Genomic DNA, 57,671 nt, shown 5'->3' on the forward strand with positions numbered 1-57,671 from the left:
GTCCCATATGAAGCCAGTTTTCGACGTAAACTAGGCGGACAGTTGATACCGTACGGCGCTGTATGCGCCGCCTTCTGAGGAGCGTTTTATGAGCGAAGAGACTCCCACCCCAAAGCCCACCCCGGCACCGGCCCAGCGGCCCGCACCGCAACCCGCTAAGACCGGCCCGGTCCACGCCACTCCCACTGATTCTTTGGCAGCCGCGGAGGCAGCCAAGTGGGGTCGGGTAGACGATGCGGGAAATGTGTGGTTGCGGTCTAGTGAAGGCGAAAGGATCGTCGGCCAGTATGCTGCTTCCGGTTCCAGTGAAGATGCTCTGGCGATCTTCGTGCGGCGCTACCTTGACTTGGAAACCCAGGTTGCTGTGGTAGAAACCCGGGTTGAAAACGTACACCCGGACGAAGTACAAAAGTCCATCAAGACCTTGACGAAGGAACTTACCGAACCGGCCGCGGTAGGCGATATCGAATCCCTGCGCACCCGTTTGGAAGCTGTGCGGGAGCGGGCGGCCCAGCGTCGCACCGAAATTGCGGCGGAACGCCAAGCCGCGAAGGAAGAAGCGCTTGCCTACCGCACGCAAATCGTGGAGCGTGCCGAGGAGATTGCCGGGCAAGATCCGCAGCGAATTCATTGGCGTAACTCCCGCGAAGAGCTTTCCACACTGTTTGACCAGTGGAAGCAGGCTCAGCGCCACGGTGCTCGCCTGGACCGCGCGGTAGAACAGGGCTTGTGGAAGCGTTTCTCCCATGCGCGCACGCTTTTTGATCGCGAACGACGCCGTTATTTCGCCGAATTGGATAGCCAGCGCAAGGAAGTGGTAGCGCGCAAGGAGAAGCTGATAGCGCGGGCCGAAGAACTCAGCACCTCCACGGATTGGGGTGCTACTGCCGCCGCCTACCGAGATCTCATGGAGGAATGGAAGGCCGCCGGCCGGGCCGCGCGGCGCCAAGACGATGCCCTATGGGAACGTTTCCGGGCCGCCCGGCAGCCCTTCTATGATGCCCGCGAAGCTTTCTTCAATGAACGCAATGCGGAAGAAGTGGCCAACCGGGATGCCAAACTGGAGCTCGTAGCCGAAGCCGAAGCGCTTTTGCCGATTCGCGATATTGAGGCGGCCCGCGCCAAGCTACGCGATATTGGCGAACGTTGGGATGCAATCGGGCCCGTCCCCCGGGCTGATATCGACCGGACGGAAGGGCGTTTGCGCCGCGTAGAAGACGCCGTGCGCGGGGCCGAGGTCGAACAGTGGCGGCAAACCGACCCGGAAAAGGAACAGCGTTCGCAAGGCATGGCCGCACAGCTCGAACACCTGATTGCCGAATTGGACAAGGAAATCGCTGCTGCCCAAGCAGCTGGCGATGAAGCCAAACTCAAGGAGCTCGGCGCGGCCCGGGAAGCTCGCGTGGCCTGGCTCGAACAGGTGCAAAAAGATCTGTAAACCGCTACCGCGCGAGCTGACCGCTGCCGCGCGAACTTGGTAACGCGCAAGCGAACAGCGCGCAGGGCGCAGACTGGTTATGGCCGGCTGGTTGCTACGGGATTTTTCCCGGTAGCAACCAGCCGGTTTTTGTGTCAGAAGGGCCACCATGCAGGGTGGCAAGCGCATAAAAATGCACAACAAACGCACAATAAACTTATCCACAGCCAGGCTGACCTGCCATCAATCCACATCAAACGCAATCAAATGGCGTCACAGGTCTTTATTTGCGAGAATGGCCAGCATGAAAGATTGGAGAAATGCGGCGCCCTTGGGGCACGCGGAACGGCTCGGGGTTTCCCGCGGTTTGTTGGTGGAGTATTTACCCGGAAAAGTGACGCCGGCAGATTTGGCTAGCTGCCCTTCTTTGCGGGCTGATTTATTGGCACCGGAGGTCCGCCCGGGATACGTGATTTGTGGGTTTTCAGCGGTATGGGTGCACACGGGATGGTGGCCGCCAGAGAAAATGCGCGAACTTACCTTGGCACATCCTACGACCGCCCGCTACCCGGTGGTGATGCGCACCAGAATCCCGGATGCGGAGGTGCAATATCTTGCCAACCGGCCGGTTACTACTTTGGAGCGCACGGCTACCGATATTCTCAAACTCGGCGGCACTGCCTGGTTGGGTGAAGCGATCAGCGCTTGTTTTCATCTTTTTGCGGCCGGGTTATCCCTAGATAAATTGTTGGCCCAAGCGTCTCGCACGCCCGAGCTACGCCCATCCCGGCATCCGCAAGCTCATGCTTTCTTACAGGCACTGCCCCACTACCACAAACTCGCGGCCGGTCAGGCACATATGCCCGCAGCCAACCGAAGTTCCCGAGCCGCCCGGCGCGCCGTGGCCTAGCCCGCACTCCGTGTGCTCTACGCACTGCCCTTTCGCGAGCCCTGCCCAGTGCCTAGCACAGTGCCAGCCCGGCGCCTAGCCGCCTAGCCCGGTACTTTGCCCCGCCGCGACCTGGCCCTGTGCTCTACGGGGCGCTGCCTGGCCGCTCCCCGCGGCTATACCCGGCGTTACTGTTCGGGCACGCGGCGCTTAGAGCTCTTCTTTGCCGGGGTTATCCGGTAGGCGTCGTACACGCCTTCAATACTGCGTAGATCCGCCAAGATCCGGCGCAAATGGTGTGTATCTGCCATCTCGAAACTGAAGACGGAACGGCTCATGCGTTCTTTCGTCGTCGTCATATTACCGCCGAGCAAATTGACTCCGTTATCGAGCAATACCCGAGAAATATCGGAAAGCAGCCCCTGCCGATCTAACGCATCTACCTGAATCTGCACCACAAATACGGCTTCGGAATCGTCCGACCAGGCCACATCAATAAAACGATCCGGCTCGCGTTGGAGCTGGGCAACGTTCGGGCAGTCCGCACGATGCACAGAAAGGCCGTTCCCGCGCGTCACGAAGCCCACGATTTTATCGTTCGGTAAAGGCGTGCAACACTTGGCAAGTTTTACCATTACGTCCCCGGAATCCATGCCACGCACGCGAATTGCTGATTCGGCACCGCGGGAAGCCGGCCGGGCAATCTGGGTCGGAGTAACGCCTTCTGCCAAGGTTTCTTCCACCCCGGCTTCCCCGCCCTGCATATTGATAAGCTCACGCACCACGGTTTCTGCCGAAACCGCGCCTTCGCCCACCGCCACATATAAATCGTCCACGCTCTTGCGGCCCAGCTGGCGGGCCACATCGGAAAGCGATTCGTGGGTCATGAGCCGCTGTACCGGCTGGTTACGTTTGCGAATCGCCCGGGCTAAACGGTCCTTACCGTTTTCCAGCGACTCATCCCGGGCAGATTTGCGGAACCATACCCGAATCTTGGCCCGTGCGCGCGGAGTGGCCACAAATTCCATCCACCCCCGGGAAGGCCCAGCTTCCGGATTCTTGGAAGTAATGATCTCCACAGTATCGCCAGATTCCAGCTTGTGATCGAGCGTTACCAGCCGGTCATTGACTCGCGCCCCCACCGTGCGATGCCCTACCTCGGTGTGTACGGCATAGGCGAAATCCACCGGGGTGGCCCCGGCTGCCAGCTCCATCACTTCCCCAGCCGGAGTAAACACGTATACCTTGTTGCCGGAAATCTCATAAGAGAGCGATTCTAGGAACTCGGCCGGATCCGCAGTTTCGCGTTGCCAATCCACGAGTTGGCGCAACCAAGTAAGTTGAGTTTGCTGATCGGTAGCAACGTCCTGTGCTTCTTGCTGCTTGGCGCTCTTACCGGCGTTTTCCTTATACCGCCAGTGTGCGGCCACCCCGTATTCAGCCCGCCGGTGCATATCGTAAGTGCGGATCTGAATTTCTAGGGTGCGATCTTCCGGGCCGATCACGGTAGTGTGAATCGACTGGTACAAGTTGAATTTCGGGGTGGCAATATAATCCTTAATCCGCCCCTGCAAAGGTGTGTACAGCGTATTAGCCACGCCGAGCACCGCATAACAATCCGGGATGGTATCCACCAGTACCCGCACTCCTACCAGATCATAAATGTCGTCGAAGTCTTTACCTCGCAAAATCATTTTCTGGTAGATCGAGTAGTAGTGCTTCGGCCGGCCGGTAATCGTGCACCGAATATGCTGGTTTTTCAGCGCCTTTGAAAGCTGATCTTCAATCCGGGCAATATAGGCTTCACGTTCCGGAGTGCGTTCCTGTACCAACTTTTCGATCTCCGAATACACTTCCGGATACATGGTTTTAAAGCTGAGGTCTTCCAGCTCCCATTTGATCGAATTCATGCCCAAGCGGTGTGCCAGCGGCGCATAAATCTCTAGGGTTTCGCGTGCTTTGGCCCGGGCTTTATCGGCCGGCATGTACTTCCACGTGCGGGCATTATGCAAACGGTCCGCTAGTTTTATGAGCAACACCCGGATATCTTTGGCCATGGCGATAACCATTTTGCGCACGGTTTCAGCTTGCGCGGCCTCGCCGTATTCCACTTTGTCCAGTTTGGTAACGCCGTCTACCAGGAGTTCTACGGTGGGGCCAAATTCTGCCCGCACCTGCTCCAAGGTGTAATCGGTATCTTCGACCGTATCGTGCAGTAGCGCACCCACTAGAGAATCTTCATCCATGCCAAGTTCGGCAAGGATCGTAGCTACCGCTACCGGATGGGTGATGTAGGGTTCGCCGGAACGCCGGAATTGGCCTTCGTGGCATTTTGCGGCCACATTGTAGGCGTGGATGATCCGCGATTTGTCGATAGATTTGGTGCCCAGCGCACGCATAAGGGGTTCCAGTTCATCGGGCACCTGCGTTCCCGATCTGCCTGTTAGCCACGATAGTCGCGAAATCACCCGTGGTCCGTTCTCTGACATCTGGCCCTCCCTTCTACTCGCCTGTGCGTAATATCTTAGCGTTATCATATGGGTTAACGATGAAGGTTGCGCACTTCTTCCCGTGCGCAACCTTCATCGTTAGATTTTTAGCTTTATTTGCGATAACACCACTCGCGGTAACTTTATTCTAAAGTCCCTTTAGTCGAATGTTACTACCGAATCTACCCGGTAGCCGGAGAGCCGTTCGCGCCCGCCCAAACCGCTGAGTTCCACGAGCACACAGAGGCCTACCGGAATGCCACCTGAACCCTCTACCAGTTGGAATGCGGCGTTCGCGGTGCCACCGGTGGCAAGCACATCGTCCACCACGAGTACTCGCTGCCCGTCTTCCACGGTGAAAGGTTGTACTTCCATGCGTGCCGTACCATATTCGAGTTCGTAATCGACGCCGATCACCGGGCCGGGAAGCCGGCCGGCCTTGCGGATGGTGATCATGCCGATCCCCATCGCATAAGCCAGCGGCGCGGAAAGAATAAACCCGCGTGATTCTAGCCCTGCTACCGCATCAATTTGCCCATCATAGTGCTCGGCGATGCCGTCAATTGTGCGTTTAAAAGCAGCGCCATCGCTCATGAGCGGGGTGATATCCCGAAATAGGACGCCGGGTGCCGGAAAATCTTCCTTTACCCGGATTTTCGAGTAAACAAGATCTGAGAACTCTTGTGGAAATCCCTTGTCACTCACTTACTTCCTCCGATTCTTGCGGCGCGGCTGGGCTTTTTGGCCCCGGTGCCGGCCCGGACGGGAAGGCCCGGCAACTGACAGGGCATCCTCCGTAATATCTTCGCCGGCGGCGCGGCGCGCCTCGATCTGCTCTGCTCGTTTTTCCCGAGCCTTCGCAACCTTCTGGTTGTGCTCCTTGATCCGCGGATCCAAATTCGTGAGCTCCACCGCAAGCGGAGCCGCCAAGAAGATTGAAGAATAAGCGGAAAGGAGTAGGCCTACAAAGAGTACCAGGGCCAGATCCCGCAGGGTTCCCGCGCCCAAAAACAGCACGCCTATAAACAGAATAGACGCTACCGGCAAGAGCGAGGTTATCGAAGTGTTAATAGACCGGATCAGGGTCTGATTTACGGCCCGGTTGGTGGCTTCCCCGAAGGTGTAACGATCTTGCTTGAGCACGTTTTCGGTGTTCTCGCGCAGTTTATCGAAGACCACCACGGTGTCATACAAGGAATAGCCGAGGATCGTTAGCAAACCAATCACCGTAGACGGCGTGAATTCGAATCCGAACAGGCAGTACAGCCCCACCGTCACGATCAGATCGTGGAACAGTGCCAGCACCGCGCCCAGCGCATTGCGCCAAGACCGCATATAAATCGAAAGTCCGATGAGTACCAAGACGATGAATACCACGAAACCTTGCAAGGCCTTCATGGAAATCCCTTGGCCCCACACCGGCCCAATAAAGGTTGAGGTCACATTATTTACGGAAGTGCCATACGCTTCCGCTAGTTCGCCGCGAATCTTTTCGGTGTCTGCATTGGTAAGGGCTTGCCCTTCTTCTCCGGTAGACACCTGGATCCGCAAGGAGCTATCCCCTACTTGCGCCACGCGGGCCACTTCCCCGGTGTGCTGGGCGATAATCTCGCTCGCCTTGTTCTGTTCCACGGTTTGTGCATGCGAAACCGTGAACTGCGAACCTCCGGTGAAATCAATTCCGAGGTTCAATCCCTTGCCAAAGAGCGCCGCGAAAGAAACGATGATCGCCACGATGGCAACCCCGAACCAGATGCGTCGCTTGGAAATGACAGGCACCGCTTTGCGGCCCGAATATAGATCATTACCGAGGCTATAGACCGACATTAGGCGTTCTCCTTTCCGTCTGTCTCCGGCGAGGGTGCCGCAATCCCCTCGGCTTTCATTTGCGCGCGGCGCTCTTCCTTCCGCCTTTCGGCCAAGGTAGGTCCAGTTTCTCCTGTGTTATCCGCGCGAGCACTGGGCTCGCTGTCCGGCGTCGCACTGGAAGCTGCAGTTACCGTGGCGGATACCTTTTCCGGTGCGGGGGCCGACGCCGTACGCGAACGCAACCTGCCGCGCCCGGCATAGTTCGGGGAACGTCCGAGCAGTTCGGCGCTCAATCCCGACCAGCGGTGCCCACCACCGAAGAACTTGGTACGCACCAAAAGTTTCATGGTGGGGTAGGTAAAGATGAAGGCGACGATCAGGTCGAGGATCGTGGTTAGTCCCAAGGTGAAGGCAAAACCACGTACCGAACCGATGGCTAGGAAGTACAGGACCACGGCGGCTAGCAAGTTCACCGAATCGGAAGCGATAATCGTGCGCCGTGCTCGGGTCCAGCCGCGTTCCACAGCTTGCCGCAAGCTGTGCCCGTCCCGAATTTCATCGCGTATACGTTCAAAGTAAACGATGAAGGAATCAGCGGATATGCCGACCGAAATTATCAGACCAACCACGCCAGCCATGGATAGTCGGTAACCGATTGTCCAGGAAAGCAAACACACGATGAGGTACGAAATACCGGTGGCCAGCACTACCGAGAGGATAGCTACCGCGCCCAGGGCGTGATACTGCCAGAACAGGAAGGCTACTACCAAAATCAGGCCGATCAGGCCGGCGATCAGGCCGGCGCGCAAGGATTCCGAACCCAAAGTGGCCGAAATTTGCTGCTGGGATTGCACTTCGAAATGGAGCGGCAAAGAACCAAACTGCAGCTGGTTAGCAAGCGTGCGCGCCCCCTTGGCGTCGATGCTGCCGCCGGTGATTTGGGCTTGACCATCCCGGATTTGGGTACTAGGCACCGGGTTGGAAAGTACCTTACCGTCTAGCACGATAGCGAACTGGTTGCGCGGCGACTGCAAGCTGATCAGGCGCCCGGTGACGTCGGAGAAAGCCTTCGCGCCTTCTTCGTTGAGCCGCAAGGAAACTGCCGGTTGGCCATTCTTATCGAAACCAGCCGTGGCTTCCTGAATTTGCGTGCCTTCTACTTCAGAGGGGCCGAGCACGAATTTTTGCGGGTGGAGCTCGCCGGTAGCCGGATCTTTTTGCGCACCGCAAGCTACGAGCGGCTGGGCCGGATCATCATTCGAGTTCGGGGTTACCTCACCCGTACAATCCAAAGTCCAAAAATCGTACAGCATTTGCTCGGTGAGCCAGCTCAGGTCCGAAGCATCCTGCGGAGTGGCGGCAGGTTCCGCCGAAATCTTGCCATCACCATCGGCATCCGCCAGCTTGGTAACTGCCTCTTCCAAAGCCTTCCCAGAAAGTGGGGTGGAAGCGGGAGCGGCCCCGGCCTGGCCATCCTTGGCACCATCTGCGGCGCCATCCTTACCGTCTGCGCCCGCGGAAGCATCTGCGCTAGCCTCCGGGCTATCGGTAGTTGGAGCTGCCGTGGGAGCTTCCTTTGCTTGCGGATCTAGGGTGCCAGCCGCAGAGGATGGAGCTTGGCTTGGCTGTTTGCCACCGGCTTGCCCATCGGCTTTCTGTTCTGCGGCCTTGGTGGCCTGATCGAACTGTTCTTGGGTAAGCACACCCGGCGCCCCGGAAGCCAGCACCGGCCGCATCCGCAAGATCGCGGAGGAACGAACCAGGTTCAGGGTTTCTTCGGAAGGCTGCCCGGGCAGGCCAACCACAATATTTTGGCCACCTTGAGAGCTGATTTCAGCTTCCGCTACACCTTGCGCGTCTACTCTTTGGCGAATAATTTCAATCGCCTGGTTGACGTCTTCATCGGTAATTTCTGACCCATCAGTAGTTTGCGGGGTGAGGATCAGTTCGGTGCCGCCTTCGAGATCAAGCGCAAATTTCGGGGTCCAGCGGGATTCTTTTCCCACGAGGCTACCGACCAGGAGCGTAATGATCAAAGTGCAGGTGAGTAGTACTAACAAAATGAGACGACGCCGCGGCATGCGGGCGTCCGCGTTATGTGAAGAGGACATATATTTCTCGACGAACTCTACTTCCGGGCTTTACAACCAGGCATTGCCCGGGCGTTCCTTAGGTTCAGCTGTACGGCCAGCCGGGAATCCGGTTTGGGGTTCCGATTCGAAGGCGGAGCCCCTATTTTCGGTCTTATTTCCGGCGTCTGCGGTGTTTCCGGCGGCTGCAGAATCACTTTGCGCGGCAGTGTTCTTTGCAGCTAGCTCAGCATTCTCCGTATCACCTGCCTGGCTGGAGGCCTCGGCTGCTGCGGTTCCTTCCGCTTCGTCTGCGGCTTCCGCCGCTTCGGTACCGTTTAGTGCCGCAGCTTCGGCTGCTTCTGCTTTATCTAGCTCAGCTGCTTCTGCTTCAGAAATGGGGGCAAAGGGAATTTCCGCGCGGCCCATAATGGCTTTGCGGATCCACACGCTTTCATCACCAGAAGGCGATTCGAGCGTGATGGCATCGCCGTCAATGGAAACGATGGTCCCGAAGAACCCAGAGGACGTCATGACGTTAGCGCCAATAGTGATCGCTGAGTCTCTCTCATTTTCCATTTTTTCTCGTTGCTTCTTGGATGAGCGGCTAAAGAACCACATCATCACAACCATGACCACGAGTAGAACTATGAATTCGGGTCCCACCGGCTGACTCCTTACATGTGAACAATTACCGTGCCAGTGTACCCGTGAACGCTGTGAACCCCAGAAAAAACGCTCATTTTCTGTGGGTGCAACCAGACACGTCGCGGTGCCCGATAACTAATTCCGCGATTTGCGCGCGGCCGCGCGCCAGTATTCTTTGCAATTTCGGCGCCGCCGCGTGCCGCCCTGTGCTGCTGCGTGCAGCCCAGTGCTGCTGCGTGCAGCCCCGCGCCGCCGTGTGCAGCCCCGCGCCACCGTGTGCAGCCCCGCGCCACCCCATGCAGTCCAGTGCTGCTGCGTGCCGCCCAGTGCCGCCGGCTAGTCAAACAGCGTATTTTCTTGCGGCGGGGTAAGGCCTAGGTGATCCCAGGTTTTTTGGGTCGCTACCCGGCCGCGCGGGGTACGCAAAATATAGCCTTCGCGTACCAAATACGGTTCGGCCACGGTTTCCACTGTTTCGGGTTCTTCCCCCACCGAGGCGGCCAGGGTGGATAGCCCTGCCGGGCCTCCACCAAAACGTTTGCACAGCACATCGAGGACGGCGCGGTCCAAACGATCTAGGCCTACCGGGTCTACTTGGAAAAGTTCGAGGGCCGCGCGAGCGGCAGCTATATCCAGGTGCCCATCGCCTTTTACTTCCGCCCAATCTTGGGCGCGCCGCAACAGCCGGTTGGCAATACGCGGGGTGCCGCGCGAACGGGAAGCAATTTCGAGGGCCGCATCGGGATCAATAGTGATCTCCAGTTTGGCAGCTGAACGGTTGACGATGCGTGCCAGTTCTTCTTTGCTGTAATACTCGAGGTGGGCAGTAAAGCCAAAACGATCACGTAGCGGAGCGGGTAATAAGCCGGCCCGCGTGGTGGCCCCAACCACGGTGAAATACGGAAGCGGGAGCGGAATAGAAGTGGCGCCCGGCCCTTTCCCTACCATTACGTCTACCCGGAAATCTTCCATGGCCAAATAGAGCATTTCTTCCGCATTGCGCGCCAAACGGTGAATTTCGTCAATAAACAGCACGTCGTTTTCTTGGATGGAAGAAAGAATCGAGGCAAGATCGCCTGAATGCTGAATTGCCGGACCAGAGGTGAGCCGCAATGCTCCACCTACTTCATTGGCAATAATCATGGCCAGCGTGGTTTTCCCCAGCCCGGGTGGCCCGGATAGGAGCACGTGATCGGGGGTGCGGCCGCGTTCTACCGCGGCTTGCAATACCAATGAAAGCTGGCGACGTACTGTTTCCTGCCCCACAAATTCAGAAAGCTGGCGGGGCCGCAATGCTGCTTCCGCTGCCCGTTCCGAATCGGAAGCTTGGGGTGATACTACAGATTCGCTCATTATCGCCGTCCCAAAAGTTGCAGACTAGTCCGCAAAAGTTCGGGCACACCCGCCTGCGGGTTGGCCTCGACCGCTTCTTGGTAGGCGCTGGCCGCATCGCGTTCCGGCCAGCCCAAACCTACGAGAGCTTCGATCACATCCGAGTTGGAAGCCGGCGCACTCCCGCTTGCCGGTTCACTTCCCACGGCCGGGCCAAGTTTGCCCGCGAGTTCCAAAATTAGCCGTTGTGCGCTCTTCTTCCCGATTCCGGGCACGCGCATAAGCGCCGCTTCATCTTTCATTTCGATCGCGCGGCGCAGTTCATTCGGGGTCATTACGGATAGCAGGGCAAGCGCGACCTTCGGCCCCACTCCGGAGACCGATTGCAAGGTCTCGTAGGTGTCACGTTCGTCGTCGTCATGAAAACCGTAGAGGGTCATGGAATCTTCGCGCACCACAAAAGAAGTTGCTAAACGCGCAGATTCGCCTTCCCGTAAGTCGGCGAGAACGCTCGGAGTGGCTAGCACTTTCAGACCGAAACCACCGACCTCAATAACCGCAAAAGTGGGGGCTACCGTCAATACTTTCCCGTTGAGGCTACTAATCATCGAACTTCCTCCTGCCGCCGTTTGCCGGCCGCCGCGTTTTTGCCGCGCCACCGTACAACCTCACTTCTCCACTCCCCCACTCACCTTATGCGCCTACCCGGTTGGGACCAGGCACCTTCCATAGGTGCGAAACTTTAGGTTTTGGTGCACCAGTTCGCTATTGCTTCCACGACCTCCGCGCAAGCTCTCGGCACGGGTTACTTAGGCAGCGCCCCGCCCGCTCGTTCGAACACTTGTTTGGATCTTACCGGGGATCTTTTGTTTTGGGGGCGACGGCGCCGGCGCGCCGGCTGAGGCGTTCGGCGGAAGCCCATGCACGTTGGGCTGGAGTGAGCCCGGGGCCTTCCGCGCGCGGCAGCGTATTGGCTCCGCCGTGTTGGCTGTTATTGACTTCTGCGTCTAGCGCGTGTGCTCCGCCGCGCCAGGCATGGCAGATGGCGATAGCGAGCGCGTCTGCGGCGTCTTTGGGGCGCGGCAGCTCGGGCAGGCGCAAAATTCTTTGCACCATGTTTTGCACCTGTAATTTGCCGGCCCGCCCTGAACCGGTGACGGCTGCTTTCACTTCGGAAGGCGAATGCATTCCGAGCGGTAAACTCGCCCGGGCTGCGGCCAGCATCGCCACGCCGGCCACCTGCGCGGTAGACGTTACCGAACGCATGTTTTCTTGTGCAAAAACGCGTTCGATTGCCACCACATCGGGCTGAAACTCGCCAATCACCTGCTCGATTTCGTCGAACACTAGCATTAGGCGTTTATGCGGTGCCATTTCTTTTGGTGAACGGGCCACGCGCATATCAACAAGGCTCACCCGGCGTGCCGGATCAGCATCAATAATGCCAAGCCCGCACCGGGTGAGCCCCGGATCGATTCCTAAAACTCGCAATCCTTATCCTTTATGTGAGCCGGCGCCGCCAGCCGCCACTTCTGCGGCCGCGCCCCAACCGTTACTGCCCGGCGCACTGGTTTACGACCGTCTCTACGTGGTACCGACCGTCACCCGCGTGTACCGACGGTTACCCACGTGTACAAACTGTTGCCCGCGTGTACCGACCGTTGCCCGCGTGGCACCTACCGCTACCCAACGCACCGCCGCACCAGTTTAGGCGTCGAGCTCTTCCATGATTTCATCCGAAATATCGGCGTTGGTATAAACCTCTTGGATATCGTCTAGATCATCAAGGGCATCGGTGAGGCGGAGAAGCTTTTCGGCGCCGGCTTTATCGAGCGGCACTTCCGTGGAAGGAACCCACTTGGATTCGGCCGAATCGTATTCAATCCCGGCTTCCTGGAGCGCGGTACGTACCGCTACTACATCCTTCGGATCACTTTCGATAATGAAAGTGTCCCCGGTTTCGGTGACGTCTTCCGCCCCGGCATCTAGGACCGCCAGGAGGATATCTTCTTCGGTGTTATCGCCCTTGGGGGCTTCCACAATGCCGCGCCGGTTAAACAGATAGGCCACCGACCCTGGATCGGCAAGGGTGCCTCCATTTCGGGAGAGCGCCACGCGCACTTCCGAAGCCGCCCGGTTGCGGTTATCGGTAAGGCATTCAATGAGGATCGCGACGCCGTTGGGGCCATAACCTTCGTAGGTGATGGATTCGTACTGTACGGAATCATCAGTTTCGCCCGAACCGCGCTTGACGGCGCGTTCGATATTATCGGCCGGTACCGAGCTGCGCTTCGCTTTCTGAATGGCATCGTAAAGAGTAGGGTTTCCGTCGGGATCGCCACCACCCGTTCGCGCTGCTACTTCAATGTTCTTGACGAGACGTGCGAACATCTTTCCGCGCTTGGCATCATTCGCCGCCTTCTTATGCTTTGTGGTGGCCCACTTTGAGTGTCCCGACACTGCAGTATTCCCCTTCTTCAACAACAATTACCGCGGCTATTCTACGCGCGATACCGGCGGCTCGCTGTCATCCGTTTCACCGCGTTCCATTACCTAGCTCACGTCTTTTACCGCTTCCGCTGTGATTTTATTTTCGTACGGTTTCCCGGTTTATTCCCTGCCTGCGGATTTTCGTTCGCGCCCGCTTTCCCGGGTACGACGCCGGCCATCCGGCCACTATTTTTCGTGGATTTCGCGCATAGTTCCGTCCCAACCTTGGAACCACTGGGTAGCGTATTGCGGAAGTTCCCGCGGATAGACGGGTACCGGGCCAGCGGCAAGTGCTGCTAGTTCAGCTGGGCTGTGCCAGGCAATGGCATCCAAAACGTCCTGTTCTAAAACGGTTAGCTGGGTGTTGGTTCCGGAAATGGCGGCTTTGGCTTCCTCCGCTGTGAGATGGACGAGGAAGAATAGTTCATCTTGCCGGCGGGTTTCGCCCACAAAACGAAAAACTGCGTGGCGGGAAAGTACCGGCCCAATGAGCCGGGTAGCGGATATATGCACGCCGGTTTCTTCCGCAAATTCGCGGGCCGCGCCACGCTGCGCGGATTCGCCCGGGTTGAGGCCGCCGCCGGGCGTAAACCACCAGCGGTGTTGTGAATCGGCCGAATCGTGGCCAAGTTGCAAGAGTACGCGCCCTTGCGTATCGAAAGCTACCACGCGGCCAGCCGCGCGCCGCAAAATTCCATCCGGCCCCGGCTTCCACTCATTTTCTAATTCCGCGATTTGTGCGGCGTAGTCTTTTTGTTCCTGAGGTGCCGCAGGCTCCATACCGTTTCCTTCTTCGTGCTAGTTGTTCTCGCTGATCTGCGCCGCCCTGCGCGGCACTGGGCTAGTCTGAGCCGATCTGAGCACGCCGCGGCGTCAGAGTAGGCCGCCGTGTTTCAGCCGGCCGAAACGCCAAAGCTGACTCGGCCGGGCGATTAATCGGCTATTGCCAGCCTGCCAATACCCGGCGCTTGGCAGGCTAATCCGGGCTACTAATACCAGCTACTAATACCCGGCGATTACCGCGCAATTACTATGCCAATGCCAGGCCAATTCCGGCTATTCGTCGTCGATATCGATGGTTTGTGGCATGGGTGCTCGGCCGGCCAGGCGGAAGAGCCGAACCAACCAAAGTTTGTGTAAGTGGCGGGCTTGAGCTACTTGCGAGTTGTGGAATTTGCGGGTCATGCGCACATCCAGGCGGGCCCGTTCCAGCTTCGCAAAAGTATCCTGATGCTCCGGAGCGATATCTGCGGGGTCGAGCTCACCTACGGTAAGCCGCAAAGTGCGCGATAGTTCGGATTCTAGGTTTCGCCGCTGCGCCGTGGCCGCCGCCGCTTCTGCCGGAGTGATTTCGCTATTATTGCGCCGCGCGCCGGAAAGCGCATCGGCGTCGTACAGTTCCTCCAAGCCTTCGGAAACGATTGGCACCATGGAATTATCCAGGCAAGTTTCGGCGCGTTCGGTCAAGATCAGCGCACCGGCAATATCTAGTTCCCCGCTGCGGGCAGCTTCCGAAGCATAACGCGCGCGGGCGGCTAAAGCTTGTTCGGCAACCAGCCGGGCTTTCAGTACGTTGGAGTGCAAACGGTTGAGACGGCGCGCCAACATGACGCACAAAGACATCACGATGAGGGCGATAAGTACCACTATCAACAGGGTAATTTGCCAGGGCGTCATGAACTTACCTCCGTGCGTACGGTACGAATCGCGGTTTCATAAACGGCTAGCACTTGCGAGGCCACGGTCTGCCAATCATAACGTTGCGATTCGAGCTTACCGGCCTGCGCAATTTCTTCTCGGTGTTGCGGATCGCGAAGCGCGCTAATCACGGCCTGTGCTAGAGCGTGCGGATTTTCATTGCTAAACAGGGCCCCGAATTTACCACCGCCCAGTACGGCCTGGAAAGCCGGAATATCGGAGGCGATCACGTAGGCACCGGCGGCCATCGCTTCCACCAAAATAATGCCGAAAGATTCCCCGCCCGTATTGGGAGCAATGTAAGTATCTACGGAAGCCAGCATGGCTGCTTTTTCTGCATCGGAAACCCGGCCTAGGAAAGTTACCCGCTCACTGCAGGTACCAAAAGCCTTGCTGCCAGCATCCAGATCACCCGCGCCGGCCACAATGAACCGCACCCCGGGAATTTCCGCTTGAATAAGTGGGGCCGCGGCAGCCAAAACCGGCAGGCCCTTACGCGGTTCGTCTAAACGGCCCAAAAACCCGACCGTTGGGGCATCCTGCGTGCCGGTAAAGCGCGGATCGGCAGGCACGTCGAAATCGGAAGTGTAAACCCCATTGGGGATAATAAAGGCGTCTCCGCCCAGGTGATCGACGATGGTGCGCCGCGCTTCTTGGGAAACCGCGATTCGCGCCTGAATCTTTTCCAGAAGTGGCCGCAAGATCGGCGTGAACATATCGAGTGCCCGGGACCGTTCCATCGAAGTGTGATGCGTGGAAACCACCGCGCAATCCGCGCTCATTAACGCCAACATGGCTACCGATGGGACCAAGGGTTCGTGTACGTGCAGCACATCGAAATCCCCATCGCGCAACCACTGCCGCACCGCGCGGTTCACACGCGGACCAAAAGATAGCCGCGCCACCGAGCCGTTATACCGAATCGGTACGGCTGCGCCTACCGGCACCACGTAGTCTTCCAGTTCCTCTTCCTGCTCGCTGGGCGCAATCACCGAAACGGTGTGGCCGCGAGCTATGAGTTCTTCCGCTAAATCACGAATATGAAACTGCACGCCCCCGGGTACATCCCAGGAATAAGGACAGGCAATACCTATTTTCACGGTCGTCCTCCACTATTGCCCGGGCGGTTACCGGCGGTATCTTCCGGGCTCTGTTCCTGATTTTTGCCAGCGGTACTTTCCGAGCTGTTTGCCGGGCCAGGCAGATCTGTCTTTTCTGCGCCCGGCTCTGGATTTAGTTCCGAGCGTTGCTGATCTGCCTTTTCTGCCCTAGTTCGCTCTACCCTAGCCCGCCCGGCGCTCAGATTCTTAGAATTGGCGGTATCGAGCGTAGAAGCAGTATCGTTCGACGAGACGATACCGTGCGTCGAAATAGAGCTTGTTTCCGCAGAATTTGCGCTTCTACGCGTAGCGGTGCCGTGTGCGGCGGCTCGGGCAGCGAGTTTTGCCCGCGCCTTTTCGCGGTTGGCAAGGTAACGGTCTTGATCTAGATCGGCCACGAATACTTTTTGTAGCATATGCCAGTCTTCCGGGTGGGCGGCGATTATCGGTTCGAAAGCATCCACCCAGGCTTGGGTCATGCGTTCTATATCGCGCTGCTTTTCTACAGGTCCGCTTCCACTAGTTTCTTGCGGATAGATAAGCGGCCCGCCTTCAACTACCGTGCGCCAGCGCGTGGGAAGCGTGCCGCGGTTCTCCGCTTTCCGATAGTAGATATACACCGGTAAAATCGGGCTTCCCGTTTCTTGGGCGAGAATTGCCGGCCCGGCGGCGGCCAACATCTTCTCCCCAAAGAATTCCACTTCGATACCGGAAGCGGTGAGATCACGATCCGCAAGCACGGGCGCGAGCACTTTTTCTTCCCGCATTACGCCGGCCAGTTTGTGGATCGCCCCGCCGCCTTTAATTACCGGGAAGATGATCATGCCGATCCCTTCCCGGAAATCCACGAAGGCACGATACAGCTCTTCGGGTTCAAGCTTTTCTACCAGGGTGGCAACCTTCGCCAAATTCTGATTTGACCATGCCCCAGCCAAATCCCAATTTCCCATGTGCATAAGCGCCGCGGCCAAAGAATCCCCGGAATCGAAAGCTTCCCGCGCTTCCTCCAAATTGCGCTCTTCCACGCGCGCCGCAATGTTTTCCGCATCCCAGCTCCGCAAATGCAAAGCTTCATAGTAGTACCGCATATAGGAGCGCATCCCGGCCCGGGAAAGCTGGCGCAACTGCCCTGGCTGCACATCTTTTTTAATGCGTGCCAGATTCTTTCGCAGTTGCTTAGTACCCGCCGTGGGCAGCGTACCGGCCACTGTGCCCACAAGATTGAAGAGCGCCCGGCCCACCGGTTCCGGCAAACCGTTAACTAAAGCGTCCGCAATCCGGAACACCCGCGTTATATTCATGCGTCTCTCCCCTCGGCCGCGGCCGTACCGTGCGGTTCTGCGGTGCCGCTCGCTTCCGCGGTGCCGCTCGGTGCCGCCGTGCCGCTCGGTTCCGCCGGTGCCGGCTTAGTTTCTGCCATGGGAGCCGCGGCGGTACCGTGCGGGGCACTATTGAGTAGGTTGTGCGGGTCTGCTTGGGCTTGCCGGTAGACGGCTACCATGCGTTGCAAAACGGTGAAATAGCCGGCAATGAACAAATACCACACGGCCACGAGCAGTATCCAGGCTCCCCACGGGAACCAGCCGGTACCGGTGAGCCACAAAGCCAGCAGAATTATTACTAGCCGATCCGCCCGTTCCGAAAGCCCCAGGTTAGCGCTGTAGTCTACGGCTTCCGCACGGGCGCGCGCGTACGACGTCGTCAATCCCGCCGCCAGGGCGCCCACGCCACCCACCAAAATCCAGGTGGTAAGACCTTGTGCGGCACCCACCTGGTAGCGGTATACCCAGGCGAGCACGCCCGCGAATATTGCGGCGTCCGCTACCCGGTCCATAGTGGAATCCAGGAAAGCACCCCACTTGGAAGAAGTTCCGGTAAGCCGAGAAATCTGGCCGTCTAACGAATCGCACACCACCACGGCGGCGATCAGCCAGGCCGCCCACACCGGGTGCCCACTGGCCGGCAAAATGAGGGCGAGCGCAACCACCAAAACCGTGCCGGCAATAGTGACCGCGTTCGCGGAAATACCGAGGCGAACAAAAACCTTCGCGATCGGTCCGAAAATCCTCTGCGCCAATGGGCGCCCAGTGCGAGACAGCATTATTTAGCGCGCCTCTCTCCTACTTTTCGGGGCTTTGCGCGGGAGTTGCGGCACCTGGTTCCGGCGCCACCGCGCTTTGTTCTGGGGTATCTTCCGCGGCCGGTTCCGGATGCAGCTTCTCTTCTTCCGGCTTATTACACCGCTGCGCAATCACCTGGCAAATATGGTCGATCGCGGTAGCTACTGGCACCCCGTTTTCTTGGCTGCCATCGCGGTAGCGGAAGGAAACAGCACCGGCAGCGGCGTCTTCCCCACCGGCAATTAGCACGAAGGGAATCTTTTCCTTGGAAGCATTGCGGATCTTCTTACCGAAACGATCATCGGAAGTATCTACCTCAACCCGCACGCCGCACTGGCGCAACTGGGCCGCCGTCTGTTCGCAATACTTGGTGAAAGCATCAGCGACCGGTACCAAACGTACCTGTACGGGAGCCAACCAAGCCGGGAACGCACCCGCATAGTTTTCCAGCAGCACGGCCAGGAAGCGTTCCACCGAACCGAACAGAGCGCGATGAATCATCACCGGGCGCTGGCGCGAACCATCTGCCGCGGTATATTCCAGACCAAAGCGTTCCGGCAAATTGAAATCAAGCTGCACGGTAGACATCTGCCAGGTGCGGCCCAAAGCGTCGCGCGCCTGCACGGAAATCTTCGGGCCGTAGAAAGCGGCGCCTTCCGGATCGGGCACCAATTCCAGGCCGGATTCGACTGCTACCTCTTCCAAAACGGCTTCCGCTTCATCCCACAGGGCCGGTTCGCCAATCATCTTGTGCGAATCGCGGGTAGACATTTCCAGATAAAAATCGTCGAGCCCGAAATCAGATAGCAAGGACAAAATGAACTGCAAAGTACTGGCCAGTTCATCGCGCATTTGCTCGCGGGTGGTGTAGATATGGGCGTCGTCTTGCGTAAAACCGCGCCCGCGAGTAAGCCCGTGCACCACACCAGACTTTTCGTACCGGTACACCGTGCCAAATTCGAACAGCCGCAAAGGCAGATCACGGTAGGAACGGCCCCGCGAACGGAAAATCAGCGAATGCATGGGGCAGTTCATGGGCTTCAGGTAGTAGTCCTGGCCCTGCCGCGTAATATTGCCTTCCGCATCACGTTCCTCATCCACATGCATGGGCGGGAACATACCGTCCTTGTACCAAGAAAGATGCCCGGAAGTTTGGAAGAGCTGCGCCTTGGTGATATGCGGGGTGTAGACGAAGCTATACCCGGCTTCGATATGCCGGCGGCGCGAATACTCTTCCATTTCCATGCGGATAACGCCGCCCTTAGGATGGAAAAGCGGCAGGCCGGAACCTACTTCTTCCGGGAAGGAGAACAGATCTAGTTCTTGGCCGAGGCGGCGATGATCGCGCCGCTCGGCTTCTTTGATCCGCTCCTGGTATGCGTCTAGTTCTTCCTTGCTCGGCCAGGCCGTCCCATAAATACGTTGCAGCTGGTCATTGTTCTGATCGCCCTTCCAGTAGGCGGCCGAAGAACGCGTGAGCGCAAAACCGTTGCCAATATATCGCGTAGAAGGCAAGTGCGGGCCGCGGCACAGGTCGGTCCAAATGATTTCGCCCTTGCGATTCACATTGTCGTACATGGTGAGCCCGCCAGAGCCCACTTCCACACTGGCTTCCTCCGTGCCGCCACCCTTGGTGTGGATCAGTTCGAGCTTGTAGGGCTGGTCCTTTTCCTCGACTAGCGCCGCTTCCTCACTGATTTCGCGCCGCACAAAACGCTGGTTGTCTTTAATGATGCGTTTCATGCGTTTTTCGAGGTCTTTGAGCAGTTCCGGAGTTACCGGATCGATATTGCCAAAGTCGTAGTAGAAGCCGTCTTCGATGTACGGGCCGATACCGAGGTGCGCCTCGGGGAAAACTTGTTGCACTGCCTGCGCGAGCACGTGCGTGGCGGAATGGCGCAGAATATTTAGGCCATCCGGACTGTCGATCCGCACCGTTTCCACCGTGGCTCCATCGAGGGTGGCCAGGTCTGTGGCTAGGTCGGTTAGCGTTCCGTTGACCTTGAGGGCTACTACCTCCCGGTCCTTGGCGTATAGATCTGTTCCCAGCGTGGGCTCTTCGAAAGAGTGGGCGGTGCCGTCAATCGAAAGGTGAGCTGACATGCGCAGGCTCCTTTTTCTGTTGTGCGTGGCGCCCATACCGGGGGCGCCTTTTCTTACTACTACGCGGCTTGTTACCGCTACGCAGTTTCTAGCTGCTACGCGGTTCCTCGCCGCTTAGCGGTTCCTCGCCGCAACGCAGTTTGTTACCGCTAGCGGTGCCGGTTTGCGCGGCGTGCGTAGTTGTGTGGCCAGATACGTGCCCGGTTCCGTTCGCAATTCCGTTCCGGGTTACGGCAGACGGTAGCGTGCTTCCGGCTGGCCGGGAACGTGCGACCACTGCCCCAGCATACAGCGAAAACCGCGAAGAATTTCTCCTCCGCGGTTTTCGTAGCCATTTTCATGCTATTTACCGAACCCGGTTTTCTATCGCGCGTTTCTACTGCGCGGGGTTTACGTTACGCGGCGCTTACTTGGCAGCGCGGAAGAACCAGGCCTGCTTCTCCAGGTTCTTGCCTACCCCTACTAGGATGTCTCCGCTGTACGGATCTGCTTCGTCCACCTTGTCCAGATCGGTAAGGATACGATCCGAAGCCTGCTGGAGCTTTTCTGCCATGGTTGCGTATGCTTCCGCTACATCGAAGGGGCCGACGCCGGGGTCAGCCAGCCCGGAATCCTTGGCTACCGTTGCCGCCCGAGCATCCGGGTAACCGCCGATCTGGGCGATACGTTCGGCCACCTCATCACTATCTTCGCGGGTAACGTCCACTACCTCGTCAAGTGCCAGGTGCAGGGCGCGGAATCGCGTACCCTGGATATTCCAGTGATACTGCTTGGCCTGCAGGGTCAGATCCGTCAGGTCAACTAGTGCACGCTGCAGTGCATCTACAACAATCTTCTCAGCCATTTCATTCCTTTCCTGTGCTGGGGCGAAATGCTTCCGTGTGTGCCGGCCCGTGCTCCACTCATCGGGAAACTGGTTAAGACCCGCGAACATGAGCGCTGAGCTGTGCTCTCACTTCGGTTTTATAGCCACTCCAACACGATCCGCTATCTGGAATCATTCCAAATGATAGCGCATTGGGTGAAGCTTCGCAGGCACAACACGCATCTGCCGTCTACCCACTCGTTTCACGCTTCCTAGCGCCATGCCTTTTCAATTCTCAGCAGGCGGTTTTATTCCAATTGGGCAGGTAAAACAAATTCGGGTAGGCACTTACGCCCACAAAGTCAGCTTCTATACGGAATTTAGGATACCGCACACACTCAATCCCGAGCAGGTGCACACTCCACCCGCGAACAAGGTAACTGCTGGCGGCAACCTTTCGCCTTCTGCTCATTCCAAGCCCTTGCCCGCTCATAGTTTTACCTCTACAGCTCTAGGCCACTCCAAAAGAACGCAAAGAGCGAAGCCATCTGCTCCCCGTGTCTCAATCATCCCCTATTGAAGCGTCCAAATGTCAATCAAACCTACAGCCGCCCCTTTGACCGTTAACCCGCATTCTGATAATTAACCACCGAACGAGCTTGGAAGACGCATGGAAACAAAGGTGAGACCAGGTGACCAGGTGAGACCAGGGACGAGCGGGCCAAGAATGCAAAAAACGGCAACCACACCCGGCCGCCGCAAAAGATATTCTATTCAGTTAGGCGAAGAGGCCTTTCCCGGCTTTTCCCGAGGGTGGGCGATACAGGATTTGAACCTGTGACCTCTTCCGTGTCAGGGAAGCGCGCTAGCCCCTGCGCCAATCGCCCTTTGCGAGGTGGGTACGGGATTCGAACCCGTGTACACGGCTTTGCAGGCCGTTGCCTCGCCTCTCGGCCAACCCACCGTGCGGATTGAAAGAATGCCTTCCATCCTCCGAGCGGACAACGGGGCTCGAACCCGCGACCTCAACCTTGGCAAGGTTGCGCTCTACCAACTGAGCTATGTCCGCAATGTCAGCCTCGCGGCGACAGATAGAAACTATAGGCGAGTTTTTACCCCTTGTCCAATCGCAGGAGCGAGGTTCAGACCACACTCATGTTTAGGCGTGTCCTCCCACATTTATTTACCTCACATAGTACCCTCTCGCGCCCGCGCGCTCCTGCCCGCGCTTCGGTGTTCCCGCACCCGGCTTCCCTTCCATGTACTTCAATCCATTTGTTCCCATCCTCTTAGCTCACCTCCCTAGTCCACTCCATTTGCTCCCGGGCTTATGGACTTGCCGCCCAATACCGCCCACTACAGGAGGTGAGACGGCTCCCACAGCTAAAAATTTGAGTTCTGGGCGGCAAAGGCGGTAACCTGTTACTTCGTTACGGGCGATTGGCTCAGGGGTTAGAGCGCTTCGTTCACACCGAAGAGGTCACTGGTTCGATTCCAGTATCGCCCACCGTAATAACTGCATATCGCAGACCAGGCGAGCGGAAATGCTCGCCTTTCTTTTTGTTTTCGCGCACCTCGCCGCGCCTACCTCGCACACTTTCGTGTTTCTTGCCTCTACCTTGCACTGCTCTTGCCCCTACCTGGCACCGTGCAATACCGGCATCGCGCCCTCCCAGTTTTCGCGCTAGCACCTATTTGCTCTATGCTTTGCCTTCTTGGCGCGCATTTTCTACCGCGCATTCAGCAGATCATGAGAGACTAGGAACTATGAGAATATGGCCAGGACGCCCTTATCCGCTCGGAGCAACCTTCGACGGCTCGGGTACTAACTTTGCTATCTACTCTTCCGTGGCGGAGAGAATAGTGCTCTGCCTGCTCGACGACGATAACAATGAGACACAGGTAGAACTGCGGGAAGTGGACGCGAGCGTATGGCATTGCTATTTGCCGTCCGTGCGCCCCGGGCAGCGCTATGGGTATCGCGTCTACGGACCACACGATCCCTCCCAAGGGTTACGTTGTGATCCTTCGAAGTTCTTACTTGATCCTTATGCCAAGGCCATCGACGGGAATATCACCAATACCCAAGCGGTATTCTCCTATGACTTCGATGATCCGAGCCAACCAAACCGGCAAGATTCCCTCGGGCATGTACCGATTTCCGTGGTTATCAACCCCTTCTTCGATTGGGGGCATGACCGCCCACCGGATCACGATTACGCCGATACGGTGATTTACGAAACGCACGTGCGGGGTTTTACCAAACTCAATCCCAAGATTTCCCCGGAATTGCGCGGCACTTATCGCGGCATTTCCTCCCCCGCTTCGATCGAATACTTCAAGAAGCTGGGGGTAACCGCCGTCGAACTGATGCCTATTCACCAGTTCATCAACGACACTTCTTTGCAAGACCGTGGCCTTAGCAATTATTGGGGCTACAACACCATCGGGTTCTTTGCCCCGCATGATGGCTATGCCACCGCCGGGCGCGGCGACCAGGTCTACGAATTCAAGTCCATGGTGAAGGCCTTGCACGAAGAGAATATCGAGGTGATTCTCGACGTCGTCTACAACCACACCGCGGAAGGCAACCACCTGGGGCCCACGCTTTCCTTCAAGGGAATCGACAACCCGGCCTACTACCGTTTAGTGCCGGATGATAAAGAACATTACTTCGATACCACCGGCACCGGAAACTCGCTGAACATGAGCTCCCCGCACACCCTGCAAATGATTATGGATTCATTGCGCTACTGGGTGGTGGAAATGCATGTGGATGGTTTCCGCTTCGACCTCGCCTCCACCCTGGCCCGCGAACTGCACGCGGTGGATAAGCTTTCTTCCTTCTTCGACATCATCCAGCAAGACCCGATTATTTCGCAGGTCAAACTGATTGCCGAACCGTGGGATGTGGGTGAAGGGGGCTACCAGGTAGGTGGTTTCCCGCCGCTGTGGACGGAATGGAATGGCAAGTATCGGGATACCGTGCGCGATTTTTGGCGCGGTGAACCGGCTACGATTCCCGAATTCGCTTCCCGACTTACCGGTTCTTCGGATCTGTATGAAACTTCCGGGCGCCGGCCTTTCGCCTCGATCAACTTCGTCACCGCGCATGACGGTTTTACTATGCGGGATCTCGTTTCCTATAACGAGAAGCACAATGAGGCAAACGGAGAAGGCAATGCGGACGGGGAATCGAATAACCGTTCCTGGAATTGCGGGGTGGAAGGTCCTACGGATGATCCGGAAATCCTGGCCTTACGCAAACGCCAAATCCGCAATTTCCTCACCACCCTGATGGTTTCGCAGGGCGTGCCCATGCTCAGCCACGGTGATGAAATCGGGCGCACCCAGCAGGGTAATAACAACACCTACTGCCAGGACAATGAACTTTCCTGGGTGGATTGGGACCTCGACGAATCCCAGGAAGAACTTTTGGAATTCACGCGCAAGGTCATCGATTTCCGGATGCGGCACCCGGTGTTGCGGCGCCGCCGGTTCTTGCGTGACGAATCGCGCGTGGAAGGGCCCGATTACGTGGGCGAAATACAGTGGTTCCAACCCAATGGCAAGGTGATGCAAAACGAGGATTGGGATACCGGTTTTGCCCGCTCCCTCATGGTGTTCCTGAACGGAAGAGGGATCCGCGAACCAGATGCTTACGGTATGGATATTGTTGATGACGATATTCTCCTCACTTTCAATGCCGGTGATGAGGACGTTATCTTCAATATTCCAGATTCTCCGTATGACCGGGAATGGAAGGTAGCAATCGATACCGCTGTGCGCCCGGATCCGGAAGAAGTGTTGCGCCCGGGAGATTCTTTCTCCGTAACCGGCCGCTCTTTACGCGTGCTGATTCACGAGCGCACCCAGGAGCCGGAAGCCGAAATTCCCGTAGCCAGTGCTTCCGTATCCGAACCAGTAAGCGAAACGCCGGCGGCGGCCACGCCCGCGCCCACGCCGGAACCGGCCAGCGGCTCGGTTTCAGATACGCCCGAAACGGCACCGGCGGAGGTTTCCGACACCCCGGCCGTTTAGCGTGGTTACTGTGCCGAGCTCGGCAAAGATGAGCGGGTAGCAAAAGGTAGGACGCCGCGCCACGTGGTCTCGGTTACGCTAGGAAGTATGACGAGCAGCGAAACCGAAAACATTGTGGCGCGGCGCGCCCATATGCCCGCCCCGGGTAAGCATGTTCCTATTTCTACTTATCGCCTGCAATTGAGCCCCGATTTTACTTTTGCGGACGCGCAAAATCTGGTGCCTTATTTGCAGCGACTCGGGGTCACCGATATATATTGTTCCCCGATTTTGCAGGCGGCCCCCGGGTCTATGCACGGCTACGACGTAGTTGACCACACGAATATTTCTGCGGCTTTAGGCGGCCGGGAAGGCTTCGAAAAACTGGCAGATACCGCCCATGAAGCCGGCCTAGGAGTGGTAGTGGATGTGGTGCCCAATCATATGGCCGTGCCCACTCCCCTGTACTTGAACCGTGCTTTGTGGTCGGTTTTGCGCGATGGCGCCGAATCCCCATTTTCTGCCTGGTTCGATATTGATATCACCAGCGCCGAAAACGGGATTTTACTTCCCGTGCTGGGCGAACGAATCGGCACCGTGCTGGCGAAAGGCCAGATCACCCTGGATCAGATGGTGGTGCCCGGTTTCGAGGCCGAAGGGGAACAACACGTTTTACGGTATTTCGACCACGTGTTCCCGGTCCGCAAAAACACGGACCAGCTTCCCATTATTGAGTTACTAGAACGCCAGTACTACCGGCTCGCCTACTGGAAAGTAGCCGAAGAGGAACTGAACTATCGGCGCTTCTTCGATGTGGATACTTTGGCGGCAATCCGCGTGGAAGATCCGGAAGTTTTCTTCGCCTCCCACTCCTTGCTTTTAGACCTGTACCACAAAGGCTATATCGATGCTTTCCGGATCGACCATCCCGATGGGCTTTCTGATCCGCGCCAATACATGGCCCGTTTGTATGAGGCCACCGATGGAGCGTGGATTGCGGGAGAAAAGATCCTCGAAGGCGATGAGGAGCTTCTCTCCGATTGGAAGGTAGCCGGGTGTACGGGGTACGAAGTTTCGTGGCGGATCGGTTCCGTGCTCACTGATCCGGTAGGCGCGCGGAGCCTGACCGCCCAATACGTGGAGCTTTCCGGTACCACCGATTCGTACGCAAACATTGCACTCGCTTCCAAAAAGCAGATCGTCAACACCTCTTTGCACGCGGAATTGGAGCGCCTTACCGGCGTGATTTCCGATATTTGTAACGAAGATTTGCGGTTGCGAGACCACTCGCGCCGTTCCATCCGGGAAGCGCTCGCCGCGCTGGTGGTAAATCTGGATCGTTACCGTGCCTATGTAGTTCCCGGCGAAAAAGCTTCTGCCCTGGCCGAATCGGTAGTCACTGCGGCCGCGGCCCGCGCCCGGCAAGAATTGAATGAAGATCGGCAGGAAACGCTGGACGTCGTCGTCGATATTGTGCTGGGCCACGAAATCGGTTCCGCCTCAAAACTGCACGACGACGCACGTAACGAAGCGATTGTGCGCTTCCAGCAACTGTGCGGTCCGGTGATGGCGAAGGGTATTGAAGATACGGCTTTCTACCGGTACACGCCCCTGACTTCTGCCACGGAAGTAGGTTCAGACCCGTTGCGCGCCAATATTGATCCGGATGCTTTGCATGCCTGGACGGAACGGATGGGTAGTACGTGGCCGGCAATGATGAGCACTTTGACCACGCATGATACGAAACGCGGGGAAGATGTGCGGGCGCAGATTGCTACCCTCACCGAATTTGATGAGGATTGGCTGGCTTTGCTCACCAAGTTGCGAGCTCGGCATGCGGCGGCGCGGCCGGCCCAATTGGATGGCCAAATTGAGAATCTGCTGTGGCAAACCATTATTGGCACGTATACGGATCGCGGGCCGATCGAAATCGACCGGCTACTGGAGTACTTAACTAAGGCGGCGCGCGAACAGAAAACCTGGACCACCTGGACAGCTCCGGACGAGGAAGGGGAAACCGGGCTGTTTAGTTATGCTCGGGACATTCTTTCCAACCCGGAAACTCTGCAGGATTTGGCAGCGTGGCGGGAACGCACTTTGCCGGCTCTAACCTCGCGGATTTTGGCGCAAAAGACTTTGTCCATGACCCTCGTGGGCGTTGCCGATACGTATCAAGGCGAGGAAATCACGCGCAATATTTTGGTGGATCCGGATAATCGCCGGCCGGTTGATTTCCAGAGCTTGCAACATTTGCTCGAGGAATTAGATGCGCGTGGCTCCCTGCCCGGGGATGCCAGTTTGGATGAACAAAAACTGTGGGTAACCTCCCGGATTTTGCATTTGCGGCGGCGCCGCCCGGATACTTTTGTTTCCTCCCGGAGTGGTTACACGCCTTTGCCGAGCACTACCGGGCACGCAATTGCTTTTGCTCGCACCCTGGACGACGTACCTGATGTGGTGGTAGTCACTGATAGGTTGCGGCATCGTTTGGAAGAAGCGGGCGGCTGGCGCGATGCCACGGTGGTACTCCCCGCTGGTGCTTGGCGCTCCATTTTCAATGGCAGTACTTTTACCGGCGGGCCGGTAAAGATTGCTGATTTGCTGAAGAGCTTGCCGGTGGCCGTCCTCGAAAAGGTGGAAGACACAGCCACGGCTGAAGGTAGCGATCTAGCGGACGCAAAAACTGATGCCACCACTGAGAAGGCACCCGCGGCGAAAACGAAAGGCAAGTGATGAGTGAGGAACTGTTTCAGCTGCGCGTTTGGGCACCTTATGCCCACCGCCAGGTAGAAGTACTCACCGGTGGCAAGCGCTACCCGATGCGCCCGGAAACGAATGCCGCTAGCCCGACCGCGAAAACGGCTAGCCGTGACGCAGAAACAGCTAACCCGACCGCGAAAACGGCTAGCCACAGCACGAAAACTGCTAACCACACCGCGGAAACGTACGAGCCGGGATGGTGGGTGTGCGAAACCGGTTTTCCGGCGGGCACGCGCTACCAGTTTTCGCTTGATGGCGGAATGCCTTTGCCCGATCCGCGTTCGCGCCGCCAACCGGAAGGCGCACATGGTCCTTCTGAAATCGTGGATACCGCCCAGTTCGAGTTTTCGGATTTTGCCGGCGTAGATCCTTTGGGCAAAGTGTTCTATGAATTGCATATTGGTACTTTCACGCCGGAAGGGACTTTCGCGGCCGCCGCGGAAAAACTGCCCTACCTGCGTGATCTGGGTGTAGACGTAGTGGAACTGCTACCGATTCAACCGGTACCGGGCCGGTGGAATTGGGGGTACGACGGCGTCGACCTGTATGCAGTTACGGAAAACTATGGCGGGCCGGCTGGTTTTGCCGCTTTTGTGGAGGCTGCTCACCAAGCCGGGCTAGCGGTGTGTTTGGATGTGGTCTACAACCATTTCGGGGCGGATGGGAACTATATAGGCCAGTTCGGCCCGTATTTCACGGAAACCCATCACACACCGTGGGGCGCGGCCCTGAATTTTGATGGGCCGGAAAGTGGCCCGGTACGGCGTTTCTTTATCGAGAATGCAGTGCAGTGGGCCCGTGATTACCGGGTAGATATGTTCCGCCTGGATGCCGTGCACGCGATTATTGACGATTCGCCGCGTCATATTTTGGCGGAACTTTCCGATGCACTCAAAGCTTTTGGGAAGACTGCGGGCCGCACAATCGGGCTCATTGCCGAATCTGATATTAACGACCCGGCAATGGTGGAGTCTACCGCGCGCGGCGGGTACGGCATGGATATACAGTGGACGGACGATATCCACCACGCCCTACATGTTGCCTCCACGGGAGAAACCCAAGGTTATTACGCAGATTTTGGGGAACCGGGTGCGTTGGAGAAAGCTTTGCGGCACGTTTTTGTGCACGACGGCGTCTACTCCACTTTCCGCAAGAAACTGTGGGGCCAACCGGTGCCCGAAACCACTGATTCGCGCCGATTTTTGATCTATACCGAAAACCACGATCAAGTGGGCAACCGGGCTACCGGGGATCGGCGCACGGCAACGATTTCGCCCGGTGCAGCGGCCGCCGCAGATGCCGTGGCCGCACTCTCTCCGTTTTCCTACATGTTGTTCCAGGGCCAAGAATGGGCAGCTTCCTCCCCCTTCCAGTTCTTCACCGACCACGGCCCCGAACTGGCCCCCAAAGTGGTGCAAGGCCGCATCGAGGAATTCAAAGATTGGGATTGGCAGGCCCTGACGCCCGCAGTTCCTTCCCCGCAGGAGGAATCAACTTTCTATGCTTCCCAGCTCAACTGGGAAGAAGCCGAACGCGGCGAGCACGCGAAATATTTGCGGATAACGCGGGAGCTCTTGCGTTTGCGGCGTGAAGTGCCAGATTTCGCGAATGCAAACCGGGCTGATTCAGAGATTGTCCGCTTGGGCCGGGCTGGATACTACCGGCGCGGTAATTCGTATATTGTATTCAACTTTGTGGGACCGGCCACGGTTACTTTGCCGGGCACACTCTGCTTGCCGGCCACGGTTCCTCTGCCCACTACAGATTTCTTAGCCCCTGAGCCTGGCCACGACCTAACAGAAGCGCCAACCCGCGGCGCGGATGATTCTGCAGGGACCGAATCTGAGAGTATGGAAGCTGAACGTGAGGGGTCCGGGCGCGGGGAATTTCGCCACGCAAACTCTGGAAACCCTGGTTCTGGGCACGCGGCCTGTGGACGCCCGGGATCCAGCCACGCCGATTCTAATCGCGAAGTGCTTGAGCTAGCTTTGGCTTGGGATAAACCGGAAATTATTCCTATTCCAACTACGCAGGTAACGCCCGTTACAAATACGGGAATCCAGGGCAAAATGGTTGAAAACGGGCCCGCTCCAAACACCACGCTCCCCCACCGGTCGGTTGAAAGCGGCTTAGCGGCCACGGATATTACGGGCTGGCAAGTGCATTTGTACCGGCCCGGTTTTGCCGTGTTCGTGCCCGCGCGGTCCGGGAGAAAACCCATGAGTCTTGGGCACCCTAGGTAAAGAAACACCTGCTGTTTGATGCTGGGTTAGGCACGAACCGAGCACCGGTGCTCGGTTCGTGCACCACCGCCGTTACTCGGCTTAACTACGTCCGCCAAAACTCAATTCTGCTATTCCCTGATTCCGGCCTTTACCGCTCTCATCGCAAGCTCACCGCGCGTTGCACAACCGGTGTGCCTGAGGATATCCGATACATAGGATTTCACTGTCGCTTCTGTGAGCCCAGTTTTCCTCGCAATGTTTTTATTAGACAGTGCTTTAAGCATCAGACGGAAAACTGGTCGCAAATGGGAGGCAAGGGTCTCCACTGCTGCAATAAAATCTGCGTATTTTTCGCGGTCTTCTTGAGCATGTGCATAAGATGCAGTATCGAAAAGAGACTGTGGAAACAAGCGGCGCTTACTATCATAAAAATAGTCGGCAAGAGCGCGATCAAAGGTGGCCTAGCGGGGCTCGCCGCATCTTTAGCTGCATCTGCAGCTTGGTGCCTCACGCCGTGGGCCAAGTAAGGAGTTATCATGCGTAAAGATTCCGATCGCAAGGCATTTTCCAAACTAGGGCTCTACACGTTGCTTCTGCTCTACACGTTGCTTATGTGTGGTTTGTTCTTCTTGTGGCTCTGGGTTAGCTTGGGAGCCAGATTCCAAACCTTGATGGCTGATTACGGTTCAACGCTTCTCACCTTCTGCGTGGTAATTGTTGCTGTATTTCCGCTCGTGGGGACAGTGACGAGATCGTGGACTAGTACGCCCGAGGTTAGCGAAGAGAGACAAAACGTACCTGCAACACCTGCGAAGGCAAGCTAGCTTCACCAAATGCGGCTTCGGTAGCTTGAAATTACCGCAACGCAAAACTTACTGTGGCCGGTCCTGCACAACTGCTCAGGGCCGGCCACGTATATTTATCGCTGGCAAGTGCATTTGTACCGGCCTGGTTTTGCGATGTTCGTGCCCCAGCAAGCCGGTAACTTAGCAACTGTTATCTAAATCGGTCTGCGGTTATTCTTGATTCGCTACCTGGAACGAAAGGAAGGCCGAGCGATTTGTGGGCGAAGATTCATGCTAAAACGCGCGGTTTGAGCCGAAGGTTAGCCGGGACGATTCGGCAACGGGTTGCTTTGGCCATGATTGCTTTCGTGGCTTTTGTGGTGGGCGCCGTCGGCATTGCCACCGTGTGGGTGGAATATCACGTGCGCGTGGAATCCGTACAAGAAGAACTCGATATTGTTGCCCACGAACTGCGGATCCTTGCCGAAGAAGGTATCAACCCGGAAACGGGTGGTACTTTTACCGGGCCTTCCACACTTTTACAAACCTTTATGTCCAGAAAAGTTGTTTCCACGGTGGAAGGGGAAGTTGGGCTCCTGAATGGCGAGGTTGCGTGGGTATCCGGAGAAATTGGTACCATCCGCCCCGAAGATGATCCGGAACTCATCGCTCATGTGGCAACCGCTGCCCGCGGAGACAGAATCGTCAAAGGGAAAATTACTACCGCAACTAATAGCTATTTCTACACCGTTATCCCCGTCCATTTTTCCACCACCGGGAATATTGACATCGACGTCGATGCCCCGGGCCATCCCAGCGCATCTACAAGTGCCTCGCCCGCCACAGATACCGCTTCTCCTCCAGCAGCAGGAACACAATCCGGGGCCCTTTTGCATGTGCATCTGACAAGCGCCGTTAACTCCGAGATCTTCAACCTTATCCGCATCTACGTTTTAGTTGCGGTATGTGCCATTGCCCTTTCCAGTCTGGGCATTGGGATCATCACTCGCCGTCTTACCCAACCAATCGACACTCTGCGCGAAGCAGCCGAACAGATAGAAGAGAAAGATCTGAACGTGCGGGTGCCGGTGCAAGGTAGCACTGACGTTGCCCAACTTTCCCAAGCCATGAATTCCATGCTGGACCGGCTAGAAATATCCGTCACCAATCAGCAGAATCTTCTCGACGACGTCGGCCACGAACTGCGCACCCCAATCACGATTGTGCGCGGGCACCTAGAACTTGTGGATCCCCACAACCCAAAAGACGTGCAAGAAACCCGTGACCTCGCCCTCGATGAATTAGACCGTATGGCCGAGCTGGTTTCTGACCTGCTCCTTCTCGCAAAATCTAAGCAACCCGGTTTTATCCAACTGCAAGCTACGGATACCGATCAGCTCACCCGTCAAGTATTTGAGAAGGCGCGGGCACTTGGCGAGCGTAACTGGCAACTGACCGAAGTGGCCGAGATAACCGCCCCGCTAGATACGCAACGGCTCACCCAAGCTTGGTTGCAGCTAGCTGCCAACGCCGTGAAATATTCGCAGCCGGGAAGCCGGATAGAAATTGGTTCCCGTACAGCATGGCCACGTTTGCATCTGTTTGTAAGGGACGAGGGGCGCGGGATTCCCCGCGCCGAAATCCAAAATATTACGGGCCGATTTACCCGCGGTTCTACTGCTGCGGGGGCAGACGGGGCCGGCTTGGGGCTAGCTATCGTGCAATCTATTGTCACCGGCCATGGGGGCCGCCTGGCAATTGAGTCCGAAGTTGGCAAGGGTTCACTTTTCACGATTATGATCCCCTACGCGGGCACCGCGGGCACTAACCCAGGCACCGCAATCACTACCCCGGGCACCGCGGGCACTAACTCGGGCACCGCGGGCACTAACCCAGGCACCGCAATCACTACCCCGGGCACCGCGGGCACTAACTCGGGCACCGAGGGTACTAACCCAGGCACCGCGGCCACTAACCCAGGCATCGCGGCCAGCACCCCGCCCACGAAACAGAGACAGTAACGGAGCATAATCGCACACATTCTTATCGTCGAAGATGAAAAACGCATCGCCACATTTATCACGAAAGGTTTAAAGGCCGCCGGTCATACTAGTTTCGCCACCCCAAGCGGCCAGGAGGCAATTATCGAAGCCCTCTCCGGAGCCTACAGGCTCATCATTTTGGATATTGGGCTGCCTGATATGGATGGTTTCACGGTGCTTGAAAACATTCGCGGGCAGGGCGTACGCATCCCCGTTATTTTGCTTACCGCCCGCTCCTCCGTGGAAGACCGCGTGGCCGGCCTAGAATCGGGAGCCGACGACTACATGCCCAAACCCTTCTCTTTCGAAGAACTCCTCGCCCGTATCAAACTGCGCTTGCGGGATTCGGCCACCGCTACCGCGAGCGCGGAGGCGCGTGATACTGGTGGGCTGGTTACGGTGTTGCGAGGTGGGGATGTGGCGATGAATTTGTTGAGTAGGCAGGTGACGGTGGCCGGGGAGCCGGTGGAGTTGTCGGGGCGAGAGTTTGATGTGTTGCGGATGTTCTTGGAGAATCCGGGGAGGGTGCTTTCGCGTGAACAGTTGCTTTCTCGGGTGTGGGGTTTTGATTTTGATCCGGGTTCGAATGTGGTTGATGTTTATGTGCGGTATTTGCGGGGCAAGATCGGGCGCGAACAGATAGAGACTGTGCGCGGGATTGGTTACAGGTTCGCTGCGATGCCCGAGCAGAGCTAGCGGGCATTAGTCGTCATCGTCGTCATTGCCGTCGTCATTGTCATCGTCGCCGTCATCGTCGTAGTTGCCGACGTAGGCGGGTGGGGCTTTCGGGGCGCGTTGCGGTTGTAGGACGGCGGCGGGAGCGGGTGGGCCAGCTGGTGCGGGGGCAATCCCTGCTGTCCCGTTGGGCGGCGCGGTGTCAGTTTCTGTGTTGTTTTGCGGGCCGCCGGGCGTGCCGTTTTTGGGGCCGTTGGGGGCGGGGCTGGTGGTTTCTTGGTTTGCGGTTTCGGTGCTGGCAGGGTCGCTTTCTGGGGTTGCGGTGCTAGTTTTTGGATCTGTTTGGTTACTTTCGACTACTATTGCTGGTCCGCCGTCGAGTTCGAAAGAGTCGTTTTTCCCAAGCATTAGCGCGGCTGCTCCGGTGCCTAGACCAGCGATAATTAGCACGACTATCAAAATTGTGAGTTTTCTTCGCATGTCTTGTTTTTCCGTTTCGTGGTTATTCGGCTAATTCGTGGTTATTCGGCTATGGGGAGGCGGAGCTTGGCAACAGTGCCGGTACCTGCCTGGGTTGATGTAATTGGGCGGGATTTAGTTGGGCCGGTTCCGGTTGCGTCGGTTCCGGCCGGGCCAGATCCGGTTGAGTTCGTTCCGGCCGGGGTTGCGCCGGTTCCAGTTGGGCCGGTTCCGGCCGGGCCAGATCCGGTTGGGCCGGATTCTGCGGGACTTAGTGTGAGGGTACCGCCGTGGACCGTCGCTATGGCCGCGCATATTGGTAGGCCCATACCGCTGCCGGGTTGGGGGTCATTGGTGGCGCGGCCAAAACGGCGCATTACCATCGCGTGTTCTCCTTCCGGTATGCCTCGCCCCGTATCGGTAACGGTGATGACTACGCTGGTGCCCGCCGCGGTATTTTCCACGGTGGTGTGTACAAAGATGTATACCGCAGCATCTGCGGAGGCCCGGTTTGGTGTATTGGAATTCTGCGTATCGGAATTTGGCCTATCAGGTGCCGTGCTTTCTAGGGCGGGGTTTTCTTGGGCCGGCGAATGCGAGGGTCCGGTTGCATCCGGTGGCGTGATCTGGCTGGAGTGGGCCGCGTTTTGCAGTAATTCGTATAGCACAGATTGTAAGGCTTGCCCGTCAGCGCGCATGGTCAGATCAGTGAGAGTCTCCTGGGTTTCGTAAGCTAAAACGGGTGTAACGGTGTGTTGCCGTTGTTTCCTGTTCCATGTGGTTACGGCCTCGGTGACGATGCGGGCAACTGAGACGTCATTGGTAAAGTTTATTGCTTTGCCGTTGCTGAAGTTTTGCCAGTTTGCCACGCCTCGCAAGGAAGCGCGTAGCCGCACAATTTCGCTGTGCATTTCTTCCCGCGTGATGCCGCTTTCCGGGTTGTTTATTCCGGATGCGAGAAGTGCTACCGGGGTGGTGAGCTCGTGCAATAGATCTTCAGAAAATGCGGCTTCTCGTTCTACTGCGGCTTCTGCTGGGGCGAGTAGTTCATTGGTGGTTTGTGCCAGGCGCACGTATTCGGCAGAACCGGTTTCTTCCAGTTGCGGAACGGTGTGCCCATGGTGGGTAGCCCGCGTAATAGCCCGGTTAGCTTTGCGGGTAAATTCTCCGATATGCCCGGTTATTCGGGTAGTTACTACCCAGGCGACGACGCCGGTAAGCACCAAGACCACCACGCATACTCCGGCCAGAGAAAATATTTGGGTGCGGATAGATTCTTCGTCTGCTACGTGGAAATGGATAATTGCTACCGCACCACTATCGGTAGCCGCTTGGATTTCCACGTTTACCCAGGTGAGTTTACCAAAGCTTGCGGAAACGGCCTGCCCGCCAGAACCTGGTACGGCAAGGCGTTGGCGCAAACTTGGCTCAAGGTCTGCCCAAGTGGGGGCTGCCGCGCCTCGTTTTTCGCCCAACAATTGCAAGGATTCCCCCAGCTGGTGTTCCCCGGCGGGCAGGTTTTCAGTACCGGCCAGCAGCTGGGTGCTAGTTGGCACTTGCCGAGCCAGGTAGGCGGAGATCAGATCGGTAGCGCTAGCAAATGGTTTACCGGTGTGTGGATCGTGTACTTCTGCGGCAAATTGGCGTAGCTCTTGTGATTCTTGGGAAAGGGCCACGCGAACGTCTTCGGCTACCCGATAGCGCAACACGAAAGAGAAGACCAGTAAAAGCAAAATCAGGGATACGGCAACCGTTCCCATCAACCACATCCACGTGACCGCGCTACCTTTCCGGCCTGGCGATAGTTCAGTATTTTTACGTTCCTGTTTCCTTGTAGTCTCGCGAGTTTCGTTTTTACTATTAGCCATTGTTTTCGTCCACATTCCACCGGGTATAGCTATCCAAGAATTTTTCCGGAGCCTGCGTATTTGCCACGAGAATTCCCGGATAATTTTCTAAGGTGTGGCGCAAGTGGGAAAGACCGTCTTCGTTAAGTGGTTCATCAATCCGATCCAGCACTAACAACGGCGGGTTTCCGGCTATCGCGCGGGCAAGTTGCAGCAGTGCTTGCGCGGAAACAGATAGGGGTTTGCCGCCGCGTTTTAACACGGTGTTCTCCTCATCAGGCAGTTCAGCAACGACCTTTGCCAATCCCACCTGTTCTAGAAGTTCGTGCACGGGCACGTTAGCTTGCGGTAGACGATAGCGGACAATACGAGCAATAGAGGCCCGTTCCAGCGGCACATCCCGCAAGGCTACCCCTACCAGTTCCCGGCGCACCGTAGCGGGGAGCAAAGCCAGTTCTCGCCCGGCAATATTCATCCGCGCATAGTCTTCCGTTTCCTCGCCTACTAATAGGCGCAAAACTTGGTTTACGCGGGTTGGGGAACCGGTAATAATAATGCGTGCCCCGGGCCGAGCTACGAGTTCTGGGAACTCTTCTTGTAGCGCGCCCCCACTTACAAGATGGAGCGCACCGGCCGCTAAACCTGGAATATCTCCCCGGTGTTGGGATCTTGCCGCGATTTTTCGAGCTTGGCGTTGCCGGGTGCGGAAAAGCCGCGCATCTTCAAAAATCGGGTAGAGCACGCGGGCCGCAGCCCGGAAATTCTGCCGGTACTCTCCCACCCTGCCCAAATCTTGGATAGGCGAAGCCATCAACCCGGCAATAAAGATCGCGGTGGTGACTTCTTCCGGCGTCGCCGCCGCAAGGCTACCCACCACCCCAATCAGCACGGAAAGTAGCGCGGTAACCGCAGAAGCTCCCCCGCGCATTGCCCCGGAAACCACGGCCCGGCTTCGCGCGGCGCGCTGCACCCGTGCCGAAAGTTGGTCGATGCGCGTGACCTCCCGATTAATCCCACCCGAAACTCGAATCGCCGGTCCGGCCTGCACGATGTCAGAAATCTGGCTGGCCATCCGGCCCCGAACCTTACGTAACCGGCGTGCCCGGCCCAACAACGGGCGGGAAAGGAGCAACAACCCCACCCCAAAAACTACTAGCACGCCCAGGATAACCGTGCCCAAAGCGGGAATGAGAAGGAACATGCCAACCACAATCCCCGCCAGGAGCGGCACCCCCACCACCAAGGGAGCAATCCCCAAAGACACCCAGTTTTTCACTGCCGAAAGGTCATTCGTGGACCGGGCGATAGTAGTTCCTAAGCTCGTGGGCCGCTGCGGGGCAAGCGCTGCCGTGATTAGGAGTTTGCGCACCGAACGCACATAATCATTACCTAATTCTTCGGCCACCACCCGCTCGCCCATACGTGCCACACCTAAAAGCAGAGCCGCGAGCACCAAAAGGGCCGCGAGCGCCGGAAAACTCATCCCCGTGCCATTGCTATGCGGGCCACTTGCGCTTCCTGCTCTCCCGGTCAGACCGCTTTTTGCAAAAGCAGTTCCCAGTTGGGGCGTATAAAAAGCAATGGCTACACTGAGTACGGCTTGGATGATGCCCAGTCCGATAAGGGTTGCGAACAACCAGCGGCGCCGGCCGTGAAATACGTGGGGAAAGGTGTCTTTCATAGACCGATAGTTTCCCTTGCAATATGGGGTTTGCACAGGTCGAAAGTAGGAATAATTGGCACGTCTACTACTTCCACGGCTTCTTGGGTGATGAGCGGAGAGGAAGTAAGCCGGCCTGATACGGCTTTCAAAGGTAGTTTGGCGTCGCGAATCAGGCCTACCCCGGCGGCGGCAGAAAGAGCTTCCCCGCACGCGAATACTACAGAATCTACCAGTTCGCCAAAATCGGGATCGCGCATCAAAGCCGCTGTTTCTCCTTGGTAGATACCGTCCGCAATTTCGATGAGCACTACGTCTGGGCTATCTTCGCACAGGCTTGCCACCATGGAGAAAAGTACGTTCTTTACGTCTTCCATGGATAACGTGAAAGTGGAAGAAAGTCCGAAATCGGTGAAATCTACAACGCGATTCGCCCCGGCGTCGCGGAATAGGCCGGCGTCGTTTCCGGCTCCGGTACCGGTGGCTTTTCCGGCATTCACGGTGAGGCCGGCAGCGCTAATTCCGTTTACCAAGCAACCGAGAGTGGTGGATTTTCCGGAGTTCATGGAAGAACCAAATACCACGGTAATGTGCGGCCGGTTTTTAAGTTGTGCGTACTCGTTTTGGGCTTGTTGCCAGGGGCGGATCTGGTGGTCGGCTAACCGTGACATGGAAAGCACGCCTTCGCTATCGCAAATTAGCCCGAGTGGTTCAATCACGGTTGCCGGCTGAATATTGGCATGTTTTTCGATTACTCTGCCTGCCATGCCTCCCGCGGCCACGAGGTTCGTGTAATTCAAATTGCGGGGAACTTCCGCTAAAAATTGGTCTGGTGCATATCGGTTGCCGTAGGCAACGATTATTTCGTCGCCTTCAAACAGGTGCCGGCGCCGCGAAGTTTGTGATTCGAGCCGTTTGTGTTGCCCGATCGTGGTTACCCGGGCAAGCACAAAATCCCCGGCTTGGGGTGTTACCCCGCGTCCGCGCCGCAAACTGAAACCCTGGTTATCAGTCTGCCGGAGAAGAGCATGCAGACCGCGCGCATTGTACGATTTTTTGGCGCGCCGCAAACGTCGTGGTTCTAAAGCTACTTCTTCCACGCCGGTGGCTGCTGCCATTCCTTCGGAAGGGCTATCGGAAAGATGCCGGTTCTTTCGTTCCAACAGTTGTGCGATTTCGAAAGCCAAATCGAAACTATCGGTAGTGGTCATGTCTTCTCCCATTCTCAGCCAGGATTTGCATCTCTAGCCAGGATTTGCATCTCTTGTGACACGAAGGAGACTAACGGCGCGAGATGACGCCTCCATGAATAGAAAAGGAAAAAATTCTCATCTAGAAGGAGAAACTCTCATGTAGCTAATGGGAACTATCGGCGAAAAAGTTATCAGAGTTGCATACCTGTTCGCCCGGTTTATTTGCAAGGAATGATTTTGGAGATATCTCTCAATAATAGTTCTTTAGGGTACAGTGCGGTATTCTCGAAAGATACAATATAACTCTTAGGTTTTATGTGCCGCAGGGTTATATGTGCGGCGTACCTGCGTCGCGCTGGGCCACGGTCCGAAATATCGCAGCGTACGCCAACAGGCACGCATTATTTTCGGCCGGTCCACTCCGTAGATCCCTACGAAGGGTTAAAACCTTGACCGAAAGTAACCAGGAAAATATAGAACTAACTAGCGCAGACTATGAGCGTTACAGCCCGCCCGAGCAAGAACTCATTCGGCAGGCACGCGCCGCTGACCGCCTCGCCCAAAAAGACACCTCGTTTATGGGCCATCCGCGCGGATTACTGACGCTTTTCAACCTCGAATTATGGGAGCGTTTCTCCTACCTGGGATTCCAGGCCATTTTGGCGCTCTATCTTTCTGCCGCAGTGGTCAATGGCGGCCTCGGCTACGAAACTACTACCGCTTCCTCTATTGTTGCTGCCTACGGCGCGCTGCTTTATCTTCTCTCCATAGGCGGAGCGTGGATAGCGGACCGCATTATTGGTACCCACAAAGCTGTACTGTGGGGCGGGATTATTATTGCCGCCGGTCATATTTGCATGGGCATTCCCGGGCATGTGGGGCTCACGTGGGCAGGCCTCGGTTTCATTATCGTGGGTACCGGCCTGCTCAAACCGAATGTTTCCACCAAAGTTGGGGAACTATATTCACCCACCGATCATCGGCGCGACGCCGGCTTTTCCATCTACTACGCGGGCATCAATATCGGCGCTTTCCTCGGCCCCCTCGTGGCTGGCTGGTTGGGCCAAAAAATCAACTGGCATGCCGGTTTTTCCGCGGCTGCCATCGGCATGATTATCGGCGTCGTTTTGTATTCGGTACAGGGCCGTTACTTGGGCGGCCACGAATCTGCCACCCGGATTCGTCTCAATTTCCGTCCCGATAAAAACTTCTGGTATGTGGTTGGACTAGCGGCCGCAGTAGTGGTGCTCGCGATTATTTTTGCCGCCACCAGCCTCGTAGAACTCGATGGTTTCATCAACGCGATTACTGCTCTTACGATCGCCGTACCGGCCATCTACCTCGTGTGGATGTACCGCTCCCCGCGCGTGTCTGACCCCGAACGCGGCAACCTGCTGCCCTACGCGTTCTTGCTAATCGCGCTCGTCATGTATAACCTCACGTATTTCCAAACCGGAAATACCCTCAACTTCTTGGCCCTGGAACGCACAAATAATACGCTCGGCAGCTTCCACTACCCCTCCACCTGGTACATTTCCCTCACCGCCATCGTGGAAATAATCATGGGCCCCGTGCTCGCCTGGGTGTGGGTCAAGCTCGGCAAACGCCAACCGCATGTAGCAGCGAAAGTCGGCCTCGGTACCATCCTGGGTGGATTCGCTTTTATTTTGATTGCCCTGGGTGGATTGGCGACGCCGCACGGGCACCTTATGAGCGCCATGTGGATGTTCGGTTGTTACGTTTTCTTGGGATTGGGCGATCTCCTGGTGCAAACCTCCGGGATGTCTGCCACTACAAAACTGGCGCCGCGGGCTTTTGCTTCCCAAACCATGGCGGTTTGGTTTGCGGCTATGGCCATGGCCCAAGGCGTACAAGCCCAGATCGTCAAGTTCTTCAGCTACGAAAACATCGTGGCCTATTTCGGAATCCAGGGATTGGTAATTATTGCCTACGGCCTCTTCCTAGTTGCGCTCACCCCTTGGATGCGTAAACGCATGACGAACGTGGCTTAACCCGGCCAGCTCAAACGTGGTTTAACCCGGCCAACTGTTTTACCGGGCCAACTGCTTTACCGGGCTAACTGCTTTACCGGGGTATTGGTATTTAGCTCCCCACTAGCTAAGTCCCCCAGAAAACAGCCCCAGACCAGCTGGCCTTAGCTAAAAACCAGCCTGCCCCAGCCGGTTTAGGCACCAGAACCTCGCACAGAAAGGAACACCATGCAGTATTTGCAACCTGAAGATTTTCCCTACCGGGTAAAGGTTATTGAAGACTGGATACCGGTTACGGACGGCACCCGTCTTTTTATGAAGGCATGGATGCCTGAAACTACGGAACAGGTTCCTGCAATTCTCGAATATTTACCGTACCGGGCTACCGATTGGACGTTACCGCGCGATTCGGAACGCCACCCGTACTATGCCGGCCACGGTTATGCTTCCATCCGCGTAGATATCCGCGGCCACGGTAACTCCGAAGGCGTGCCCGGCGAAGAATACGATATGCAAGAACACTTGGATGGCGTGGATGTTATTAACTGGATCGCCGCCCAAGACTGGTGCACCGGAAAAGTTGGCATGTTCGGCATTTCCTGGGGCGGTTTCAACTCCCTCCAGCTTTCCTATCTACAACCCAAACCTTTGAAAGCTATCGTGACGGTATGTTCCACTGACGACCGGTATGACAATGACGTCCACTATATGGGTGGCTCGATGCTCGGCGTCGACATGTTTGCGTGGGGCGCCACCATGCTGGCCTTCCAATCCCGCCCGGTAGATAAACGCATCTGGGGTGAAAAATGGCGGGAACAGTGGCTTTCCCGGTTAGAGAAGGCCGAACCATATATGGAAAACTGGATGAGCCACCAAACCCGAGACGAGTTTTGGCAACACGGATCAGTGTGCGAAGACTATTCCCGGTTGAATACGGCAGTGCTCGCCGTTGGCGGCTGGTTTGACCCGTACCGGGATACCGTGCTGCGGCTGGTCGAAAACCTTTCCGCTTTGGGGAAGAACGTACGCGGGTTGATCGGACCGTGGTCGCACCAATACCCGGACCGTGACCTGAAACCCGGCCCGCATATTGATTTTCTGGGAGAAACTTTGCGCTGGTGGGACCACTGGCTCAAGGGCATCGACACCGGCGTAATGGAAGAACCACTACTCAAAGCCTGGATTATGGATCCCATTCCGCCGCGGTCCTACTACGAAGAAATACCGGGCCGCTGGGTGGCAATGGATAACTACCCAGACCCGGCAATCACCACCCGCGAGTTCACGCTCGCCAATGCCACCTCAATCACCCCGCCCGCACAAACCGCTGCGCCGGCCGCACCAGCCACCACCCCGCCCGCACAAACCGCTGCGCCGAAATCTGGAAACGTTTCCGCCGCAACTACCACGGTAGCGGCCACAGATTCTGCGGCAACAGATTCTGCTGGCATGGGTTCTACCGACGCAGGTTCTACCGGCACGGTACCTCTCACTTCGTACATAAAATCTCCCCAGGATGTGGGGCAAAACGCGGGGCGCTTTTTCCCGTACGGTAACGAATCGGATCTTCCCACTGATCAACGTGCCGACGACGGCCGTTCCACCACCTACGATTTCCCGCTCACCGAAGACCTGCAAATCTTGGGGAATTGCCGCCTACATTTGCGGCTAACCACGCAGGCCACGCGCGGGCAGGTGTATGTGCGCCTGGTAGATGTGGCTCCGGACGGGCAGGCCACTCTGGTCACGCGCGGGAATTTGAATCTTTCTTCCCGGGAAGGCAGCGAGAAAATTGTTGATTTCCCGGCCGGCGAGTGGGTGGGCGTAGAAATTCCTCTAACGGGAATTGGCTACACGATCCCTGCCGGGCACACTTTGCGAGTAGCGCTTTCTACCGCGTATTGGCCGTGGATTTGGCCGCAAGCCCAGAATGCGGGAATCACGGTAGATCTGGCTGCCTCCCGCATGGAAATCCCGGCCCGGCCGGATTTTGCGGCGCTGGCTGCGGCCGGAGATACGCAGGCACAGAGTCGCTTGGATGCTGACCGTGCCGTCAAATTTGCTGGCCCAGTGCAACCGGTGAATGCTGACGTGAAACATCCGGAAGCGGGACGCTCTGGGGTGCGCCGGCCCGAACGTCTCATTTCTCAAGACGTTGCCAAGCGGGAAACCTTTATCCAAGTGGACCCCATGTATGGCGGCACACGTATCTACCCGGACGGGTTGCACTATAACGAAGATGCTGTGGAACGCTATTGGATCGGTTGGGATGATCCAACCACGGCCCGCACGGAAGCAGAATGGATCGTGGAGCTCTCCCGCCCCGATATGGATTGGGAAGCATCCCTAAAAACCCGTTCCACGATTTCTTGCGATGCCGAAAACTTCTACGTCACCTCCCACGTGCGCTGCTGGGATAAAGACGAGCTGATTTTCGAACGCGAATGGAATACCACCATCGCCCGCACCGCGAGCTAAAACCGAAGTTCGAAATACTCTTTTCCGGCGCCGTGAAATCTTTATATTCGCGGCGCCGGAAAACACGCCGCCGGCATTTTCTACTCCTTTGCCCAGCTACACACGCCAGGTAAACGGGTTTATTCTTCCGGGGCCTTCCGGCGCAGGCGTTGCAAACCCGCGGAAACGTGTTCGCGGGTTTGCCGCAGGCGCGCACTCACCCCGCGCTTGGCCCGCAAAGCTACCTGCAAAGCCTGGTAGAGACGGCGATGCACAGGCACGTCCCAAGCGGCAGCTACCGGCGTTATCTCCTCCGAGAACTTGGTTTTGAACCGCGTGACCCCAACCAGTTGCGGTGCCAAATCTGAATCGATCCCCATGAGGTCGAATACTTCCACGCCGGCCTTCGCTAATTCGCAGGCCATGAACCACACCAGCAAATCCGGTGCGCCCGCTTGCCGGCCAGTAGCCGAGGAAGCCGCATAGTAGTACGTGGCCAAGCGGTCCGTTTTGGTCACAATCCCCCAGCACACCGCTTCTCCCGCAATTCGCACCGTGTACAGGCGGGCATGTTCAGGCCCTAACGCTTCCAGCATTCGCTCGTAGGTGGCTTGCTCGTTAATCCCGAAAGAATCGCGCTCCCCGGTTTCTACTAGCAACTGGTAGAGCTCCCCAAAATCATCGCCCGCTTTTGCGGTTTCATCCGCCGCTACCAGCTCGGTATTGCGCAAAGCTTTACGCACATCGCGCCGCCCTCGTTTTTTGAAAGAAGCTAGCAGAGCTTCTTCTCCCTGGGTCAGATCCAGCAAAACCGTGCGATTAAAAGTCACCGACTGCAACAAGGGCTGTAAATCCGTATCGCGGTGGAGCATATGCATACGCACAAATGCGATATGTGGAGATTCCGCGCGCACGATCCGCACTAGTTGCGTGCGGAAAGCTTTCTCTTCAGCCGGGCTGGGTTCCTTCCCCGCCCACACCGGGCCATGCTTGGCCCACAGATAGGTAAAGCCCCGCCCCTGCATCGAAGTCAAAGAAATAAAGGCACGAGCTACGCCATCGCACGTCCACACTAACCGCTTCCACGGGGTGCGCCCGGCCACAGACGCTTCAAAAGCATCCCACTGCGGCATTTGTTCGAGCGGAAGGTTCACCTGCGCCTTCTGCGCCGCAGCCAGAAACGTCGAATCATCCACATCTATAAATGCGCTCGCTACCATACCGCCATCCTACCGGCGCGCCCCGACCTAAAGGAGGTAGCTCGCCGCTATCGTAAAAATGTGTCGCACATCGAAGCACCCAATGACTTCCTCAAGGCGCTGGGAAGCCTTCGCGGTCACGTGTTCCGGCAAGAGATACACGTCACACAAATTCCTCCACCGCGTGGCCTGGCGCCCTGGGCGGTAGCCTTACGGGCAGAAATAAACGAATCCGCAGCGTCAGATCCCGCATACTACCGTGGGAGTGCACGTTTCATAGTCCTTTATGATCCGGACGGGCAGGCGGGCTGGAATGGTCCGTGTCGAATCGTGTGCCAAATAACGGTACCCATTGATTTAGATATGTGTACCGACCCACTCTTTGGCGAAATGGTGTGGGAACGGTTAGCCGACGCTTTACACCAACACGAAGCTCCGTACCATAGTTTATTGGGTACTGTGACCAGGGTTTATAACGAAACTTTTGGTGGCATGGACCTGCAAGAGGACAGTAACCAGCTAGAATTACGTGCCTCTTGGAGTCCGGAAGATCCTGACCTTTCCGGGCACCTTTCCGCGTGGGCAGATTTTATTGCCTCCGCTGCCGGGCTTGCTCCCGAAGGCGTGGTTTTTCTGCGCCGGCGCTAAAACCAATCTGAGGACAGAAAGCTACATACCATTTTGAAAACATCGCCTCGCAATTCCGAACCAAATCGCGGGCACAGCACACGTAAATCCGGTGCGCCTAAAACGAGCAGGAAGTCTCCCCGCACGAACGCTCCTGGCAGGAATGCTTCCGGCACAAACGCCCCAGGCACGAACATTCGCACTACGAACCTTTCCGGTACAGGCGCCGCCAATACCACGGCCCGCGCGGCACGCATTTGCGGCACTAACGAGCCTAGCGTGCCGCAAACTATCGGCCCTACCGCCCATGTAGTTAGCGTGAGTGGCCCGCAGCCCAGTGTCGAAGATTTCCGCAATCCGGAACCGGTACCCAATCCGGTGCCGCTAGACGCCCCGCGCGAGGGAATCCCGCCGCTCACCCAGTCTCCTGCGCAGCTCGCGCAAGCGGTGGCGGCTTTGCGGGCCGGTACCGGGCCTTTTGCGATCGATGCGGAACGGGCTATGGGTATTCGTTATACCGCGCGTGCCTACCTGGTACAGATCCGCCGCGCCGGTGCCGGTAGCTTCCTGTTCGACCCGGTTGGCAACGAAACCCGTTTTGGCCCGCTCGCCCAAGTTTTGACCACCGACGAGTGGATTTTGCATGCCGCCGACCAAGATCTTCCTTGCCTGCGCGAACTCGGACTGGCCTGCCCGAAACTTTTCGACACCGAAATCGCCGGCATGATCCTCGGTTTCGAACGTCTTTCCCTACAGTGGATGGTCGAAACCCTGCTCGGTTTCCGGCTCGCGAAGGAATACGCAAACTCCGATTGGTCGCAACGCCCACTTTCTGCTGACCTGCGTTCTTACGCGGCCCTCGACGTAGAGTTACTTATTCCCTTGCGGGAGCGTTTGCTGGAAATGCTCGACGACGCCGGACGCACCGAATGGTGCGCCCAGGAATCGGAGCATGTACGCACGGCTCCGCCCAAGAAACCCAGCCCGGATCCGTGGCGCAAGATTACTAAGTCTGCCAATATTAACGATCCGCGCACTTTGGCAATCGCCCGCGAATTATGGCGGGCGCGCGAAGAGATTGCCCGGCAGGCAGATATTGCGCCGGGCCGGGTGCTTGCCAACAAGGCTTTGGGAGCTTTGGCAGCCCGCCGGCCGCGGTCTTTGGCTGATGTGCGAAATGCGCCGATGCTACGCCGGGGCAGTAAAAAGAAGTATGCGGCAAAACTCTGGGAGGGCGTGGCCCGGGCGTGGAAGCTTTCCGAATCGGAACTTCCACCAAAACGACTCCCTCAGTCCAGTAGTTTCCCCACTTCTCCGGGTAATTGGAACCGGCACAATGAGCACGCGGCGGAACGCTGGGTGCTCGTGCGTGATGCCGTGCGCGGCCGGGCCGCAGAACTGGGCATCCGGCAAGACGTATTGCTCAAGCCGGCCACCCAAAAAGCTTTGGCCTGGTATGGCTGGAAGAAACGCGGCCTCGAAAACGAACTGGCCGATCTGGGAGCGCGGCCCTGGCAAATTGCCCAGGCCGCGCCCGCTATCGCCGCTGCCTTCTCCTAAACCAAACTAGCCCGGTGCCGCAGCTTACGTCTGATCCGGGCGAGCCGATGCACCGTACGAGCCCAGCGCCGGCGCCGCTTTCCCAAAAGTTGCGCCCGCCGGCCGCTCCCATACCAGTTACTCCCGCCGGCCACTCCCCTGCCTGGTTACGCGAGGGTGGTAACCACTTCGAAGTGGTGGGTGTTTGGGAACATGTCCAGCGAGTGCATGGCCACTACCCGCCGGCCTTGGTTCACCATCGTGGCTACATCGCGGGCCATGGCGGCCACATCGCAAGAAATCAGTACGATCCGGCGTGCATCGCAAGCCGCCGCCGCTCCAGCACCGTCAATTCCCAGGCCGGTACGCGGCGGATCGGCAATCAAAATATCGGTGCCGTACCCTTCCCGTTCAATCAAGCGGGGCGTGATCTTCGCCGTCGTCACCTGCCCGCGCGGATAATCCCGCAAGTTAGCGCGTGCCGCTTCCACGGACAAACGATTGCCTTCCAAACCGCGTACGGTTCCTGCCACCGCTCCCGCGTCCGCAAAATCTTCGCCCGCAGTTTCGCCTGCCGCGCCCGCGCTTTCGCCTGCCGCACCAGCATTTTCTCCTGCTGCGCCCGTCGCGCTACCGCCAGCTACCGCCCGGGCTAAAGGCGCGGTGAACAGGCCGGCTCCGGCATAAAGTTCGAGCACGTGATCTCCCACTTGCACGCCCGCCTCGCTGATTACCAGTTCGCTAACCGCACGGGCCGCTTCCCGGTGGATTTGCCAAAAACCATCCGCTCGCACCCGGTAAGTGTAGGTATGCCCGGCAATTTCCACTTTTTCGGTGACGAAAGGAGTTTCGGTATCGCGGCCCTGGGCATCTACCACCCGCTTATCTACCACAATTACTGGTGCAGAGGCCGAGGGCGCTACCGCTTTTACGCGGGTGCCCGCATTGAAACGCCAACCCAGCTCCTGGGCTTTTACGCCCACCAAACCAAGTTCCACGATTCGCGGGTCCGCAATCGGCAACTGCGCAAGCGCAATCACATCATGGGTGCCTTCCCGGTACATGCCCAACCGGCCGCGCCGATCCGCCGTCAAATCCACGCGGGTACGCGTATGCCAACCGTGCGATTCGGTATCCCCCGCAAAGGCTTCCACGCGCGGTTCGATTCCTTGCGCGGCGAGATGGTCGGTTAGTTCTTGCCCGCCAATGCGGCGGATTTGGGAACGCAAAACCCGGGTTTTCCATTCTTGTTGCCAGGAAAATTCCACGTGCCCCAAATCGGCTCCGCCTACGCCTCCCGGGCCTGCTTCCGGCCACGGGTGCGCCACCCGGTGCGGGGAAGGATCGCCCACCACTTCGTACGCGTCACCTTTCAGGTAGCGTTTCTTTTCCTCCGTCACGTGTACTTTCACGGTTTCGCCGGGAAGGCCGAAACGTACCATGGCGGCACGCCCGTCCGGGGCACGCCCGATCGCCACTCCGCCGTGGCCTACGTCTGTGAGTTCAACCTCTATCATTTCTGCCTTTCCTGAGCGGCCTTCCCGCCCGAGCTTTTTGGGGTTTATTCTCCGCCATCTTCGAGTAAATATGGCACTTGCACAAACATTACCCGTGCCTCGCCGGCCAGGTCGCTAAAAATCCGGGGTGTGGTGCGGCCCTGGAAATTTCGTTGCCACGCATTTTGCAAAACCACGCGCGGCAAAATTACCATCACCACATCGCGATCATGGCGCCGCAAAATCTCCCGCACGTATTCTGTGAGCGGCTTGCGGGTAGGCCCGGCCGGCCGGCCCAATACCGTCAAACTCACCGGCAAATCGGCTTCTTGCCAATCTTTGCGCAAACGCTCTGTAGCGGCCGGGTCAAAATCGACCGTAATAGCCGTCAAGCTTGCTGCCCGCAAACCTCGCGCGTAGGTCACGGCGCGCAAGGCCGGCAAGTCCAAAGTAGAAACTACAACGACGGCGTGGATTCGCACCGGTAACGCCCGGCCTTCAGATAAATCTTGGGGCGCCAAGCGGGCAGACATTTTGCCACGGCGGCGCCGGGTGAGCAAAATGAGCGCGGTTGGTACCAGAAGTGCTACCAGAGAAAGCCCCGTCCACACCGGTTGCAAAATCATGATCATAACCAGCAACGCCACCGTGGCCAGGCTTAGCAAAGCGAAAGTCCACACGCTTTCATAACCGGCTCGCCGTTCGTCTTTGCGTTCTGATTCTTGCAGTACGCGCCGGCCGCGGACGAAAATACCGAGTGCGGTAAGCCCAAATCCAATAAACGAGACAAAAACGAAAGCGGCCACGCCCGCGTACGTCGTCGTCAAAAAATTACCGAGGAAAGCCGCAAGCACGGCCGCTACCGCTACCACTACGCGCCGCGGGATAACCGCTTCCGTGGAAGCCAGGCTGCGTGCCAACATACCGTCGATCGCCAGGCTACGTAACAGGCGCGGCAAGCGATCATAAACTGCTAAAGCACAGGCCACCGCTAGCAAAGCAAAAGCGCCCGCAGCAATCGCCTGGCCTACCGGCCCCCAGACCGCGGCCGCCATTACCAAAGTGGGCATACCCACCGGCCAGGTAGCAATCCCGAACTGCGCGGCCACATAAAACGTGAGAACTATATAGATCGTGGCGATAGCAAAAGTGGCACGCAAGAAACTACTCGGTACCCGTTTATTACGCGCCCCCGGCGTCACCCGCTCGGCACACAGCCACATTAGCGCGGCCGGGCAACACATGACCACGAAAGTCTGCAAAACCGGGTGGCGTACCGAAACTTCGCCGCCACGTTCCACGCGGTTCGTAACCAGGGTGCTTAAACTAATTGAACCGGTAGCTTCCTGAATAAGCGCGGTCACCAGCAAAGCCGTGAGAACGGTGAGGGCCAGGGCGGTAGCACCTATGGTGAAACGCCAGTTGATCCGCCACCGCAACATCACCGGAACCGCCAAGATAATTGTGACCGGAATGATAATGATCCGGCCGTCGAATTCCAACGGGGTCACCGCATTGACCACCAGCGCGAGCGTGCCACCGGCAAGCACAATTAAGAGCACATATGCGATGAATTTCACGGCCGCTACCACCACTCCAGCGGCCGGGGCCACGTAACGCGAGGCGATCGTGTGTGAGGCCGTATCCGGAGTGAGTTTTGCGATCTTGTTTAGCGCGATGTCTACCACAATAAGGACTGCCAGGCCGGCAAGTCCCGCTATCCCCACGAGGACGGGTTCGGCGTAGGTGGCGGATCTTTGCACGCTTCGGGGCAGGATTAATACCACGAGCGCGGCCAGGGCGATTACCCCGGAAGCGCTGCCCGCGCGGAATCGAGTTTGCTGTGCCATCACTAGCACAGGGTAGTCTGTTTGCGTGCATTTCGTGATTATGGGGTGCGGCCGGGTCGGCTCTAGCCTGGCTCGCGAACTCACATCTATGGGGCATTCAGTAGCTATTATTGATCAAGATCCGGAAGCGTTCCGCAAACTGCCGGAAGATTTCCCTGGTCAGCAGGTGACCGGGGTGGGGTTTGACCGGGAGGTGCTAATTCGTGCCTCCATTGAGGAAGCGGCGGGTTTTGCAGCAGTCTCTTCCGGTGATAATTCCAATATCATTGCGGCGCGGGTGGCGCGGGAAACCTTCGGGGTTACCAATACGGTGGTGCGCGTGTATGACCCTTCGCGCGACGCCGTTTTTGAGCGCCTTGGTTTTGACACCGTTCCTACCGTGCGGTGGACGGTAGATCAGGTGTTGCACCGGCTCATCCCCCTGGGCCCGCACCGCGTGTTTAATGACCCCGTAACCGGGATTTCGCTCATTGAAGCCGATCTTGATCCTTCCTGGTATGGCCGGCCGGTTGCGGCCTTGGAAGCGGCCACCCAGGCCCGGGTGGGCTATCTGCAACGCGGCTCGCGCGGGTTGATGGTGAACGAAGAAACAATTATTCAAGACGGCGATATTGTGAAACTTGTGGTTCCGGCTGAACGTGCCAGCGGGGTACAACACGTGCTCATGAATAATGCGGATGCGGCCGGGGCGGAAGGTAGCGGCGTTAAAGATGCTGCGGGTGCGGCACAGAAGCACGGCTGGTAGGAGCGAGCGATGAAAATTTTGGTGGTGGGCGCCGGAGCGGTAGGCCTTTCCGTGGCCCGCGAACTTACTGCTTCCGGTAATGAAGTGTCGATTATTGACAAAAAGCCTTCGGCGATGCGGATTTCTTCCGTTCCGGACGCATCGTGGCATTTGGCGGATGCCGGTGAACCGCCCGCGTTAGCGGAAGCAGGAGCTGGGGACGCCGATATTGTGGTAGCCGCAACCGGGGACGACAAAGCTAACCTCGTGGTCTCTTTGCTAGCAAAAACCGAATTTGGGGTAGACCGCGTGATTGCCCGCGTCAATAATCCGCGCAATGAATGGCTGTTTAATGATTCTTGGGGTGTGGACGTAACGGTTTCGACCCCGCGAATCATGGCTTCTTTGGTAGAGGACGCAGTGGCCGATGGCTCTTTGGCACAAGTGTTGAGCTTCCACCAGTCCGGAGCTGCCATGTGGCAGGTTACAGTTTCCGAAGGCGCCCCGGTAATTGGGAGCACAGTGCGCTCCCTCGTGCTTCCGGCAGGGGTAATAGTAAATGCGATCGTGCGTGATGGGATGCCGGTTAATGCCGACCCTGATTTGGTGTTTGCGGCCGCCGACCAAGTGCTATTCCTCGCCGGTCCGGAAGCCGCAGATATAACCGAACTGCAAAGCCTGTTCCTCCCCGCCAGCGAAGATACGGCCGGGCCTGCCAGCCCCAGCGCGCAAGGTGCTCCCGGGACCGGTGCGAGTGCAGGTGTCAATCCTGCAGCCGAATCACGCAATTAGAATCCGGGGCCCTGCTAAGAGGGTTGTTCGAGCACGGTGTAGCGCGGGTTGTAGGCCAGGCCCGGGCGGTTGGCGGAATGCACGGCGTCGAAAAGAATGCGCGAACCTACCTGGATACAACGTATATCGCGCCGTCCCAAAAAACACAGGGTGACCGGCACGCCCGCGGTGGTATGCACATGTACTTGTACCGCCGGGTTCGGGCCGGCGCCCGGGTAGGTTATGGCGGTAACTTCACCTTCTGCGCGCAAACGCGCCACTGCTAGCGGACCTCGCTAATTTCCGGGCCGCGCACCGGCAAGTTCTGGGGCGAATTACCTGCTCCCTGGCCTCCTGCCGCTTCGGTCGCGGCTTCGGCGTCGGCTTCCGCGGGAGAAGTAGGTAGCTGCAAGGGAATTAGTTCGCGTACGGGTAACGGGCGCGAACCACGCACGACGACGAGGTCGTCCAGCACTTTGTGGGAAACTTCGGCGGCCACCTCGTTATTGAGGGCGGCCTTGCCAGTCAGGCCAATCCGCAACAGCCACCGCGGCCCATCAATACCGAGGAACCGTACCGGCACGCGAGTTTTTTCATTTGGCCCGGGCATCATCGCCCGCAACTCTTTCCCGTATTCGCCTTCTACTTCCGTGAAACGGCCCCCTTGCGCCACAATCGACTGGGCTACGTCGGCGCGCACGGAATCCCAAATTCCAGCCGATTTCGGCGCGGCAAAAGCTTGCAATTGCACACCGGAATCTTCGAACTGGTAAACCACTCCGAGCACCGTCTGCTTATTGCGATCCACCGAGAACTGTAATTTGGCACCAGGAACCGGCGGTAACAAGAGACTTCCTGCATTCACCCGATCGGGATTTTCTGGAGCATCTGCCTCATCATAGGGCCCCGGCCCGGCCACTTCCGGACTGTCGGCCACAACCGGGCTCTCCGCTGTTTCCGCTGCTTCGTCCGTCTTCTTCTTCCGGCGCCAAAAAAGCCTCATATCGTCCTTCCTCAGTCCTCGCTGCTGCACCATTGCACAGCCCTTGCCTTGTGCAACCCCAACGCGCTTTCACTTTGCCAGCAACTGTGCCCGTGCGGGCAACCTGCAGGCATTACTGAAACCGGTCTGCACGCTATCGCACGTACCTTGGCTTTCCCAGTAAGCCCGGAAGCTTTCCGGTCGGCCACACGCTTTTCTCGTAAGCGCTTGGCCCTAGCCTAGCGACAAGTATGCCACCGCAAGCAGGGCCTTCCGATTAGGCCAGCACTGCCACACAGTAGTGCGCGCCACCGCACCAGCCCGCGCTGTCACACAGTAGTGCGCGCCACCGCACCAGGCCCGCGCTGTCAACTTGGCCCGCGCTACCCAACTTGGGTAGTGCGCGCCATCGCTACCACACAATGGACCACACAGTGCGCGCTAGCCTGCACGTGGGTGAGTTTAGAAAGCGCAATCCATGCACACCGGCAAACCATCTTCCATATGGTCGAGCTGGGAGCGGTGGTGAACTAGGAAGCACACCGAGCAGGTGAACTCATCATCTTGCGCGGGGATAACGTTGACGGAAAGCTCCACATTGGAAAGATCCGCGCCCGGGAGCTCAAATCCCTCCGCGGCTTCTACTTCATCTTCGTCAACATTGCTGGACTGATCTGATTGGCTGGTGAGTTGCTGAAGGGATTCTTCGCGCAGGCCCTCATCCTTATTGCGCGGTGCATCGTAATCAGTTGCCATCTGCTATTCACGCTCCATCCATGTGTAGCATTCTTGGGTTCTAACAGGGCGCACGCTACGCGCCGCTCGGTCTGCTACCTTAACGCGGCGAGCACCACATTGTTCCCTCATTAATTCGTAATCGCGCGCTCAGTGTAACAGCGCTTTCCCGAAATGCAAACGAATGTCTCGCCGGCGAAACTTTTTGGGCTAACCCACACGGCTTCCTTCCGTGTGTTCAGCAGGTTTTTGCCGGCCTTTTGCTCGCCCGCAAACGGCCACCGCGTGTGTAGCCCGTACCAAGGTCCCTGGATTTAGATACCGTCCCGAGAGAGCCACAGGTAGTTATGTGTTGGGACAGGTAGTTAAGTGTTGGGGTACTGAACGGATTTTGAAAAATCTAGGACGTGGGTCGGAGGTGAAAGCGCTTTGGGGCGGGTAGAAGCACTTAAATATGGCGAACACACCGCCTAGCATTTGCCAGTTTCGTGGCGTTAAATGGCAGTCTTGGATGAGATAAATGCGTGAGTTACAAAGGGATGACATGAAGAAGCTCGAACTCCTCGGTTTACAGCCAGACGGGGAAAACCTCACTCTTAATGATGAGGACGGAAACCGTTACGTTCTTCCTGTAACGGATGATCTTCGAGCCATGCTCCGCAAAGACAAATCTCCGCAAACGCTGGCAGCTGAACCGGCCCGGCAAATGACGCCGCGCGAAATCCAAGCTTTGATTCGTGAGGGACGCACAATTGACGAAGTTTCTGATCTTTCCGCTCTCCCACCCTCGCGGGTTTCGGCGCTGGCAGGGCCGATCGAAGCGGAGCGTGACTATACGGCACGGCAAGCTCGCGCCTATCCGGTAAGTGAAGAATCGGGGGCCTTCACCGTGGAAGAGCTCGTAACTTCCCGGCTTTTGGCCCGCGGTGTCCAGCCGGAAGAAATCCAGTGGGACGCTACTCGCAAACACGGCTTCCCGTGGGTCCTTTATGCTCGTTTCACTTCCGGCGGGATCGACCGCGAAGCGGTGTGGAATATTGACCAAGATAATCGGCGGATCGAAGCGCTCAATGACGAAGCGTCTTGGCTTTCGGAAACCTCGCTCACTGCCGACGCCGGTCCGTGGCGCCCGGCTAACACTCCCCCGGTGGATACCGGCACGCTTTACACTTTCCCGCAAACTGCTTCCACTCCCGCCACTACTTATGGCGGGCCGGGCCAGCCCCCAGCTCCCGAGGTACCTGGCATCCGCGCAGAAGAACTCACCGAGATTTCCGGGCAGGCAGCAAGCCCAGGCGGCGCGCAAAGCCCCGCCTACTCCTGGGAGACTGGTGATGTAGACGCGGCAAATCTTGCTGCCGAAGCGGAAAGGCGGATGCGGCCTTCCTCCACTATTGATGAAGTGTTGGCCTCTTTAGATCGCCAGCGGGGCATCAGCCGCCCCATGCCCGATGCGGATAATGACGTGGCACCAGATGAGTTCGACGGCGCACATCGCGCCCCCGAACAGATCTACGCCAAAGATGCCACCGAAGGCGACGGGCACCCCGCGGAAGTTCTCCCCTTGCGGCCCCGCGGGCATCAAGAAACGGCTAGTGCTACTAGTACTAGCGCTAATAGTGCCACCGCCGCGGCGGGCACCGAAGCTACAGCTAATCTAAGCGATGCTGCCCTAAACGACGCTGACCTGGCCGGCGCCGAAACTGCCGCCGCTACTACCAGTACTGGGATCCCGGCCGTTACTGGCCAGGTGGATGCCACGGCCGCTTCTGCGGCTCGGGCAGATGCCATAGCCCGGCATCCAAGTACCATTTCGGCATCGCATCACGGCGCTGGGAAAGGCCTGCGTTCGCGGGCAGCTCGCGGTAGCCGGCAAAAGTTCTTCTCCCGTTCCGGTACCGCTACAGGCAGTAACGCACCCGGTGCTAACGGAAGCGAAAACAGCCCGGCCAGTGGGCACAGCCCGGCCGGTGCGCCCAGCGCAGCGAGCGGAGTAAGTGCCGGTAGCGGCAGTAGCGCGGCAAGCGGACTTAGCGCGGCAAGTGCCGCAAGCACCGCAGCTCCCGCTACGGCCGCACGTGGTACCACCAAGCCCGGAAGCGATGAAGAGGCTGCCCAGCGCCGGCAAGACGCCGGGGCACAAACCGGTCAGCAGGCCGCCGTTCGCACGCAAGAACAACCGAAGAAATCTTCGCGCCGGCGGGACCGGCCAGAAATGCCCAGCTGGGACGAAATCGTTTTCGGTAAGAAAAAGTAAGCAACAGCAGGCATCTGCCTAGGCTTCGCTCATGATCCACGGGACGAGCATTTCTTGCTCCGTGACCGAGCCGTGCACGCCCCGCATGAAACTTTGGCCCGGCGTGCGCGTACGGGAATCAATCAAGGATAAATCCCCGTACTGGTAGGAAATCACGTCACCCAATACTTGCCGGGAAAACTCCGTAACTTGCGGACCATACAGGCCTTGCGCGATTGCTTCCGCTTTCGTAAAAACTGCGGCATCCTCTCCTAAATAGTCCCGCCACCGCATCGCAATAGCGGCCGGATCTACACCCGGTTCGGCATATACGTGCACGCCCCGCTCTTCTCCCGAAGTAACGGCAATCCCTTCCCGTAAAGGTGCGACCGCGGCAATATCAATCCGCTCTCCCACATCCACCATGCCGTGGTCTGCAGTCACCGCAATCCGCGTCCCGGAAGGCAAAGCCCGGCGCAGTTCCCCAAGCCCTCGATCTAGTTCTTCTAAAGCATGAGTCCACGCTTCGGAAGCAAAACCTTCCCCGTGGCCGGCATGATCTACCTCCGACCAATAAAACACGCCAACTTTTCCGCCGTCGTGCATAAAAAACTGGCGGGCCGCGCGCACCCGAGCATCCAAACCATCCGCCCCCACATGCCGCATACCTTTCCACGCCGCACGCGTGAGCGGCGAATTAGCAAACCGCCGATCCTGAATAATTGCTACGCGCTCACGCTCGGCTGGTTCCAAAAGCTCTGCCACGCCCGGCACCGGTTGCCACTCTTCCGGCTCATAACCCGCATCCTGCCAGCTCAACAAGCTGAAACTGCGGCCGGTGCGCGGGGAACGCAAAGCATAAGAAAGCATGGAAGTAGCGCCCGGCAAAGTGCCGGTACCAATAGTGGTAAGCGCCGCCGCGGTAGTGGAAGGGATAGTCGAATAGAGCGGGGAAAGATGCTCCCACCCCCGCAAATTCGGGGCATAGCCGAGCCGGGCTTGCAGGTTCTCAAACCCCAAACCATCCACGAGCACAATGCACACGCGCGGTGCGCCGCCAAGATCTAGTGCGGCCGCATCGGCCCGGCACCTTTCCCAGGTCACTTCATTTGCTGCCGCTGGCGCGGAGGTGGTTGCCGCCGGCACGGAATTGGTTACGGAGACCGCGGGAGTAGTTGCGGAGGTGGTAGCACCGGAATTGGCCGGTGCGGAGGCAGTTGCGCCGGTGTGGGGCGCCGGCGTCGAAAAAGTAGCGCCGAGAGCAGCGGAAAGTACCCGGGAAATCGAACGCGAGGCAGGCGGCAAAAAACTCATGCCCCTAGCCTAGCCTCGTCGTATTTCTCACGCCCGCCCGTATTTCGCCGCGCGTGCCTTCTTCTCCCATTGCGCGCGATTTCAGGAGATAATGCAGTAATGGCGCAAAAAGGTTCAGCTTCAGTCTCCGAGCATATTGTCGATATTAGTGTTTCTGATGAGATGCGCACATCCTTCCTCGAATATTCGTATTCGGTGATTTATGCGCGTGCCCTGCCCGATGCGCGTGACGGGCTCAAACCCGTGCAACGGCGGATCTTGTATCAGATGGGCCAGATGGGGTTGCGGCCAGAAAAGGGCCACGTAAAATCCTCGCGCGTGGTAGGCGACGTGATGGGTAAATTGCATCCGCACGGGGATACCGCGATTTATGACGCCATGGTGCGGCTCGCCCAACCGTTTACGATGCGCCTCCCCCTCGTCGATGGGCACGGAAACTTTGGTTCGCTCGACGACGGCCCGGCCGCTTCCCGATATACGGAAGTGCGGCTCGCCCCCGCGGCTTTGGGCATGCTCGACAGCTTGGATGAAGACACCGTGGATATGGTGCCGAATTATGACAACACTTTGCTCCAGCCGCAGGTGTTGCCCGCCGCGATACCGAACCTGCTAGTCAATGGCTCTTCCGGGATTGCGGTGGGAATGGCAACAAATATGCCGCCCCACAATTTGGTGGAAGTAATTGCCGGTGCCAAATATTTGTTACAACACCCGGACGCTACGGTGGATGACCTTATGCGTTTCATTCCCGGCCCGGACCTGCCGGAAGGCGGGCGGATCGTGGGTTTGGATCCTATCCGCCAAGCCTACGAAACCGGGCGGGGTACTTTCCGGATGCGGGCCACGGCGAAGATCGAAAAAATTTCGGCCCGCAAACGCGGCATCGTCTTTACCGAACTGCCCTACCTGGTGGGCCCGGAAAAGGTAATCGACCGGATCAAAACCCAGGTGCAAGCCAAGAAGCTCAAAGGCATCTCGAATGTGCAAAACCTTACCGACCGCCACCACGGCACCCGGCTCGTCGTCGAAGTAAAAACCGGTTTTAATCCCGACGCCGTACTAGCCCAGCTCTACCAACACACGCCGCTGGAAGATTCCTTTGGGATAAACAATGT

At 57.7% G+C, this 57,671-nt stretch carries 43 protein-coding genes and 4 tRNA genes (1 of these 47 cut by a window edge); 16 read left to right on the forward strand and 31 right to left on the reverse strand.

Translation table 11 applies throughout. The features are described from left to right. The first annotated feature begins 88 nt into the window (after positions 1 to 88). Both H8274_RS05920 and H8274_RS05925 read left to right on the forward strand, forming a co-directional pair. Positions 89 to 1,438 carry a DUF349 domain-containing protein gene (locus H8274_RS05920; RefSeq protein WP_185934078.1) on the forward strand — a complete coding sequence of 450 codons (1,350 nt, stop codon included), beginning with the start codon at positions 89 to 91 and terminating at the stop codon, positions 1,436 to 1,438. 283 nt (positions 1,439 to 1,721) lie between these two features. Beyond that, positions 1,722 to 2,327 carry a hypothetical protein gene (locus tag H8274_RS05925; RefSeq protein WP_065415102.1) on the forward strand — a complete coding sequence of 202 codons (606 nt, stop codon included), beginning with the start codon at positions 1,722 to 1,724 and terminating at the stop codon, positions 2,325 to 2,327. A 167-nt stretch (positions 2,328 to 2,494) separates the two neighbouring features. Here the strand turns inward: H8274_RS05925 and H8274_RS05930 are convergent, their stop codons facing one another. The 19 genes from H8274_RS05930 to H8274_RS06020 form a co-directional block, all read right to left on the reverse strand. Continuing rightward, positions 2,495 to 4,795: a RelA/SpoT family protein gene (locus tag H8274_RS05930; RefSeq protein WP_185934079.1), complete on the reverse strand. Its 2,301-nt coding sequence runs from the start codon at positions 4,793 to 4,795 to the stop codon at positions 2,495 to 2,497. A gap of 159 nt (positions 4,796 to 4,954) precedes the next feature. Next, positions 4,955 to 5,500 (reverse strand): adenine phosphoribosyltransferase, encoded by a 546-nt coding sequence (locus H8274_RS05935; protein WP_065415104.1) that lies wholly within the window; start codon positions 5,498 to 5,500, stop codon positions 4,955 to 4,957. Then, a complete protein-coding gene (gene secF / locus H8274_RS05940; protein ID WP_049620076.1) occupies positions 5,501 to 6,622 on the reverse strand; it encodes a protein translocase subunit SecF in 1,122 nt (373 codons plus the stop codon). It lies immediately after the preceding gene. Continuing rightward, entirely contained in the window at positions 6,622 to 8,715 is a 2,094-nt protein-coding gene (gene secD, locus H8274_RS05945; RefSeq protein ID WP_185934080.1) for a protein translocase subunit SecD, read from the reverse strand. Before secD ends, secF begins: the two co-directional genes overlap by 1 nt. A gap of 30 nt (positions 8,716 to 8,745) precedes the next feature. Then, a complete protein-coding gene (gene yajC / locus H8274_RS05950) occupies positions 8,746 to 9,339 on the reverse strand; it encodes a preprotein translocase subunit YajC (protein WP_338067696.1) in 594 nt (197 codons plus the stop codon). 318 nt (positions 9,340 to 9,657) lie between these two features. After that, complete coding sequence (gene ruvB / locus H8274_RS05955) at positions 9,658 to 10,674, reverse strand: Holliday junction branch migration DNA helicase RuvB (protein ID WP_049620078.1); 1,017 nt, start codon at positions 10,672 to 10,674, stop codon at positions 9,658 to 9,660. After that, positions 10,674 to 11,261 carry a Holliday junction branch migration protein RuvA gene (gene ruvA / locus H8274_RS05960; protein ID WP_065415117.1) on the reverse strand — a complete coding sequence of 196 codons (588 nt, stop codon included), beginning with the start codon at positions 11,259 to 11,261 and terminating at the stop codon, positions 10,674 to 10,676. Before ruvA ends, ruvB begins: the two co-directional genes overlap by 1 nt. Before the next feature lie 244 nt (positions 11,262 to 11,505). Beyond that, positions 11,506 to 12,144, reverse strand: coding sequence for a crossover junction endodeoxyribonuclease RuvC (ruvC, locus tag H8274_RS05965; protein ID WP_185934082.1), 639 nt, complete (start codon positions 12,142 to 12,144; stop codon positions 11,506 to 11,508). Positions 12,145 to 12,360: 216 nt separating this feature from the next. Then, positions 12,361 to 13,113 carry a YebC/PmpR family DNA-binding transcriptional regulator gene (locus tag H8274_RS05970; RefSeq protein WP_049620080.1) on the reverse strand — a complete coding sequence of 251 codons (753 nt, stop codon included), beginning with the start codon at positions 13,111 to 13,113 and terminating at the stop codon, positions 12,361 to 12,363. 216 nt (positions 13,114 to 13,329) lie between these two features. Continuing rightward, positions 13,330 to 13,923, reverse strand: a complete 594-nt coding sequence (locus tag H8274_RS05975; RefSeq protein WP_185934083.1) for an NUDIX hydrolase — start codon at positions 13,921 to 13,923, stop codon at positions 13,330 to 13,332. A gap of 276 nt (positions 13,924 to 14,199) precedes the next feature. Further along, positions 14,200 to 14,820: a hypothetical protein gene (locus tag H8274_RS05980; protein WP_185934084.1), complete on the reverse strand. Its 621-nt coding sequence runs from the start codon at positions 14,818 to 14,820 to the stop codon at positions 14,200 to 14,202. Then, a complete protein-coding gene (locus tag H8274_RS05985; protein WP_065419480.1) occupies positions 14,817 to 15,941 on the reverse strand; it encodes a glycosyltransferase family 4 protein in 1,125 nt (374 codons plus the stop codon). The genes H8274_RS05980 and H8274_RS05985 overlap by 4 nt, the downstream gene beginning before the upstream one ends. Next, positions 15,938 to 17,242 carry a phosphatidylinositol mannoside acyltransferase gene (locus H8274_RS05990; RefSeq protein WP_185934085.1) on the reverse strand — a complete coding sequence of 435 codons (1,305 nt, stop codon included), beginning with the start codon at positions 17,240 to 17,242 and terminating at the stop codon, positions 15,938 to 15,940. The genes H8274_RS05985 and H8274_RS05990 overlap by 4 nt, the downstream gene beginning before the upstream one ends. Beyond that, entirely contained in the window at positions 17,239 to 18,042 is an 804-nt protein-coding gene (gene pgsA, locus H8274_RS05995; protein ID WP_185934086.1) for a phosphatidylinositol phosphate synthase, read from the reverse strand. Before pgsA ends, H8274_RS05990 begins: the two co-directional genes overlap by 4 nt. Positions 18,043 to 18,061: 19 nt before the next feature. Beyond that, on the reverse strand, positions 18,062 to 20,164 hold the full coding sequence (gene thrS / locus H8274_RS06000) for a threonine--tRNA ligase (protein ID WP_185934087.1): 2,103 nt from the start codon (positions 20,162 to 20,164) through the stop codon (positions 18,062 to 18,064). 406 nt (positions 20,165 to 20,570) lie between these two features. Continuing rightward, a complete protein-coding gene (locus H8274_RS06005) occupies positions 20,571 to 21,008 on the reverse strand; it encodes a Dps family protein (protein ID WP_049620086.1) in 438 nt (145 codons plus the stop codon). Positions 21,009 to 21,783: 775 nt separating this feature from the next. After that, positions 21,784 to 21,856 (reverse strand) — tRNA-Val (locus tag H8274_RS06010). 6 nt (positions 21,857 to 21,862) lie between these two features. Next, positions 21,863 to 21,933: transfer RNA gene (locus H8274_RS06015), tRNA-Cys, on the reverse strand. A gap of 32 nt (positions 21,934 to 21,965) precedes the next feature. Continuing rightward, positions 21,966 to 22,038: transfer RNA gene (locus tag H8274_RS06020), tRNA-Gly, on the reverse strand. Positions 22,039 to 22,403: 365 nt separating this feature from the next. Here H8274_RS06020 and H8274_RS06025 point away from each other — a divergent pair. From H8274_RS06025 to treZ, 4 genes are all read left to right on the forward strand, one after another. Further along, positions 22,404 to 22,476 (forward strand) — tRNA-Val (locus H8274_RS06025). 260 nt (positions 22,477 to 22,736) lie between these two features. Further along, positions 22,737 to 25,010 carry a glycogen debranching protein GlgX gene (gene glgX, locus H8274_RS06030; protein ID WP_049620087.1) on the forward strand — a complete coding sequence of 758 codons (2,274 nt, stop codon included), beginning with the start codon at positions 22,737 to 22,739 and terminating at the stop codon, positions 25,008 to 25,010. A gap of 87 nt (positions 25,011 to 25,097) precedes the next feature. Next, positions 25,098 to 27,722 (forward strand): malto-oligosyltrehalose synthase, encoded by a 2,625-nt coding sequence (treY, locus tag H8274_RS06035; protein ID WP_185934088.1) that lies wholly within the window; start codon positions 25,098 to 25,100, stop codon positions 27,720 to 27,722. Then, positions 27,722 to 29,992, forward strand: coding sequence for a malto-oligosyltrehalose trehalohydrolase (gene treZ / locus H8274_RS06040; RefSeq protein WP_185934089.1), 2,271 nt, complete (start codon positions 27,722 to 27,724; stop codon positions 29,990 to 29,992). Before treY ends, treZ begins: the two co-directional genes overlap by 1 nt. A gap of 110 nt (positions 29,993 to 30,102) precedes the next feature. On the opposite strand, the gene H8274_RS09770 is transcribed toward treZ, so the two are convergent. Next, entirely contained in the window at positions 30,103 to 30,300 is a 198-nt protein-coding gene (locus H8274_RS09770; RefSeq protein ID WP_256332520.1) for a response regulator transcription factor, read from the reverse strand. 767 nt (positions 30,301 to 31,067) lie between these two features. On the opposite strand from H8274_RS09770, the gene H8274_RS06050 reads away from it, so the two are divergent. Both H8274_RS06050 and H8274_RS06055 read left to right on the forward strand, forming a co-directional pair. Beyond that, on the forward strand, positions 31,068 to 32,780 hold the full coding sequence (locus H8274_RS06050; RefSeq protein ID WP_185934090.1) for a HAMP domain-containing sensor histidine kinase: 1,713 nt from the start codon (positions 31,068 to 31,070) through the stop codon (positions 32,778 to 32,780). Between the two features lie 9 nt (positions 32,781 to 32,789). Continuing rightward, positions 32,790 to 33,497 carry a response regulator transcription factor gene (locus tag H8274_RS06055; protein WP_185934459.1) on the forward strand — a complete coding sequence of 236 codons (708 nt, stop codon included), beginning with the start codon at positions 32,790 to 32,792 and terminating at the stop codon, positions 33,495 to 33,497. 6 nt (positions 33,498 to 33,503) lie between these two features. Here H8274_RS06055 and H8274_RS06060 read toward each other — a convergent pair whose 3' ends face one another. Genes H8274_RS06060 through H8274_RS06075 form a run of 4 tightly spaced genes read right to left on the reverse strand, consistent with a single transcriptional unit; the run spans position 33,504 to position 38,653 of the window. Then, positions 33,504 to 33,956 carry a hypothetical protein gene (locus H8274_RS06060; RefSeq protein ID WP_065415108.1) on the reverse strand — a complete coding sequence of 151 codons (453 nt, stop codon included), beginning with the start codon at positions 33,954 to 33,956 and terminating at the stop codon, positions 33,504 to 33,506. Positions 33,957 to 33,997: 41 nt separating this feature from the next. Further along, entirely contained in the window at positions 33,998 to 35,803 is a 1,806-nt protein-coding gene (locus H8274_RS06065) for a sensor histidine kinase (protein WP_185934091.1), read from the reverse strand. Further along, positions 35,796 to 37,463: an ABC transporter ATP-binding protein/permease gene (locus tag H8274_RS06070; RefSeq protein WP_185934092.1), complete on the reverse strand. Its 1,668-nt coding sequence runs from the start codon at positions 37,461 to 37,463 to the stop codon at positions 35,796 to 35,798. Before H8274_RS06070 ends, H8274_RS06065 begins: the two co-directional genes overlap by 8 nt. Continuing rightward, positions 37,460 to 38,653 (reverse strand): DUF1611 domain-containing protein, encoded by a 1,194-nt coding sequence (locus tag H8274_RS06075; RefSeq protein ID WP_083330046.1) that lies wholly within the window; start codon positions 38,651 to 38,653, stop codon positions 37,460 to 37,462. Before H8274_RS06075 ends, H8274_RS06070 begins: the two co-directional genes overlap by 4 nt. Positions 38,654 to 39,084: 431 nt before the next feature. Between H8274_RS06075 and H8274_RS06080 the strand changes: the two genes are divergently transcribed. Both H8274_RS06080 and H8274_RS06085 read left to right on the forward strand, forming a co-directional pair. Continuing rightward, a complete protein-coding gene (locus tag H8274_RS06080) occupies positions 39,085 to 40,647 on the forward strand; it encodes a peptide MFS transporter (protein WP_244924539.1) in 1,563 nt (520 codons plus the stop codon). A 207-nt stretch (positions 40,648 to 40,854) separates the two neighbouring features. Then, positions 40,855 to 43,104, forward strand: coding sequence for a CocE/NonD family hydrolase (locus H8274_RS06085; protein ID WP_185934093.1), 2,250 nt, complete (start codon positions 40,855 to 40,857; stop codon positions 43,102 to 43,104). A gap of 119 nt (positions 43,105 to 43,223) precedes the next feature. On the opposite strand, the gene H8274_RS06090 is transcribed toward H8274_RS06085, so the two are convergent. Then, the gene (locus H8274_RS06090) at positions 43,224 to 44,303 is read right to left on the reverse strand and encodes a lipid II:glycine glycyltransferase FemX (protein ID WP_185934094.1); all 1,080 of its coding nucleotides are present in this window, start codon (positions 44,301 to 44,303) and stop codon (positions 43,224 to 43,226) included. 60 nt (positions 44,304 to 44,363) lie between these two features. Between H8274_RS06090 and H8274_RS06095 the strand changes: the two genes are divergently transcribed. Together H8274_RS06095 and H8274_RS06100 are read left to right on the forward strand one after the other, a co-directional pair. Continuing rightward, a complete protein-coding gene (locus H8274_RS06095; protein ID WP_185934095.1) occupies positions 44,364 to 44,930 on the forward strand; it encodes a DUF3000 domain-containing protein in 567 nt (188 codons plus the stop codon). A 258-nt stretch (positions 44,931 to 45,188) separates the two neighbouring features. After that, positions 45,189 to 46,469, forward strand: coding sequence for an HRDC domain-containing protein (locus tag H8274_RS06100; protein ID WP_231583153.1), 1,281 nt, complete (start codon positions 45,189 to 45,191; stop codon positions 46,467 to 46,469). Between the two features lie 146 nt (positions 46,470 to 46,615). On the opposite strand, the gene H8274_RS06105 is transcribed toward H8274_RS06100, so the two are convergent. Further along, positions 46,616 to 47,965 (reverse strand): class I SAM-dependent RNA methyltransferase, encoded by a 1,350-nt coding sequence (locus H8274_RS06105; protein WP_065415111.1) that lies wholly within the window; start codon positions 47,963 to 47,965, stop codon positions 46,616 to 46,618. 44 nt (positions 47,966 to 48,009) lie between these two features. Next, the gene (locus tag H8274_RS06110; protein WP_141670143.1) at positions 48,010 to 49,797 is read right to left on the reverse strand and encodes an APC family permease; all 1,788 of its coding nucleotides are present in this window, start codon (positions 49,795 to 49,797) and stop codon (positions 48,010 to 48,012) included. A gap of 22 nt (positions 49,798 to 49,819) precedes the next feature. Here H8274_RS06110 and H8274_RS06115 point away from each other — a divergent pair, with 22 nt between their 5' ends. Together H8274_RS06115 and H8274_RS06120 are read left to right on the forward strand one after the other, a co-directional pair. Further along, positions 49,820 to 50,539: a potassium channel family protein gene (locus H8274_RS06115; RefSeq protein WP_338067697.1), complete on the forward strand. Its 720-nt coding sequence runs from the start codon at positions 49,820 to 49,822 to the stop codon at positions 50,537 to 50,539. Positions 50,540 to 50,548: 9 nt separating this feature from the next. After that, the gene (locus H8274_RS06120) at positions 50,549 to 51,310 is read left to right on the forward strand and encodes a potassium channel family protein (protein WP_185934096.1); all 762 of its coding nucleotides are present in this window, start codon (positions 50,549 to 50,551) and stop codon (positions 51,308 to 51,310) included. A gap of 14 nt (positions 51,311 to 51,324) precedes the next feature. Here H8274_RS06120 and H8274_RS06125 read toward each other — a convergent pair whose 3' ends face one another. The 3 genes from H8274_RS06125 to H8274_RS06135 form a co-directional block, all read right to left on the reverse strand. Beyond that, entirely contained in the window at positions 51,325 to 51,570 is a 246-nt protein-coding gene (locus tag H8274_RS06125; protein ID WP_049620102.1) for a hypothetical protein, read from the reverse strand. A gap of 2 nt (positions 51,571 to 51,572) precedes the next feature. Further along, positions 51,573 to 52,292, reverse strand: a complete 720-nt coding sequence (locus tag H8274_RS06130; RefSeq protein WP_185934097.1) for a DUF3710 domain-containing protein — start codon at positions 52,290 to 52,292, stop codon at positions 51,573 to 51,575. 441 nt (positions 52,293 to 52,733) lie between these two features. Beyond that, a complete protein-coding gene (locus H8274_RS06135; protein WP_049620104.1) occupies positions 52,734 to 53,027 on the reverse strand; it encodes a DUF4193 domain-containing protein in 294 nt (97 codons plus the stop codon). A 523-nt stretch (positions 53,028 to 53,550) separates the two neighbouring features. On the opposite strand from H8274_RS06135, the gene sepH reads away from it, so the two are divergent. Further along, complete coding sequence (gene sepH / locus H8274_RS06140; RefSeq protein WP_185934098.1) at positions 53,551 to 55,263, forward strand: septation protein SepH; 1,713 nt, start codon at positions 53,551 to 53,553, stop codon at positions 55,261 to 55,263. Between the two features lie 18 nt (positions 55,264 to 55,281). Here the strand turns inward: sepH and H8274_RS06145 are convergent, their stop codons facing one another. Further along, positions 55,282 to 56,556 carry an alkaline phosphatase family protein gene (locus H8274_RS06145; RefSeq protein ID WP_185934099.1) on the reverse strand — a complete coding sequence of 425 codons (1,275 nt, stop codon included), beginning with the start codon at positions 56,554 to 56,556 and terminating at the stop codon, positions 55,282 to 55,284. A 99-nt stretch (positions 56,557 to 56,655) separates the two neighbouring features. Here H8274_RS06145 and H8274_RS06150 point away from each other — a divergent pair, with 99 nt between their 5' ends. After that, a protein-coding gene (locus tag H8274_RS06150; protein WP_185934100.1) for a DNA gyrase/topoisomerase IV subunit A crosses the window boundary here: on the forward strand, positions 56,656 to 57,671 show its 5' end (the start). Its footprint extends 1,405 nt past the window's final position; 1,016 of the gene's 2,421 nt are visible here — the first part of the coding sequence; the start codon lies at positions 56,656 to 56,658; its stop codon lies beyond the right edge, outside the window.

It is taken from the genome of Actinobaculum suis (assembly GCF_900618115.1).
In the GTDB taxonomy this organism is placed as follows: Bacteria; Actinomycetota; Actinomycetes; order Actinomycetales; family Actinomycetaceae; genus Actinobaculum; species Actinobaculum suis.

Excerpts from the sequence above, each read along its gene's own strand:
- H8274_RS05920 (WP_185934078.1), top strand. The coding sequence starts at position 89 with ATGAGCGAAGAGACTCCCACCCCAAAGCCCACCCCGGCACCGGCCCAG.
- H8274_RS05925 (WP_065415102.1), top strand. The coding sequence starts at position 1,722 with ATGAAAGATTGGAGAAATGCGGCGCCCTTGGGGCACGCGGAACGGCTC.
- H8274_RS05930 (WP_185934079.1), bottom strand. The coding sequence starts at position 4,795 with ATGTCAGAGAACGGACCACGGGTGATTTCGCGACTATCGTGGCTAACA.
- secF (WP_049620076.1), bottom strand. The coding sequence starts at position 6,622 with ATGTCGGTCTATAGCCTCGGTAATGATCTATATTCGGGCCGCAAAGCG.
- secD (WP_185934080.1), bottom strand. The coding sequence starts at position 8,715 with ATGTCCTCTTCACATAACGCGGACGCCCGCATGCCGCGGCGTCGTCTC.
- ruvB (WP_049620078.1), bottom strand. The coding sequence starts at position 10,674 with ATGAGCGAATCTGTAGTATCACCCCAAGCTTCCGATTCGGAACGGGCA.
- ruvA (WP_065415117.1), bottom strand. The coding sequence starts at position 11,261 with ATGATTAGTAGCCTCAACGGGAAAGTATTGACGGTAGCCCCCACTTTT.
- H8274_RS05975 (WP_185934083.1), bottom strand. The coding sequence starts at position 13,923 with ATGGAGCCTGCGGCACCTCAGGAACAAAAAGACTACGCCGCACAAATC.
- H8274_RS05980 (WP_185934084.1), bottom strand. The coding sequence starts at position 14,820 with ATGACGCCCTGGCAAATTACCCTGTTGATAGTGGTACTTATCGCCCTC.
- H8274_RS05990 (WP_185934085.1), bottom strand. The coding sequence starts at position 17,242 with ATGAATATAACGCGGGTGTTCCGGATTGCGGACGCTTTAGTTAACGGT.
- pgsA (WP_185934086.1), bottom strand. The coding sequence starts at position 18,042 with ATGCTGTCTCGCACTGGGCGCCCATTGGCGCAGAGGATTTTCGGACCG.
- thrS (WP_185934087.1), bottom strand. The coding sequence starts at position 20,164 with ATGTCAGCTCACCTTTCGATTGACGGCACCGCCCACTCTTTCGAAGAG.
- H8274_RS06005 (WP_049620086.1), bottom strand. The coding sequence starts at position 21,008 with ATGGCTGAGAAGATTGTTGTAGATGCACTGCAGCGTGCACTAGTTGAC.
- glgX (WP_049620087.1), top strand. The coding sequence starts at position 22,737 with ATGAGAATATGGCCAGGACGCCCTTATCCGCTCGGAGCAACCTTCGAC.
- treY (WP_185934088.1), top strand. The coding sequence starts at position 25,098 with ATGACGAGCAGCGAAACCGAAAACATTGTGGCGCGGCGCGCCCATATG.
- treZ (WP_185934089.1), top strand. The coding sequence starts at position 27,722 with ATGAGTGAGGAACTGTTTCAGCTGCGCGTTTGGGCACCTTATGCCCAC.
- H8274_RS06060 (WP_065415108.1), bottom strand. The coding sequence starts at position 33,956 with ATGCGAAGAAAACTCACAATTTTGATAGTCGTGCTAATTATCGCTGGT.
- H8274_RS06065 (WP_185934091.1), bottom strand. The coding sequence starts at position 35,803 with ATGGCTAATAGTAAAAACGAAACTCGCGAGACTACAAGGAAACAGGAA.
- H8274_RS06070 (WP_185934092.1), bottom strand. The coding sequence starts at position 37,463 with ATGAAAGACACCTTTCCCCACGTATTTCACGGCCGGCGCCGCTGGTTG.
- H8274_RS06075 (WP_083330046.1), bottom strand. The coding sequence starts at position 38,653 with ATGACCACTACCGATAGTTTCGATTTGGCTTTCGAAATCGCACAACTG.
- H8274_RS06085 (WP_185934093.1), top strand. The coding sequence starts at position 40,855 with ATGCAGTATTTGCAACCTGAAGATTTTCCCTACCGGGTAAAGGTTATT.
- H8274_RS06090 (WP_185934094.1), bottom strand. The coding sequence starts at position 44,303 with ATGGTAGCGAGCGCATTTATAGATGTGGATGATTCGACGTTTCTGGCT.
- H8274_RS06105 (WP_065415111.1), bottom strand. The coding sequence starts at position 47,965 with ATGATAGAGGTTGAACTCACAGACGTAGGCCACGGCGGAGTGGCGATC.
- H8274_RS06120 (WP_185934096.1), top strand. The coding sequence starts at position 50,549 with ATGAAAATTTTGGTGGTGGGCGCCGGAGCGGTAGGCCTTTCCGTGGCC.
- H8274_RS06130 (WP_185934097.1), bottom strand. The coding sequence starts at position 52,292 with ATGAGGCTTTTTTGGCGCCGGAAGAAGAAGACGGACGAAGCAGCGGAA.
- H8274_RS06135 (WP_049620104.1), bottom strand. The coding sequence starts at position 53,027 with ATGGCAACTGATTACGATGCACCGCGCAATAAGGATGAGGGCCTGCGC.
- sepH (WP_185934098.1), top strand. The coding sequence starts at position 53,551 with ATGAAGAAGCTCGAACTCCTCGGTTTACAGCCAGACGGGGAAAACCTC.
- H8274_RS06145 (WP_185934099.1), bottom strand. The coding sequence starts at position 56,556 with ATGAGTTTTTTGCCGCCTGCCTCGCGTTCGATTTCCCGGGTACTTTCC.